A 57,671-nucleotide genomic window follows, 5' to 3' on the forward strand; every position below is an offset into this window, starting at 1 on the left:
ATTGCTATCATATCCATGATGTGCAAACTATGAGTAATCGAGAAACTAATAACTTTGATGGCATTACTATCGAAGAAGAAAATAACTTTCGCAAAGAAACAGCTCAAGAAAAACAACAACAATATCAACAATCTTACAATGATAGATATTATCGTTCACCACGTTCTAGTGGCATAAAAGTCCGTTATATTAATCTTGGGAGTAAATCCTCTTCTAGTTGGCTTACTAGAGGTTTAATCGCGATTGGCGGTATTGCAATAATAAGCTTTTTCTTCTTTGTTGCACTGCCTGTGCTTTTAACCCTACTTGGTGTCGGTGTTGTAGCTTGGCTAATCTTTCATTTCTTTAAACGTTAAAAAAAAACTCTTAACATAATCATCATGTTAAGAGTTTTTTTTATTAACTTTTCATCTCTAAATCATAATCCTTATCTAAGAAAATTCGCTTTCGTTCTTGATTATAATATGGATTTATAATACTTCGCGTTTCCTGAAATTCTGGCGTTTTTATCCCTGTAGTATCCAAAATGGTATGAATTAAATCATCTGTCATATATTTTTTATCTACAGAAGCTTTAATTTGTGCATCTACTATAGGGTATTTTTGTTTGAATTTCTCTGTAGTATAAATAATAAATGGTATTTCTAGCATAGATTTAGTAGGATTATCGTCACTATGACCACTGAAATTTTTCAAATCATAGACTTCCTCGCCATGGTCTGGCATATAGATGACTATAGCATCTTTATCTTTAAAAGCTTCCATAATCTGTGTCACAATTGTATCATCATATAAGATAGCATTATCATATTGTGCTCTTTTCGTTTTTGCTTCCTGCGTTTTTATTATGCCTTTTGTTTCATCTACATTAGCAAACTTAGCAAAATCAGGTGTATATCTATTTTCATATTCACCATGACAACCCATTAAATGCAATACATAAAAATTCTTCTCACTATCATTATTCATAGCTTCATATAATAAAGGCAATAATTCACCATCAGCACGATAAGATTTCTCATATGATTGCCTAATTCCTGTAAATTTCTTATAATCACAGCGATTAGCATAAGCCAGTGCTACATTTGCCCATTGACCTGAAGTTTCTTGATTAGAAAGCCAATACGTTTTATAACCTGCTTTTTTCATGATATCGAATAAATTATTACATTCATACCATTTATTCGTAGCTTCATAATTGTGAAAAGTAAATACTTCGCGAAGTGAACCAATAGTATACGCATGAGGACTGATTACATCTTTAAAGACATAGAGTTCATTATTTTTAGCCATCTTATCCATCTTTGGCGTGGTTTCTAATGGATAACCATATAAACTCATATGACCTCTTGATGTTGACTCGCCTAAAATAAATACAATATTTGGTATGTCTCTTCCTTTATCTACTATCTGTACATTATTTTGCATATTTGTATAAATTTCATGAAAGGCTATTGCATCTTCAACAGCTTGCTCTACAGGTGCCATAAGTCTTGTAAAAGTCAGACATTCTGTGAGATTTTTCCCAGGTATGATTACATAAAATAAACTATATAGACAAAAATAAGGTAAAAATAAAATAACTAATTTATTATTTAATTTTATTTTTTTACTTATACGATTTAACAAATAAATACCTAACACTAAAATAATTATAAAGATTAAATAACTCCAAGAAAAATACATAGTGATAAATTCTATCGTTTCGCGAAGATTTGTGCCAATAATTACACTTATTATCCCTGCTGTAGTAAAAGTATAATATTTACCAATTATAAATAATTCCATCAAAGATAAAATCATACTTATACTTAAAATAAAATATTTTAAGTATTTTTTTATTCTGCCATGTAAAAAATTTATAATTAATCCCATGAAAATAATCACGCTAAAAGGCTTAAATAAACCACCTATAGCATTTTCATACTGATTATATAAACAAAATAAATATAAATATGGCATAAAATTAAATATCATCATTAAACTAATAAAGAAAAATTCTTGCTCTATTACCTTAAATATTTTTTGCCAACATAAATTTATTGTTTTCGCAGGGTTTAAGATTATATTTTTAAAACCATCATATATTTTTTTCAAATTTAATTTAAATCTATCTATTAAAATCAATTACAACTTCCTCTTATAAAAATCAAAAAATCCTTAGTATACTGTTTTATTATACTAAGGATTTTAGATTTTACTATATATTTTTTTATTTTCTTTTAATTATTTATTATCTTTAAGAAAATCTGCCACTTTTTTCATTGCTACTTCTGCTGCTTCAATAGTTTTTACAATATCATCATCACTATGAGCTCCAGACATAAATAATGTTTCAAATTGAGATGGTGCAAGATATATGCCTTGTTCTAACATAGACATAAACCATACGCAAAAAGCTTCTTGATTAGAACTTTCAGATGTAGCATAGTCATATACATCATTTTCATTGAAAAATACACCAAACATAGAGCCTGCTTGATGAAGTTGTACTTTTACACCAGCATCTTTAGCTGCTTTAGCAAAACCTTGTAATAAATGTTTTGTTTTAATGGATAATTCACGTGTATAATCAGCTTTTCCCCATGCTGGATCAGCAGAAATTATATTAAGTGTAGCAATACCAGCAGTCATAGCAAGTGGGTTTCCACTCAATGTACCAGCTTGATAAACAGGTCCTTTTGGTGATACACAATCCATGATTTCACGTTTACCACCATAAGCTGCTACAGGAAGACCGCCACCTATAATTTTACCTAAGCAAGTCAAATCAGGTCTAATTCCATAAGCTGCTTGAGCACCATTTAAAGCTACTCTAAAACCACACATTACTTCATCAAAGATAAGTACAGTGCCATGTTTTTCAGTTTCTTTGCGAAGTGTGGATAAAAAGCCCTGTTTTGGAAGTACAAGACCCATATTACCTGCAACTGGTTCAACGATTACAGCTGCGATTTCATCGCCTTGTTCATTCATCAAATTAACGAAAGCATCTACATCATTATATGGTATTGTAATTGTATCTTTAGCTGTTCCTTTTGTTACCCCTGGGCTATCTGGCTGACCAAAAGTAGCTGCACCAGAACCAGCTTTTACAAGTAAACTATCAGCATGACCATGATAACAACCGATGAATTTTACAATTTTATCACGGCCAGTATAACCACGAGCTACGCGAAGTGCACTCATAGTTGCTTCTGTACCTGAATTAACCATGCGGATTTTTTCAATAGAAGGCATTAATTCTATTACTTTTTTGGCAAGTTGTGTTTCTAATAATGTAGGTGCACCATAACTTGTACCACGAGTCGTTGCTTCTTGAATTGCTTTGACTACATCTGGATGAGCATGTCCCACTATCATTGGGCCCCAAGAACCTACATAATCAATATATTCATTGCCATCAATATCATAAATTCTACTGCCACTAGCTTTAGCTATAAAAGGTGGATCACATTTTACTCTAGCAAAAGAACGTACAGGACTATTTACCCCACCAGGCATAACTTCTTTAGCCTGCGCAAAAGCTTGTGAAGATTTTTCTAAATTAAGCATATATTCATCTCCAATACTTATAAAAATTTCTTAAATATAAGCTATTACTAATCAATTATTATATCATAAAAGCTATAAACTCGCTTTATTTTATTATTTATGAAATATTTACTCAATATATATTTAGTCCATGACTTCATGTGCCGTCAAAAAAATCATGACTTCAGTATCACTTTTACTTTTTTGGATATGTTTAAATAAATTACCCAATATCGGAATATCACCTAAAAAAGGGACTTTACTTATCTGCTTAGCTTCATCACTGCCAATCAAACCACCGATTACCATCGTTTGACCATCTTTTAGGCGAACAATGGTATCTGCTGAACGCTTTTGAAAACGATATGCCTTCATATCTTCTACATACATTGGCGAACTTACCTCTGTATGTACTTTTACCGTGATTATGCCATCTTCATTTACTCTTGGCGTGCATTTTAAAATAATACCAGCTTCACGATATTTTATTGAAGTTGTAGTCGTTGAATTCGTTGTGGATACAGTAGGCACAGGGACTTCACTGCCTATATTAATCACAGCTTCTTTTCCCTGTATGGTAGTAATATTTGGACGAGCTAAAATATTAGCCTTACCATCACTTATTAAAGCATCAATCTTAGCGGCATAATAAAATTCATAAGGATAGCCATCTACACCTTTGCCAAAGCGAATTACCCCAGGAATATTTTCATCATCGTTCCATTTACGCGTTACTTCATCTACAGGTAAATAATCTGTTATTTCTTCTTTTGTACCATTTTCGTTTACTACCGTATGTTTTACTGTATCATAAGTTATTTCATGTTTAGGTGATTGAGGTAATTTTGACCATTCCCAACTTATGCCTAAGTTTTTGGCAGCATCTTTTTGAATAGCAGTTACCTTTGCCTCTAATGATACTTGTTTTGGCGGTTTATCTTGCTCTTTTAAATATTTTTTTATCTGTTCATATTGTTCTAAAGTTCCATAAAAACTTATTGTATTTTCGCTTTCATCAATCATTACCTTATTATTTATCGCTGTTTTTTTATCTTTATCATCTATTTTATCAGGCAAATTACCTGTTAACATCAGATTTATAGTTTGTGCTATTTTATCTAATTCTAAATAATTTATCTGCACTGTATATAAATTTATATCTTTATCTCCCTTGCTTATATAAATGACATTATCCTTTAATTGATATGTATAATTATTATTTTGAGCAATAATTTTTATCATATCCTGAGATTTTATGTCTTTTAATTTTACAGATACATTTCCTTGAACATCATCACTTATTACTATATTTAAATTATTTTCTGCTGCTATACTCGTAAGTAGATTTCTAATATCTACATCTACAGCTTCTAATTCATTAGCATTTGCTACCATAAAATTATTACATATAATTTCCAAAATCATCATCATTGATATTAAACATATTTTTATTAAATTCTTCATCATTAACTCCTAAGCTACATACTAAACTCTTTAGCTCTAAGTTAAAGGGCAATTTATATTTTTTCCTGTATTATCCTGCAAAATCAATTTATCTTTTTCAATAGCAATAATTTTTATATCATCAATTATATCTCCTTGATGTACTCTATATACCTTATCATTTATGCTAAATAATGCTACCATTTCATGATTAAAATTCAATATTGCTTTTAGTTTATATATTTTTTCGTTATTTTGAGTCGATATATCTCGCTTTATTTTTTCATTATTTAATTTATTTTCTGTTATTTTATCATTTCGATCATCACTAATATTCATAGTATTTTCAAATTGATTTTCTTTTGTATTCTCATCTACTTGAATTTCGTTACCGCTATTTTTCGCTACTAAATCATCAGCTTGTTCATGAGCAAAAGAAAAAGGATTTTTTATCACTGCTATATCTTTATCTGTTTCATAAATCATCTTATTATTTTCTTCTTTTACTGTATCTTTTAATACCATATTATCATTTGCTAAATTTTTACTAGTTGCTATCTGTGTTTCATTTTCACTAAAAAAGCAATAAACTCCAATCACCATTATTATCACTATAAATATCAATATCTGTTGCCATTTCTTTGGTAAATTATTAAACTTTGCCAATTTACTCTGTATAAATTCTTTATATTTTACCATAATAAACCTCTTCAAAAATGACAAAAAGAGGATACAAATGTATCCTCTTTCTAATATAAATTTATAAACTCAAAAATTATTTTTTAGCTTTTAATTCTTGAAGTTTAGGTCCCATTATACGTTTGTAAGCTTCTACGCCTGGTTGGTCAAATGCATCAACATTAGCAAATTCACCTTCATAAGCAATAGACATTGCAAGCATGTATAAGAGTTCACCTAAATGATAAGCATTCATTTCAGGTAAGCTAAATAATGCATTGAAACGTTTGTTAGAAGCAAGAGCATCAGCATTGGACTGACGAGCAACTTCTAAAGCGTCACCCATTGTTACGCCAGAGATATCAGCAAGTTTTTTAACTTCTGGGAATACGTTAGGAATTACTAAATCATTTTCCCATTTTTCTACGCGAATGAACTGAACAACTTTATCAAGCATACCTTCTTGATGTTGCTGAGTCTGAGAGTGCATATCACGTGTACCAAGAGCAACAACTGGAGTACGACCATAGCATACTTCATTGCCTTCTTTATCGAACTGTTTTCCTAAGGATTCAGCTAATAACTGAATGTACCACATAGATAAAGATTCAAAATAGTCACCATATGGCATCATAACTTCAATATGACGACCATATTTTTCAGAAGCGATATATTTTAAAGCAGCATTGAGCATTGCTGGGTTTTCCCAAACATTTTCAGATTTACAAGCTTCATCCATATCTCTTGCACCGCGTAAGAATTCATCAATATCAAAACCAATGCAAGCAGCTGTTGTAAGACCTACATCTGTAAATACAGTGAAACGTCCGCCAACTCCGTCTGGTACAGAGAATTGTGGCCAGTTATGGTCAATAGCCATCTGTTTTAATAATGTTGGTTTTTCAAGGTTAGGATCTGTTACTGCTACAATTTCTAATTCAATATCTGGATTTTTCTTTAATGCATCATAAACTACCATGAAGTTAGACATAGTATCAAGTGTTCCACCAGATTTAGAAATTACGATGAGCATTACTTTGTAATTGCGTTTATAATGAGATTTTGTAATTTCTGCACAATCTTCAAGATTAGTAATTAAATCTTTTGTACGACGTGGATCGATATTATTACCGCTGAAATAGAATTTAGGATATCCATTTCTTTCTTCAGTGGATTTGCTATTCCAGAATTCACCGCATTGAATATCGAATAATACTTTATTTCCGAGGTAAGAACCACCAATACCTAAAGAAACAACTGCATCTATACGATTTCTTACAGATTCACGTAAATCTTGAAGACGTTTCATAGATTCAGGAGAGTTTAAAGGCCCTTCTTGAATATATGGGCACTGGCTGAATAATACTTTTTCAGGTTCACCATCTTTAGATAAATGACCTTTAATTACACCAGTTTCACGCATTACATTCATTGCTTTATGAGCTTCTTTTAATTTTTCACCAAAAGCTTCAATATCAGCTTTAGTTACTTTACCTTCACCAAATAAATTATCATAGTCAAAAGTAAAGCCAGATTTTAATTTGATACTCATGTTTTTAATTCCCCCTTAACTAAAACATATAGCCTATCATAAAATAGAACTATTCAAAATATCAAACATATAATTGAATAGTCCTATTATATCATATTTAATTTTTATTGACGATTATTTATATAACTATAAATATGAAATATAGTTATATACTTATTAAGCACGAATAACCGCTAAAACTTCTGCTGTTTTTTCTTCAAGAAGTTTTTTATCGCCACGAGTTTCTACATTAAGACGAATAACTGGTTCTGTATTGGAAATACGAACATTAAATCTCCAATCTGGATAATTTACGCTGAAACCATCCATTTTGCAAACTTCACCAGTGGAACCGTATTTTGCTTCAATTGCAGCCATAACAGCTTTTGCATCTGCTACTTTGCTGTTGATTTCACCGCTAATTGGATAACGTTCCATGCGTTCTTTAAGCATTTCAGACATTTTACCTTCAGCCTGGCATAATAATTCAGCAACTAAAAGCCATGTAATCATACCGCTATCGCAGAAGGAGAAATCTTTGAAGTAGTTATGTGCAGACATTTCGCCACCATAAACAGCATCTTCTTTACGCATGCAATCTTTGATAAATGCATGACCGCTCTTACACATAACAGGTGTGCCGCCAGCTTCTTCAACAACTTCAATTGTATTCCAAGTAAGACGTGGATCATAGATGATTTTTGCACCAGGATTTTTCTTTAAGAAAGCTTTTGCTAAGAAGCCAACGATATAATAACCTTCAATCATATCGCCATTTTCATCAAAGATAAAGCAACGGTCGAAGTCACCATCAAAAGCAACACCGAGATCTGCTTTTTCTTCGCGAACAACTTTTGCAGTAGCTTCACGATTTTCCATTAATAATGGATTTGGTACACCGTTAGGGAAAGATCCATCTGGTGTATTATAAACTTTAACGAAATTGAATGGTAAGCGTTTTTCAAGTTCATCAATGATTGGGCCAGCTGCACCATTACCAGAGTTTACAACAATTTTCAATGGTTTTAAAGCACTCATATCTACATAAGTTAATAAATGATCGATATATTCTTTCATGATATCAACTTCGATAACTTTTGCAGGTACTTCAGCAGGTGTACCAAGTTCACCAGCCATAACTTTAGCTTCGATATCTTTAAGACCAGTATCACCGCTAATAGGACGAGCTTCTTTACGAACTAATTTTAAACCATTATATTCTTTTGGATTATGGCTAGCAGTAATCATGATACCGCCATCTAATCCAAGATGAGCTGTAGCAAAATAAATCATTTCAGTACCGCACTGACCGATGTCTACAACTTCACAACCCATTTCAGTAAGACCGAGTTCTAAAGCTTTCTGAATTTCTGGACCAGAAAGTCTGATGTCATGACCTACTGCAACTCTTTTAGCATTAAATAATGTTGGAAATACACGACCAATTCTATAAGCTAATTCTTCATTAACTTCTTCTGGGAATTTTCCACGAATATCATATGCTTTGAATGCTGATGATTTTAATTCCATATTTTTCACCTCAATAAATTTATAAATCTATAAATATAATATTATTATTTATCAAAATTGGCAATCTATTTTTATTTTCTTTTCAATTTATATAAATATAAGAAAACTTTTTTTATGCAAATTAAACTGATAATTTGTGCTCATAATACTTTTTCAACAAAGACTTTCTTGTAATATAAAAAGTTATCATAAGTGGCACACATGAACCAATCCATGCCATAGGATTTGCCCAACATGCACCGATATAACCAAATGCATCAACTAAAAATAGACCAGCCGCTGCTCTCATCACTAATTCCATGATACCTGCAAAAGTAGGAATAATGCTTTGTCCCAAACCTTGCAATGTATAACGATAAATAAATAATAAAGATAAAATTAAATAGCATGAACCATTTACAATCAAATAAATATGACCATATTCCACTACTTGTTCTTGTCCATCGCCCACAAATAATCTAATCAACATTGGACCTAAACAAATATTCATCATTCCTGCTAAAATACTAAATCCACCAGACATCAATATACATTTATTAACGCCAGTTTTTATCCTATCCATGCGACCAGCACCATAATTTTGAGCAGTATATGCTGCCATTGCCATGCCAAATGACATAAGAGGCATAACAGCTATCATATCTATCTTTTGAGCTGCTGCATACGCTGCTACAGCAACTTCACCTAAATTATTTAACGGAACTTGCAAGATAATAGCACCGATAGCAATGATTGAAGCTTGAAATCCCATAGGAAGTGCTACCTTTAAATGCTGTATAGCTATTTCTCTAGAAATCTTCAAATCTTTTAATTGAAAATGCAATAAAGGTATTTTTCTTTTAATATAATATACACAACAACTACCATTGATCAATTGGGCTAATACTGTGGCAAAACCCGCACCTTTAATACCCCACTCAAAAACACCAATAAAAACTATTTCTAAAATAATATTCAATACACAACCTAAAATTAAAAAATAAAGAGGCGTTTTACTATCTCCTAAAGCACGAATTAAATTAGAAGACATATTAAACATCATTGTAGCTACGATACCTAAAAAAATTACAGTTAAAAATGTGCATGCCATATCCAATACTTCTGGTGGTGTTTGTAAAAAAATAAGTGCAGGACGAACCATTATTACACCAAAAATAGTGACAATAATAGTTGTGATCACACTTAAAACCACACAAGCCGCTGCACTTTTTCTCATACCATCTTCATCTTTTGCTCCAAAACGCTGACCTGTGCAGATAGATAATCCTGCTGTAAATCCAATTACAAACCCAATCATAAAAAACATCAAACATCCGCTACATCCTACTGCTGCTAAAGCACTTACCCCTAACAAACGTCCAACAATTAAAGTATCACTTAATAAATATAATTGTTGAAATACATTACCTACAATTAATGGCAAAGTAAACATCAATATTAATTTTGCTGGACTACCTGTCGTTAAATCTTTTACCATAATATCACCGCCCTTATGTATCCCATTTTTGATAAATATACCAAAAATGGATTTTAACTGTCTATTATTCTATATACTTAGTTACAAATGTTCGTAAATTTTCTTGTAAATAAATTGCTGTAAACTCTAATGCCTGAGATGATGGTGCTAAGCGATTATAGTGAAAAACCTTTTCTTTATTCACCATATAATCACAAGGATATGGTATTACATCTACACCTAACTTGTTAAAATTAACTACAGCTCTATCCATATGAAAAGCTGATGTTACAAGTAAAGGCTGTTTGTACTTTCTTGATTTTAAAATATTAGTACTGTATTCCGCATTTTGCGTTGTATTTAAACTCCTATTTTCTAGTAAAATCATATCTTCAGATACACCGAGCTCTTTCAATATACGTCTGGCAATATCTGCTTCTCTACCACTATCTTCATAAATTTGTCCACCTGAAACAATAATTGGTATACCCAATTTTTTTTGTAAACGAACAGCGGTAAGTAAACGATTGGCTGGTATACTACATAAAGTCCCTGTTCCTGTGACATCTGGTGTATCACCTGTAGCTCCGCCTCCTAAAACGATGATTACATCCGCATTAGGCAAATGTTGAGGTGGATCATAAGCATCTTCTAATCTGCCAATTAACATACTAGCTATATACGAAGTTGATGATAAATAAAAAATAAATGTAACAAATGTAATAGCTATTGCTAGTCTTGTTTGTCTTCTTTTTTTACAACAATAAGCTAAAAATAAAAATAAAACAAAAAATATTCCTGGTGGCAATACCCAACTAGCACCAAATTTTAAAAACTCAATCATAAAATTCCTTTCTTTTCTAATAAATTGTCACAATTTTTTTTAATCTATGATAAAATACTATTAAATACTACTTAAATTTTGGAGGGTTTTACTATGATTTTCACAGAACATGAAATTGTCCGTAAAGAAAAAGCCAATGGCGGTAAAGGTCATATTATCATTGAACATTTACTCACAAAAAACGAATTGAAAGAACAATGCGGTATGTTCGCTCATGTTACTTTAGAACCAAATTGTTCTTTAGGCTATCATGAACATCATGGTAATGGCGAAGCCTATTATATCACTAAAGGCAATGGTCTTTACAGTGATAATGGAAATATTATTGAAGTAAAAGCTGGCGATGTTGTCTTCTGTCCAGATGGAGAAGGTCATGGTATTGAAAATAAATCTGCTACTGAAAATCTAGAATTTACAGCTCTTATCATCAATACAGCTAAATAAAAATATTGTAGCTACTAAATTAATTAATTTAGTAGCTACTTTTATTTTAACACAATATTTATTTTCGTACACCAATTTGATAATAATTTAAACCATTACTTTTTACGGTTTTTGCCTTATAAATATTTCGTCCATCAAAAACATCATTGCCTTTCATTCTTGAAGCAATTTCCATGAAATCTGGACTTTGGAATTCTTTCCATTCTGTAACAATTACTAAAGCATCAACGTCATTTAAAGCATCATATTTGTTATTTATATAATTCACATCTACATCTTTAAGATAGAAAGATTTTGCCATATTCATAGCTTGAGGATCATATGCTCTAATCGTAGCACCACGTTGTTTTAATTCTTTAATCAATGTAATTGATGGTGCTTCTCTCATATCGTCTGTACCTGGTTTAAAAGCTAATCCCCAAATTGCAATAGTCTTATCACTTAAATCTTCGCCTAAGATTTCTGTAACACTATGAACTAATACCATTTTTTGACGAGAATTTACACTTTCTACAGATGTTAATAATTCTGGTTCATAATTATGTTCTTTACTTGTTTTGATCAATGCTTTTACATCTTTAGGAAAACAACTTCCGCCATAACCACAACCAGGATTTAAAAAACTATAACCAATACGAGAATCACTTGCAATGCCACGTCTTACTTTATTAATATCAGCTCCTACGCGTTCACTGATATTAGCAATTTCATTAATAAATGAAATTTTAGTAGCAAGCATAGCATTTGCAGCGTATTTTGTAAGCTCTGCACTTTTTATGTCCATAGTCACAAAAAATTCACTTGAACGAATAAATGGTTCATATAATTCTTGCATAACTTCTATAGATTTTGCATTTTCAGAGCCGATAACCACTCTATCAGGATGCATAAAATCTTGACAAGCATTACCCTCTTTTAAAAATTCAGGATTAGATATGACATCAAATTTTAAATTACTGCCGCGTTTATCCAATTCTTCTTGAATTACAGCTTTTACTTTATCTCCAGTACCTACTGGCACAGTAGATTTATCCACTATATACATATCATGTACCATATATTGACCGATTTCGCGTGCTGCATTCATTACATATTGTAAATCTGCACTACCATCTTCACCCATAGGTGTACCTACTGCAATAAAACAAATATCACTATTTTTTAAAGCTTCTTTTATATCTGTCGTAAATTTTAAATTTCCTCTTTGTTGAGCTGATTTTACCATTTGCTCTAAACCCGGCTCATATATAGGAATTATTCCTTGTTTTAAATCTTCGATCTTTTCTGTTACTACATCAACGCAAGTGACATTATTTCCTGTGGCAGCAAAACAAGTTCCTGTAACTAATCCAACATAACCTGTTCCTATCATTGCAACTTTCATTATTATTTACACCTCTATATACAAAATCGCTCACAATTTTATTTATACTTAATATATTTTGCCTTATTTATCTCTAAATATCAAGAAATTATTTACAAACAACGAATTGTCATTTTATAATAATACAAATAATAATAAACAATATATATACTATAAAAATAAAGGATTGTGATTTCTTATGAAAAATTTTTCTTATAAAACTTCTGGTACTTGTTCTAAATTAATAAATTTTAGTCTTGATAATAATAATATCATTCATAACGTTGAATTCATCGGCGGTTGTAATGGTAATCTTCAAGGTATCAGCAGATTGATTGAAGGTCAAAAAGCTCAAGATGTCATCGAAAGATGTCAAGGCATTCATTGTGGTATGAGACCAACTTCTTGTCCAGACCAATTATCTAGAGCTTTAAATGAAGCTATACAAAAATAATAATCACAAATTAAAAGTTTAACAATAATAGGTGATAATTATGCTTTTTGATACTCATCTTCACACAAAATTTTCAGCTGACTCTAAAATGTCTATCGAAGATGCCATCTTAAGTGCTAAACAACAAAATATAGGCTTAGTACTCACAGAACATTTAGATTATGATTTTCCTGGTGATGATATCTATGAGTTTAACCCCCAACAATATTTTCAAGAATATTCTAGCTACCAATCAAAAACACTTTATTTAGGTGTAGAAGTTGGTATGCAAGAACATACTCTCATTCAAAGTAAAAAATTTGTCGAAAGTGCTCCTTTTGACCAAGTTATTTGCTCATTGCATTTATTAGAGGGTAAAGATTTATTTTATGAATCCTGTTATACTGAAGATAAGCATACTGTATATCTAAACTATTTAAACACAATGATAAAATTAATCAAACAACATGATTTCGCTAATATACTAGGCCATATTGATTATATTTGTCGTTATGCCCCATATGCAAAAAAAGATATTTGCTATGAAGAATTCCATGACACTATTGATACTCTTTGGCAGACAATCATTGACAAAGGTATTGTGCCTGAACTAAATACTAGACGTTTTGATAACTCTAATAATATATCTATTTTATTAAAATTATATGAACGCTATGCTATGCTTGGTGGTAAATATGTAAGTATAGGCTCTGATGCACATAAACCAGAAAATATAGGTTTTGCCTTTAAAGAAGCTTATACATTACTTGATAAATTAAATTTACAACCAGTATATTTTGTCAATCGTCAAATGCAGCTCAGTAAAATTTAAAATAAACATTAGAAAGAAGGGTTTGTATGTCCTTAAAAAAAGCTATTTCTACTGGATTATGTATTTCATTGCTATTTACTTCTGGAACACCTGTTTTGGCTGGTAGTTTAAATAGCACAAATACGGCTCAACCTCCATCTTACAATTATGGCGTTTTAGATTCGACTAACTTACAATCAAAATTACTTTTAGTTGAACAATCTGTATATGGACAAGAACAAACTGGTGCCCTATTAGATAGAATTAGTCGTTTAGAAACAGATTTTTATGGTAAAACTTCCAGTTCAAAAACAGCACTTAGTGACCGCATAAACACCTTATATTCCACTATGTTTGATAACAGTATTCGCCCTTCTGCTATCACTCAAATGAATGGTATTGAATGGTTCTTAAGTCGTCATGTTTCCATAAAATCTCTGACTGATAGAATAACTACATTAGAAACTCAAATTTACGGTAAACCTATAACTGGCACACTGCAAAAACGCATGAATGACTTGGCTATGCTTGCCTATGGCAATTCTGATACCAAAACTCCACTTGTTTCTACAACTATTCCAGTTGATACTCTGATAAAAATAAAACTAGTTACACCTCTTAATACAGAAACATCTAAAGTTGGCGATAAAGTAAAATTCCAAGCCGCTGAAGATGTTATTTATAATGGAAAATTAATTATTGCAGCAGGAGCTCCTGGTGAAGGTGTTGTTACCAAAGTAAAAAGTGCTAGAAACTTCGGTCGTAATGGCGAAATTGATGTAGATTTCCAACAAATTCAAGCTTTTGATGGAACTTATGTTCAAACTATTTTAGGTGATAAAGCAAAAAAAGAAATTGAAAATCTAGCTATGGCAGCAGGTGCAAGTATTGCAGGTATGGCACTTTTAGGACCTATCGGTATAGTTGGTGGTATTTTCGTAAACGGTAAAGATATTGATTTACCAGCTGGTACAGAATCTTATATTCAAACAAAAACAGCTACTAATATTTATGCTATTCAAACAAACTTAGCAGATAACTTTAAAGTAAATACACCACCAATAGATGAAGAAGATACTTCCACTAATACTACAGATGCTTCTGATAATACTTCTAGTACTTCTTCTAATATTACTGATACTACAGATAATACATCATCTACAACAAATACAGATTATAATATAAATACTACACCATCTAACAATGATATTTCTGCAGAAAATAATATTTACGATTATGAATATTAATTTATATTGAGACCAGATAATATCTGGTCTCTTTTCTTAGGAGGATTTTATTTTGGATGAAGCTCAACTTCGTTTTCTATTTGTATTTACAGATCTAATCGCACCCCTTGTCGCAGGTTATTTATGCTATCGCTATCAAGTAATCACACAAGATTTTTGTAATAAACTCATAAAAATCAATATTCGTTTAGTCGTCTCTATTTTATCTTTTTTAAGTTTTTGGACCTTAAAAATAAGCATGGATTTACTTTGGCTTCCAATATTTGGTTTTTTAGCTTGTATAGTTCCAGGTATAATTGCCAAATATACTTTTGCTTCTAGTTATAAAAACTTAAATGACCGTGGAGCTTATATGATGGCTTCCATGTTATCTAATATCGGCACTTTATCCGGGTTATGTGCTTTTATTGTCTATGGCATTCAAGGATTTGCTTATCTTCAAATCGTAGCAATGTTTCAAACTCTATTTACATTAAGTGTTTGCTTTCCTTTAGCTAATTATTATCATTCAAAAGCCAGCCGTAGACATCATCAAAAAAATCAAATCAATATACGCCAATTACTATTTAACCTTAATCAATTGCCAGTTTTAGCTATGATTATCGGTTTTTGTCTAGCTTTTAATAATATTCCTACTCCTCAAATTGGCTATGATATATTTAATTATCTAGTACATATTGGAGCTTGGGCAGGCTTATTTCCTGTCGGTTACATCACTAGATTTGATAAAGCTAAATATTTTCTCAAAAAGACTAGTGATATCATCATTGTAAAATTCATCGTACTTCCTTTGATGGCTTATTTTGTATTGATCTATCTCTTTAACGATCCTGTACTAATTGGAAGCATGATTATTGCTTTTTCTGCTCCTACAGCTATAAACGCTGTACTTGCTTGTAGCATCTATAAATTAAATGTAAATATTGCTATCTCTTCATTTTTATCTACAACAATTATATTTTTACTGATAATTTTTCCACTCTATTTCTTTGTAATCAAAGATTTAATAATTCCTTAAGCCAAAAAATCCATAAATAAGTAGTGAAATACTACTTATTTAAAATAATTTTAAGAAAATTTATTTTTGTCTTTACATGTACATTGTATACATGATACAATATGCATGTAAAGAAGATAATATTTCGCGGAGGCGATTAAAATGCGTATAGAACATGATTTTTTAGGTGAACTTGAAGTTCCTGATAATGCTTATTACGGTGTACAAAGTCTTAGAGGTTCTCATAATTTTAATATCACAGGTCAAAAATTAGATCCAGATTTCATCATTGCTTTAGCTATAGTAAAAAAAGCTGCTGCTATGGCAAATTTAAAAACAGCTCGTCTTGATAATAAAATTGCCAATGCCCTGATAAAAGCTGCTGATGAAATCATCGCGGGTAAATTACATGACAATTTCATTGTTGATCCTATCCAAGGTGGAGCAGGCACTTCTATCAATATGAATATGAATGAAGTACTTTGCAATCGAGCTTTAGAGATTATTGGTGAAAAAAAAGGACGCTATGATATTATTTCTCCAAATAATCACGCTAATATGGCTCAATCTACAAATGATGCTTTTCCTACAGCTATAAAATTATGTATCATTTTAAAATCACGTAAATTAAAAATTGCTCTAAAACGTTTATCTTGGGAATTAGAAAAAAAAGCTCATGAATTTAAAAATATACTCAAAATGGGCAGAACTCATCTTCAAGATGCTGTTCCTATCACTTTAGGTCAAGAAATGTCTGCTTATGCTTCTGGTGTAAATCGTGGTTTAAATCGCATTGAACATGCCTTAATTAATTTACACTATATCAATATGGGTGGAACTGCTATCGGCACAGGATTAAATGCCGAACCAGATTATATTCCAGAAGTAGCTAAAATTCTATCTGAATTAACAGAAGAAGATTTTCATGTCGCTAAAAATTTAATTGATGCTACTAATAATACCGATGGCTTTGCTGATATCTCTTCTGCCTTAAAAAATACTGCTCTTATGCTCATAAAAATGGCTAATGATTTCCGTCTAATGGCTTCTGGCCCTCGTTGCGGTTTAAATGAATTAAAATTGCCAGCTCGTCAGCCTGGTTCTTCCATTATGCCTGGTAAAGTAAATCCAGTTATCGCTGAAGTTTTAAATCAAACTTGCTACCAAATTATCGGTAATGACACTACAATCAGCCTTGCTGTAGAAAATGGTCAATTTGAATTAAATGTCATGGAACCAGTAATAGCTTTTAATATATTTAATTCTATAAAATATATGACCAATGCAGTAAATACCTTTGTTGATAATCTTTTAATAGATTTACAAGCAAATGAAAAACAATGCTCTACTTGGCTCAATCATAGTGTTGGTACTATCACTGCACTACTTCCTCATATTGGCTATGAAAATGCTTCTATGATCGCTAAAGAAGCTTATCAAACTAATAAACCTGTACGTGAAATCATCTTAAGTAAAAATCTATTAACTGAAGAAGAACTCGATATTATTTTATCACCAAGTGAAATGACACATCCTGGTATTGCTGGTGATAAATTATTAAAAGATACTCTCAAAAAAAGAGCTTAAAACAAAACCCCTAGCAATAAATAATTGCTAGGGGTTTTATTTCATTTTTTATTTAATTCATCCATTAATGCTGGCAATTCTTTTATATCATTGATTATATAAGCTGGATTTTCCACTTTGCCAAAACCATAATTTGCAAAAATCATCGGAATACCTGCTATCTCGCAAGCTTCAAAATCTCCTTGTGTATCGCCTACATAAATAGCTTCATCTATATTGTTATTTTTCATCAATAATTTAATAGTTTCACCCTTATGAAGACCTGTATCACCATAACATAAATGGTCTTTTACTTTATCTGTCATATTGGCATATCTTAAAGTCGTTTCAATATAACCAACTTGACAATTACTTACTATATACAAATTATAATTTTCTGCCAATTTATTCAATGTATCAATTACACCATCATAAAAAGTTCCTGATTTTTTTTCTAAATAAGCATCTTCATAATCATAACAAGCTTTACATACTTCTGCACGTTTTTCATCATCTAAATCAGGTAATATAATTCGACCAATTTCGTCCATTGTTTTACCAAATAATTTTTTTAATTTATCGCCATCTAGATTTGCTTTAACTCCTGTTTTTTCTAATATAGCTTCATTCCAACTTTCAGCTACAACATCAGTAGAATCCCACAATGTACCATCAATATCAAAAATAATATTCTTCATAAAAATCTCCTTATTATAAAATTACTTATTTCCATTTTAAGAAAAATCTTAAAATTAATCAACAACAATTTAATCAAAAGAAAAAGATTTTTTTTTCATCTTTACACTAAAAATTTATTCATAATCATCCTCAAATCAATAAATATAAAAAGTATCTTCTATCATTATTTTAGCAATGAAAATATTAATTATTTACAACTATACAATCATAAATTAAATTTTATAAAAATTAATATTGACAAAAAAAGATTTTATGTTTATAGTATTAGACATAGATAAATGCAATGAACAGGAAAAGTATATTTGCGAAGTTTTCAGAGAGTTATGGTTTGGTGCGACATAATAATGAAGCAAATAGAAATACACCTGTGAGCTACTGGCTGAACATTTATTTAGTAGGCTTAGTCGGAATGCCACCGTTATCATAGGCTAGGGTATGTTAGTACCTGAATAAAGTGGCTTGCTATTAGCAAGAAGGGTGGTACCACGGGTTAATTACAGCTCGTCCCTATTTAGGGGCGAGCTTTTTTGTATTTATTTTTAAACAAAAATATATTTAAGTTATTTAAAATTTAGGAGGAATACATATTATGATTATCGTTATGAAACCAGAAGCTACAAATGCTGAATTAGAAGCTGTAAAAAATAAAATTACTGACGCAGGCTTAGACTTTCATCTCTCTCAAGGTTCTTCTCGCACTATCGTCGGTGTTATCGGTGATAAGAAAAAAATTGCTACATTGCAGATGAATAGTTTTGGCGGTGTAGAAAAAACTGTTTCCATCACTGAAAAATATAAATTAGTCAGTCGTGATTTCAAAAAAGAAGATAGCATTATCGATGTAAATGGTGCTAAAATTGGTGGTAGTCATCTCGCTATCATGTCTGGCCCTTGTGCTGTTGAAAGCAAAGAACAATTACTTGAAGCTGCTAAAGCTGTAAAAGCTTGCGGTGCACAATTCTTACGCGGTGGTGCTTTTAAACCTCGTACTTCTCCATATGATTTCCAAGGATTAGCTGAAGAAGGTTTAAAAATGCTTCGTGAAGTAGCTGATGAAGTAGGTCTCAACGTTGTAACTGAAATCGTAAATATCAACGATTTAGATATGATTTGCAAATACGCTGATATGCTCCAAATCGGTGCCCGCAATATGCAAAACTTCCAATTATTAAAAGAAGTAGGTCATACAAATAAACCTGTACTTTTAAAACGCGGTCTCAGTGCTACAATCAGTGAATGGTTAAATGCTGCTGAATACATCGCTAGTGGTGGCAATTACAATATCGTACTTTGCGAACGTGGCATCAGAACATATGAAACATTCACTCGCAATACTTTAGATTTAAGTGCTGTAGCTGCTGTTAAAGAATTATCTCACTTGCCTATCATCGTAGACCCAAGTCATGGTACTGGTCGTTGGCAAATGGTTCGCCCTATGGCTCGTGCTGCTATCGCTGCTGGTGCTGATGGCTTAATGATTGAAGTACATCCACATCCTGAAGTAGCTCTAAGCGATGGCGACCAATCACTTAAACCAGATAATTTTGCAGTTGTTATGCAGGAAGTTCGTCAGATTGCACAAATGATGGGGAAAACATTATGAATACAGAAAAAACACCAAAATTACATTTAGCCATTTTAGGTGTAGGTCTTATCGGTGGTGCTTTCGGTATGGCACTAAAAGATAAATTACAAGATGATATCTTCATCACTGGTAATACTCGCACTGAAAAATCTTTACATGAAGCAAAAGCTTTAAAGGCAATTGATGAAGGTTTTTTAGACCCAATAGAATGTGTACAAGGTGCTGATATTATTTACCTCAGCACTCCTGTATTACAAATTGTGCCTTTAGTAAAAAAAATATTACCACATTTAAAACCAGGTGCAATTTTAACAGATGCAGGCAGTACAAAATCCTTCATTGCCAAACAAATCATGGATTTACTTCCTGAAAATATCTATTATGTAGCTGGTCATCCTATGACAGGACGTGAAAAAAGCGGTGTAACAGCTGCTCATAAAGATTTATTTAATAATAAATGTTATGTAATCGTCAAAGATACAGGTGCTCCAGCCAAAATAGTTGAAAAAATCGTCAATCTAATAAAATTAACTAATGCTAATATTACAACTCTCACTTTAGAAGAACATGACAGATGTGCTTCTATCATCAGTCATATTCCTCATATTACAGCAGCTGCACTAGTTAATCTTTTAGATAAAAACCCTAACGATTTAGAATCTTGCATCACTCTTGCTGGTGGTGGATTTAAAGATACTACGCGCATTGCTTCCTCTAATGCTGATATGTGGGCAGATATATGTATCTCTAACAGTGAGCCTATTATCGAGCACCTCTCTCAGCTTCAAGCTATCTTAAGTGGAGTAATAACTTCCATTGCTAAAAAAGACCGCCAAGCCATTCATGATTATTTTGTTGAATCAAAAACAAGACGCGATATGATACTAGAAGAAACAAAGGACAAATATGATTTAATTTAGGTGAAAAATGCAACACAAAGCTTATAGTTTTCTAATTATCGCTTGTCTTCTATGGGGATTTCAACCTGTTACTATAAAAATAGTAACGCAAGAAATGAATATCTTAACGATAATTCCTCTTAGATTTCTTATTGTCAGTATAATTTTATTCATTATCATGAAAATAACAAATGAAAAAAATTTTTTACCACCAAAAAAATGTCTATTAACTTTATGTTTAATGGGCTTTTTTGGTATTACAGTAAGTAATGGTATTCAATTCACAGGACTACAATATTCCTCTGTTGGTAATATGACATTAATCAGTACTACAGCTCCTGTTATCACTGTTATTTTAGCTAGAATTTTTCTTAAAGAACATTTAAATTCAATTCAAGTAACAGGTATAATTATTTCTTTCTTAGGTACATTATATTTATTAAGTGGAGGAAATATCACTACTTTTACCCAAATGAATTTTAATAAAGGAGATATTTATTTCTTCATCGGTGAAGTAGCTTGGGTCATTTATATTTTACTCAGCATTCCTATACTCAAAAAAATATCAGTCTTATCCGCTACTGCCTGGTCTGGATTATTTGGTTCTATCTTAACAGCAATATTTGCCCATTATAGTGTAGGCTTACAAATAGTTCCGCTATCTCCTATCGCTCTTTATTCATTCTTATTTATTATTTTAGGTGGCGGTATAACTGCTATGATTTGTTGGAATTTAGGCACTAAAAAAGTAGGAGCTAGTAATTCTGCTATATTTTTGAATTTATTACCTGTAGTAGGTATTATTTCTGCATATTTTACCTTAAATGAGCCGATTACTCTGCAAAAAATTTTAAGTGGTATCTTTATTATTTTAGGCGTATATATAACGACCCATAGCCACAAATTTATCAAGAAATCTAACTAAAAGAAAAAGACGATATCAAGATGATTTTATTCATCAAGACATCGCCTTTTTTATTTATCTAATTTAATTAAATACCTTTAAATTCAAAGGAAAAGTGTTTATCTTCGTTTTTAGTAATATATTCATCAAGAGTTGGTGCACCCCAAGAATCATCACCGCCAACACCGTACATACCAGCAGAAGCTCTGAGAACTGTATGATGTGGTCTAGCTAAATCATAATGATGTCTAGCATTTTCAATTTCATGTGGATTGTATGGAAGAGCAGAAGCTTCAAATGGAGTTGCAGAAGAAATTCTAACACCTCTACCGCGTCTATCTGTTACTTCAAACCAACGAACATCACAATGATTTCCACATTCTTGTGGTACTAAATATGGCTGAATTTCATCTTGTGTTGTAGTAGTGAAGATACCTAATTTTCCACCTTGTTTACGGTCAATATAATTATCACATGGACCTAAACCATAATATTTGATCTGGTCATAATCTACAGGAATTGTAAAGAGCATACCAAAATCAGGAATAGCAGGAAGTCCTTCTACTTTTTTGTAATCCATATCAACTTTAACTACGCCATCACCTGTAACAGTATAAGTTACTACTACATGAGCTACTGGTCTTGTTGCAAGTTCATAAGTGTATTTTACAGTTGCAGATTCAGTACCATTTTCAGATACTTGCATATCTACGCATTTAGTGTACATGCTTGCTAATTTCCACTGAGCTGTATCAAATGGCATACCGCAACCATTATCATTGTCGATAGGTGCTCTCCAGAAATTCATTTTAGGGAATTCTTCAATGAGTTCTACGCCATTATATTTATAAGAAGTAAGCATTTTTCTATCAGCAGAGAACATAACGCTGAAGCCTTCGCCTTTTACGCCAATATTGAAATCGGATTTAACGACTTTAATTGGAGCTACTGCTTTTTTATCTGCTTTGCCTTCTTTTGTGAATACATATTGACCGAAAGCTACTTCATGGCCACAATTTGCCCAAATAGTTGCTTGTTTCAATACTAAAGAAGCTGTAACTACATATTCACCTGCGCCAAATGTAGGTAATGTATAAGCCACTTCACCTGTTTGACCTGCATTGATATCAGCAGTTAATTTTTTCTGCCAAACATTTTTACCATCTTTAGCTAAGGAAATGATTAAGTCATAATCACTTGTATTTGTAAATAAAGATTTATTGATGATTTTTACACCAGTTTCACTTGGAATAAGTGTGAAGTTTTGATAATTGAATTTAACTTCTTGTAATTTAGAAGTTGGTGCATGATCTGCAAATACGATACCATTACCAGAGAAGTTATAATCGCATGGTCTATCGCCAAAATCGCCACCATAATTCATTACATCATTGCCATATAAATCTCTAGTCCAGATAGCTTGGTCTGCAAAGTCCCAAATAAATCCGCCTTGATATAATGGTTCTTCATCAGTTAAATCAGTGTATTTATGCATACCACCATTACTGTTACCCATGGAATGAGTATATTCACAGCAAATAAATGGTTTTTCTCTATATTTAGATAAAAATTCTTTTATCTGTGTTACTTTTGTATACATCTGGCTTTCCATGTCGCTTGTACCATCATAACGACGTTCATCAGGCATAGCCAATACCATTTTTCCACTTGCTTCATTAACACGGTCCCAGCAAATGCTTTCATAATGAACTAAGCGAGATGGGTCAGCTTTACGGAAGTATTCAGACATATCATAGATATTTTTACCACCATAAGATTCATTACCACAAGACCAAATAATGATACTAGCATGGTTTTTATCGCGTTCAAGCATGGATTTTGCTCTATCCAATACAGCTTCATGCCAATGTGGATGATCATTTGGTACAGTATTTTTATCACAGCGTACACTTCCGCGAATTTGCCAAGAACCATGTGTTTCCATATTTGTTTCATCAATTACATAGAAACCATAGATATCGCAAAGTTCATATAATTTGCTGTTATTTGGATAGTGAGATGTTCTGATAGCATTGATATTATTTAATTTCATAATATCTAAATCGTGAGCGATTTTGCTTTCAGGAATAGCACGACCATAGTAACAATCGAATTCATGGCGGTTAACACCTTTGAATACAATGCGTTTACCATTGATTTTCATGATATTGCCGTCCATTTTAAATTCTCTAAAACCAATGTTTTGTGGAATGATTTCCACTACATTATCATTTTCATCTTTTACAGTGAAAGTAGCTTTATAAAGATTTGGATATTCAGCACTCCAAAGTTTTACATTTTTAACGTCTGCTGTAAATACGCTTGTAGCACCTGTAATTTCTTGAACTGTATCAATTATTACATTTTCTTCATCATCTACTAATTTAACTGCTAATTTTTTAGCACATTTATTATTCCATTTGAAATCAATAGATAATTTACCATCTTTATAATCATTGCAAGGAGTTGCATGAATGAATAAGTCATCAACGTGAACTTGTGGTTTTGTATAAAGATATACATCGCGATAAATACCGCTAAAACGCCAGAAATCCTGGTCTTCAATCCAGCTAGCAGAGCTAAAACGATAAACTTGTACTGCTAATTTATTTTCACCTTCAACGAGATAAGGTGTTAAATCAAATTCTGATGGTGTACAGCTATCTTCGCTATAACCTACAAATTTACCATTAAGCCATAAAGCCATAGCATTATCTACACCTTGGAAAGATACAAAAACTTCCTTCCAGCCTTGTGGTACTGTAAAATATTTTACATAAGATGCTACAGGGTTATTTTCTGTTGGAATTTCGCCTTCGTTTAATTCTTCATGACCGTCCCAAGGATAAGCTACATTTGTATATTGAGGTTTGCCGTAACCTTCCATTTGAATATGTGCTGGAACACGAATTGTATCCCAAATTTTGCAGTTATAATCTGCTTTTTCAAAACCTTCAATACGAGATGCTAAATTTTTTGCATAAGAGAAATACCATAATCCATTTAAAGATTGACGCATGGACATTTCTTCATTGAGCATTTCTTCTTCATTAGCATAATAATGATGGTCGCTATGTGCAGGTAGACGATTATCTGCAAAATATGTTGAGTCTGCCAATTTGCTTATATCAAAAATCTTTTCTTCCATAAATAAATAACACCTCATTTTTATTTTCGAAAAATATTTTTATCGTAAACGTTTACATTGAAATTTAAACTAAAAATAATTAAATTATCAAAAAATTTTTTCTTATTATATATTTAATTATATACTAATATTATCAAAAAAAATATAAGATGTTGAACTATAAATTATAAGATTTAGAAACAAAAAAAGGAGAAGTTATCTAACTTCTCCAAAAATAATTTTATTAGGATTTTATTTTTGAACATAAAATTCTATATCATCTATAGAACCCCATGTGTCAGGTCTACCATTTAAAATGAAGCCAATTTCTACTTCACCATTTTTAACCTCAATATTTTTAATTGAAGTCTGATGCCATCTATTCCAGCCATCATCTTTAATATCAGTAGTCATTTCTACACCATTTTGTTTTACAAATAATTGATATTTGGAAGCTAAACCATTTCCTTGTGTCCAACAAGATAAAGTATATTTTCCATCAGAAAGACCTTTTAATTTTTGTTTAATAATCACATTAAATGGTTTATTATTCCAATAGTGCATAGCACATTTATCACGTACATCTCCTTGATTCCAAGCTAAATTTATTGCTGAACTATCACCTACAATATCCCAGCCATTTAATGTTTCATTTTCAAAATTACCATTTAAGACTAAATTCATTTTATTTTTTACTTCAATATTAGCTATAGCCTTTTGTGCTAATCCTTCCACAGTTCCTGATATCGTATAATTACCAGGTTTTGCAAAAATTGGTTTGGCAACATCCCATTTAACAGACATATTTTTTACTGCATCATTAGAATAAACTACACCTACTGTCTGTGGTAAATCTACATTACTATATAAACTAACATCTTTTACATCAACTGTATTTATCGCTGTAACTTGTGGCTCTATATACTGATTATTTGGGTCTGATACTAAGTTAAATGTATCCATAGATTCAAGTGCATTTCCCTTTGTATCAAATAATGTTAAATTATCCCAACCATTACCACCACCATTAGACTTCCAACCTACTTTTTCATTGATAACCCAATCTGGAGCCCAATAAAATATCCCCAACCCACGATTATCATTTACACTAGCAACAGTTGCCATAACGTCACGCAATCCTGTTGCTTGTCCTTGCACTGTAGCTTTATAACCACCGACTTTTTCTTCATTTGTTCCAAAATTATTTTTCTCAAAATCGGCATCTTCTAAAGTATAACCAAAAGCAGTTTCTACAGCTATTACATCTTTATTATATTTGGCACTAACATCATTCATTGTATTTTTTAAATCGTCCATTGTACCATGCCAAAATGGATAAAATGACATACCAATTATATCAAAGTCATTCACTTTATTTTTTACAATTAAATTATCAAAAAAAGTATGATATAAATTTACATCTACACCAGCTAAATGTATCATTGTCTTAACTTTATTATCTTTATCATTATCATGTACAGCTTGTAAACCTGCATTTAATAATTTTGCTAAAAATTTATATCCATTAGGATTATCCTCTGTAAGTTGTGCTTCTGGCCATAACATCCCATTATTTAGCTCATTGCCCACTTGTACCATATCTGGTGTTACACCTTGAGCATTAAAATCTTGCATTACTTTAGCAGTATAAGCATAAACATCATCTACTAATTTATCACCACTATCATTTTTCCAAGCATCCGGTTTTTTCTGTTGACCTGGGTCCACCCAAAAATCACTGTAATGAAAATCTACAAGAACTTTCATACCTAAAGCTTTAGCTCGTTTTGCCATTTCAATAGCCTTAGCTTCATCTGTATTACCACCGCCGACACCTTCTGGTCCTACGACATATGGATTATTCCAAATACGAACACGAATCCAATTTATACCATGATTTTTTAAAATAGTGAGTCCATCTTGTTCTATGCCATTATCATAAAATTTAGTACCATTTCGTTCTAATTCTGGCATAATAGAAACATCCGCACCCTTGATAAAATCCGTAGATAAATTTTCTATAGGATTTACTTGTACTGCTGCTAGTGCTGTAAACGGTAAGGAACAAGAAATCATTGTAGCTGTTATTGCTGACAAAATTACTTTTTTTAATTTATTATTTTTCATAAACTACACACCTTTTATTAGAAACTATAATTAAGTGCTAAATTATACATATCATAATAATCAGAGAACCCTGAGTAATTACTATCATATGGACGCAATTTATACCAATTAAATTCCAAATTAGTATTATCCGCAAGCATATAACTAATACCTAATCCATAACCTTTTTCACCATTACCACCAAGACCATCACCACCTGGAGTGTTTAAAATATGTGCCCAACCAGTAGAATCTACACTATAATTTCCTAAACTCATATAATCAGCATAAACTTTCCAAGTATCTTTGGTATCCCATTTCAAATTACCATAAGTAAGTCTAGTCCACCAACCATTTTTTTGTGCTCCATCTGGAAGACCTGATGCTCTATTAGTTACAGCTTCTGCTGTTAAATTCCATTTATCACTGAGTTGTGTATTGATACCATAAGCAATTTGCTCTAACATATATGGATTTTCACTTGATTCAATCCAATTCCATTGATTTTTATGATTATTCCACAATGTATTTTCATTGCTATTTGTTTTTAAATAACCTAAAGTAAATTTAGTATTATCATCTACTCCAATCTGTGCATTAGCAATAAAAGCATTCATAGAATAATCTTTCCAATTTTCCGCAGTTAAATTTCCCCATCCTGCAGAAATAAGCGAATTATTTCCCAAATCTTGAGTTACCATAATACCATCAACTGGATTATCCCACCAAATAAGACCTTGCCCAATATTTAAATTCTGACGACCTAAGGTTACAGATGTATCCATCTGTTTCCAAGTCAATGCTAATAAATCTAAATTTGCACTACCATGTGCTCCACTATCACCATTATTAGTATATCCATTATCATCATTAGTCGTATTTTCTAATTTTACTCTACCTAAAACAGATAAATTCTCATCTGGTTCTGCATAAAAACCTAAACGTAAACGTTCTTGAATACGATTACTTCTTTTATCTTTTCTATCTTTATCAGCTACATTAGCTGTATAACCCTTTGGAGTATCCGCTTTATAATTTGTTTGATAACGAATACGTGCATCACCAAACCACTTAATTTTTCCATTGTCGAAGAAATTATTTGTAGCTTGTGGCTCTTCTTTTACTGGCGCTGGTTCTGCTGGCATTACCATCATAATCTTTAATTCATTACTATACTCTTGTTGTAATTTATTGAGTATTACTTTATCTTCTGCTGTTGCTCTATTTTCATTTGCCATTGCTCTAGCTACAAATTGTGCTAAATCATAACGAGCCACCACTTTTTTATCATGAAAATCTGTCAAATTATAACCATCTACTAAACCTGTTTCTACTAAATGTTCCACTGCTGTATATGCCCAATAATCTTTAGGTACTGTAGCAAAAGGGTTTTCACTAGCAAAAGCTGTAGAATTAATCATTGTTCCAGCTATAGCTAATGAACATAATAATTTTTTATTTAATATATAACTCATAAGTTAAAACCTCTCTAAACCAAATATATTCTTATGCTCAAAGTTATAAAATAAATTCATAAATAGCTTCTATGCTAATTTTATCTATCGATACAATTTCATTACTAGTTTCTTCACTACGAGCAGCCATTGGTGAATCACTTTTTATTATTTGATTTTCTTTTAATGGAGAAATACTAATATAAATATCGCCATTTGGAATTTTTCTATAGATATTATCCAAACCAATTTCCCAACTTGCACCATTATTAAAATTATCTGCTACTAATTCATTATTTACAAAAGCATATCCAATATCACCTTGATAATCTATTTTTAAAATAGCCTCTTTTAGATCTCGCATATTTGTATAATCTATATGCAATAAAACCTTACCTTTGCCAATTTTTTCTGTAGTAAATGGTATAGATTTAGCTGATTTAGTAAATTTATATGTTTTTAATAAATCAGTTTCATCTATTTTACAAATATTTCTCATTAAATCGTCTGTTAATCCATCAATAGTTTGTATAATAATAGCATTTGTATTTGCTTCTACACGAATATTATCATTATCTACAAGAATTGGATTTTCAGATAAAAGTACCTTAGTATCTCCTGCTACTTCAAATTTCCAGAAATTTAAACTTTGATAATTAGTTAAAGTATATATATTAATTATCTTACCAGATACTGTAGTAATTACTAATTTAGATAAATCTGTACTAATCGGTTCAATAAATAATTTATTATTTTCTTTAATAATTGTTCCTTGAGAAATTTCTATGTTGCTGATACTATCATTAACAAAACAATATTCTGGTTTCATACCCTGTGGCATAAAGAAGAAATAATTTTCTACATCATCTTTAGCAAATTTTGTAATTAATTGTGTAGTAGCATATTTTAAAGTCAATCCTGCTAAAGTCAAATTAAATGGCAATATACAACTTTCTTCTGAAGCTAAACTCAGATTATTCTTTTCTGGAATAGTTAATGTTTCATCAGATAAAGATAAAGTTAAATTAAAATCATTTTTATCTGGAGAAACTAAATGATCTTGATAGTTATTAATGAATATAAAGCCTTTATTTTTATCTATACGTACGGCATAACGTAACTGTTCCACATCAGTAGGTAAAATGTCTTCTGCCCCTTCTGGTAAAATAGTCTGAGTAGGACAAAATTCCTTTTGAAAACTATTAAAGAAATAGTGCAATCTCTTTAGTCTAGCATAAGATTCACGAACTTGACCAAATTCTCCAATTGCAGCTTGATAATCATAAGAAATTTTTGGGGTAGCATTTTCATTTAAGTATGGTATTTTTAATCCCAAAGGATTAGATCCGCCATGAAATACGTAATAACCAACGAAGTTACAACCCCCTGCAACTTTTATATTAGCCATAGCTTCTACACTATGATATGGTAATTGAAAACGATATTTATAAAATACAGTCATCCCTCCACCCATTTCACAGCAAGCAAAAGGCACTGTAGTCGGATCATAAGTCGGTTCAAAATTATAAGTAGGCCTACGATAATTACGATAAATAAATTCTGGAGTTACTGGATGTTCTTTTATACTTTCATCGTAAAAAATCCATGGCCAAAAAGCATAACCACCCCACAATGGAAGTACAGTATCTGGTGATGCTTGTGCTCCACCCCAACCAGTTCCTGTATAAATAGGTGCTATCATTCCTGCTTCAATAGCAAATTCTTTTAAAATTTCTATATGATGATGATGTTCTTCTACACTTGTATCATAGCTACCATTATTAATCCATTCATTACTAGTACCTGTAGTCATCTCCCAAGGTGCACCAGCATGACAATATTCATTATCCAACTGAACACCAATAATAGGACCACCATCTTTATAAAATAATCCACGTACTTGATTGCCAATTTCTTGATAATATCTTTTTACATAAAATAAATATCTTTCATCATTAGAACGCACATTACAAGGCTCACCATATAACCAATCTGGAAGTCCTCCATTTCTAGCCTCACCATGTACAAATGGACCTATACGCAAAATAACTTCTACTTGATGTTTTTTACAAAGTTCTACAAAGTAACGAATATTAAATGAGCCATCCCATCTAAATTGTCCTTTTATTTCTTCATGATGATTCCAAATGATATAAGTAGGAATAATATTTATCCCTGCCATTTTCATTTTAATTATTTCATCTTCCCATTTATGAAAATTATATCTACTATAGTGAAACTCACCACAAATACCAAAAAATGGTTTTTCATCTTTCATCATATAATGATTAGTAAAACTAATATGTTCTCCATTAGGATTAACACCTTGTAAATGCTCCAAAGTTGGATAAATACTATTTAACTCTTTTTTTAAATTAATCTGATAATTTTTCAAAATAAAACCTCTTTCAATTTCACTATTTATCTATTTTTTATTTCGCTGTTCTTGCATTTTTTCTTCTGCAAGAATTATTTCTTTATAATCAATAACACGCTTATTATCACTAATTAATAATTTTTGTGAAATTAACGTACAAATTCCTGCTACAATACCAATATACAAATATGATTGTGAAAACCCTATACTTTCATACATACTGCCAAAAAATGGAGAAAATATACTTGCACAAATAGAACTTGTACATAAACAACCAAGATAAATAGAAGCTGATAATCTTAAATCAAAATTTTTAGAAATATATTTAAATTGTCCAACTAAAAATAATGGTTTTTCAAACGAATGAATACATTTTACTGCCGCAATCCAAAGTGGACCCCATTCCAAAGAAGATCCTATTATACGTATAGACATAATAGTACCTGCAAGAATTAATGTTCTTTTTGCTCCTAATTTATTAGCTATTACAGGTGTTACGAATAAGAAAATAGCTTCAAAAAAAGTCTGAATTGCTCCTAAATCTCCAAACCAACGATTTCCCTCAGCTTGTGATTCAAATTGTGATACAAAATATACTCCAAACTGTTGATCATATACATCATATACACAACCAACACCTATCATAAAAAATAATAAAAATAAAAAGTCTTTATTTTGTAATAAATGTTTAATATCCTTTAGTGAAACAGAATTTGCTTTTTTCATTTCTACATCAGATATTTCTACTTTAGCCATTGATAAACAAATAATTGCAATTAAGGCAGCTAAAGATGCTGATACAAATGCTAAATTAGGATTAATGTTCATAGCAATGCCAGTTGTATATGTAGCCGCTGCCCATCCAAAAGATCCCCACATTCTAGCACGGCCATATTCAAAACCATATTTAATAGAAACTTTATTTATATATGAATCAATAACACCATATCCTGCATTAAAAATAAAACCTAGATAAATACCTCCTAAAATAGCACCTAAATAAAAATTAGAAACAAGTAATGGTCCATAAATATAAATAAAAAATGGTCCAATTAATAATAAAATTATCAAAATAGTAAATAACAATGTTTTTTTCAATCCAATTTTATCAGAAATAAATCCTAAAACTGGTTGCATACATAATGCTGCTAGAGCATTAGCTGAATATAATAATCCTGTCTTAGTTGCTCCTATACCTAAATGCTGACCAAGCCAAATAGCAAAAAATGACATAGCTGCTGACCATGCAAATAAATGTAAAAAGCTAACTGCACTTAAAGCAAAATAATTTCTATTTTTTATACTAATTTGCATTTTAATCCCCCTAATTGATAAAATAATCCAATTAAACGATTTTTCTAAAAACTATTAATAAACTATCAATATTTATTCCAATGATTAATGATAATTTAACATTGCCACGCGACAAAAATAATTATATTATGAATAGACAGAAAAATGTGTAACATGTTAAACTAAATAATATAATATTTTGAAACAAGGTGATTTTATGCCTATAAAAATTCGTAAAACATTACTTCATGAGCCAATTACATTTGATACAATTGGCAATCATTGGGATCAAGTACCAATCTATCGACCAAATGGTTATCCATTATACCATTATCTCCAAACAGAAAAAGGTGTTGGTAAAATAGAAATTCAAGGTAAATCGTATTTATTAAATGAAAATGAAGGTATTTTAATTGCTCCATTTATACCTCATTCCTATGCTAAAAAAACAGATGAATGGTTTACCATGTTTATTACCTTTACAGGAACTATGGAAAGTAGTCTTTCTCAAGCATTAGGTAATAAACAAATCATTTTTATTCCTAAAGAACAAGGTATTATTATTGCAAAAGAATTATTTGATATGATATCTCAATATGAGAATCCTTCTACTGATGCAAAATATTTTTCTTTAGCTAGTTATCATCTATTAATGAATTTTATAGATAATTCAGCTTTTAATTTATTGAATGAACCTTTATATCAAAAATATGTATTACCGGTAATTAAAGAAATCGAAACTTCCTATGCTAGTGAAATCACAGTGCAAAAATTAAGCCAACAAGTATATGTCACACCGCAATATTTATCGCGTTTATTCTCTAAATTTTTAGGTTGCTCTGTCTATAAATATCTGACAAATTATCGCATCAATAAAGCAAAAGAATTATTACTAACTCATCAACGCATGGAAATTCAACAGATTTCTCAATTAGTAGGATTTTTAGATACCAGCCATTTTATTGCTATGTTTAAAAAATTTACAGGAATAACTCCACTTGATTTTCGCAAACTCAATTAAAAAAGCTAAGATTAATGGTTTTATCATCATTAATCTTAGCTTTTATTTTTATTATTTACCAGTATCTGCCATGCGTTTTGCTAAACGTTTTTTATCAGAATATCTTCTAAATGTAACCCAAAGTGGACTGGCAATGAATATAGATGTATATGCACCGCAGAAGAAACCGATTAATAACGCAAACGCAAAATCTTTCGTCGTATCTCCACCAAAGAAATATAAAGCAAATGTAGTGAATAATACTGTAGATACAGTATAAATTGAACGAGTCATCGTCTGATAAATACTTGTATTTACAAGTTCTACAATATCGCCATTTTTTCTAAAGTGCAATTTTAGATTTTCACGAATACGGTCAAAAATAACAATTGTATCATTTATAGAATAACCAATAATTGTAAGCAATGCCGCTACAAATGAAGAGTCAATTTGACGCTGAGTAAGAGCAAATGCACCCAGTACGATAATTACATTATGTGCTAAGCCCAATACTGCTGAAATACCAAATTTAAATTCAAAACGATAAGATACATAGGCAATGATCAATAACCATGAAATAATTGTAGCATATATTGCATTCATGATAAGCTCAGTACCCATAGTAGCACCGACTTTTTCTTCACGAAGCACTTGATATGTTCCCAATTTATCTGTCAATGCTGCCATTACTTCTTTACGTTCTTGTTCTTCTAAATCTACAGTTCTTATCATTACATTTTCAGATTCTGTAGCTGAACTAGATTCACCTGAAAGCTGTATTGTACTATTGCTTAAATTATATTCATTTAAAACATCACGCACATCATTTATATTTACAGCTTTTTCAAAGCGTAAATCTATAATAGTACCACCTGTAAAATCAATTCCCATATTAAAGCCACGAGTTACCATGAAAAACAGGCTGGCAATAATCAATACTGAAGATATCGCATACCATATCTTACGTCTACCAATAATATCAAATCTAGCCATTATTTCATGTCACCGTCCTTTGCTTTATGACTTAAAGATACACCATAAATACGTGGATCAGTGAATAATTTTGCTGCAATTAAGTGCTTGAGCATGAACTGTGTCAAGGTAATAGCTGTAAACATACTGATGACAACACCAAGACCTAAAGTAATAGCAAAACCACGAATTGGCCCTGTACCAAAGAAGAATAATACAACTGCTGCAATAATTGTAGTCAAATTCGAGTCAAATATTGTTGTGAATGCACGTTTAAAACCAGAATCCATAGCCATACGAAGCGTTTTTCCTGCTCGTACTTCTTCTTTAAAATGTTCAAAGATAAGTACATTGGCATCGACTGCCATACCTATGGACAAGATGATACCCGCGACACCTGGAAGTGTGAGCGTAGCATCTAATAATTTAAGTACAAATAACAAAATTACTACATAAGCCATTAAGCTTAAGTTGGCAATTAAACCAGAAACGCGATAGAAAAGTAACATAAATACGAAGATAGCACCTACACCAACTGTGAAGGCAAATACACTTTTATCTTTACTATCTTGACCAAGTGTTGGCCCAACTGTACGAGTTTCTATAATATCTACTTTTACAGGAAGTGCACCAGAACGTAAAAGCACTGCTAAATTATGTGCTTCTTCAAGATTTCTAGAACCTGTGATTACCGCTTTACCACCAGTAATTGGTTCATTAACGCGAGGTGCTGTTAAAACCTCACCATCAAGTAAAATAGCAATTGTTCTGCCTACATTTGCAGAAGTCAATTCTGCAAATTTTTGAGCACCTTCATCAGTGAATTCAATAGCTACTTCATTTTGATTATTTTGTGTAGTTTGTTCTCTAGCATCTTTTAAATCTGTACCACTTAAAACAGTATTGCCTTCTTCATCTTTGAATTCAAGCATAGCTGTTTTACCAAGCACGGCAATAGCTTTATCTGGATCTTTAACACCAGGAAGCTCGATGATAATACGGCGTTCGCCTTCACGCTGAATGATTGGTTCTGTCAAACCAAGTTCATTTACACGTTTTTCCATGATTTTTACTACACGGTTCATAGCATCATCATTAACTTGTGCTTGCTCTGTATCTACACCTTCTAAAACGACATGTGTACCACCTTGAAGGTCTAAACCTTGTCTTATTGAGCTAGCTAATGGTGCTATAAATGCAGCAAAAACACCAACGATAACGATAATTACCGCTAATAATTTCAATAAAGGATTTTGTTTCAAAATTTCTTCCCCCAATATCCTTATGATTACCTGTATTTTATAATATTATTTTCTGTCAAAATCATATCCACTTTGACATCATAATCGTCTTTGATCACTTCATCGACCAATTGACAATCATAGATTGCTGCTATTTTTTTAGCCTTAATAGCCTGAACTAAATATCTATCATAATAGCCACCGCCCATACCGAGTCGATAACCTTTTTTATCTAGTCCTACAGCAGGCACTAAAATAAAATCTATATCTTGTGGTTTTACAATATTTAGATTTTCTTTACTAACTGTTAAAATACCATACTCGCCTCTAATCAATTCATCTAAAGAATTAATTAAAGTCGCTTGCATAATCTTCATATTTTTATCAGTAATATAAGGCAGGCAAATATGTTTGCCTGCCTTAAGAGCATTTGTTATTAATTCTTTTGTCTGAAATTCATCAGGCATAGAAGCATACATAAAACATATATCAGCATTTTTATATTCAGCAAGTTCCACAATTTTTTGCGTTATTTGCTTTGAATATTCTCTTTTTTGCTCTAATGTTAAAGCTCTTCTTTTGTGTAAAAGCTCTTTGCGTTGAACTTTTTTCTTATTTGCTAGCTGGGTTAGCATCTGTTTTTTCCTGAGTTAAATCTCTAGCTACAGCAGCACTGCTGATTTTAATTTCTACATTATCAGCAATTCTAATTCTAATGAAATCAGATTTTTCTAAATCAATATAAGTAATTTCCCCATGGATACCACCTATAGTTAAAATGCGATGTCCTACTTTTAAATTATCCATCATTGTATTACGTTTTTTCTGTTGTTTTTTCTGTGGACGATAAAGTAAGAAATAGAAAATTATTACCATTAATACTATTGGCCCATAAGAATAAAGACTTGCCATCATTGAATCACTCATAAAAAAATTCTCCTCATCATAAAAAATTATATTAACTTATTTTATATTAGCTATAGTATAGCATAATACCTTTATTTATTTACAAATATTCCTCAAAATTTACACAGATTTTGCATTAAATGAGAAATTAGCTGTAAATTTACGATAAAATTCTGGGAATCTATCTTCCATAATAGATTGACGCATTTGTTTCATGAAATCAATCAAGAAATGTAAATTGTGAATAGTCAACAAACGTAAACCAAAAATTTCATTTACGCGAACTAAATGACGAATATATGCTCTAGAATAATTTCTGCAAGTATAACAATTGCAATGTTCATCAATTGGGTGGAAATCATGCTCATACTGTGCATTTTTTATAACTAATCGACCATTCCATGTCATAGCTGTTCCATTTCTAGCTACACGAGTAGGATATACACAGTCAAACATATCTATACCACGCATTACACCTTCAACTAAACAATCTGGTGTACCTACACCCATTAAATAACGTGCTTTATTTTGTGGTAAATGTTCTAAAGTGATATCAAGCATTTCATACATCATTTCTTTTGGTTCACCAACACTTAGACCGCCAACAGCATATCCAGGGAAATCCATATCCACTAAGCGATTGGCACATTCGATACGTAAATCTTTATACATACCACCTTGTACAATACCGAATAAACCTTGATTTGGATTTGTCATCGTATCTTTACAACGCTGTGCCCAACGAAGCGTAAGCTCCATGGACTCACGAGTATATTTAAAATCTGCAGGATATGGCACACATTCATCAAATGCCATGATTATATCTGCACCTAAATCCATCTGAGATTGTGTAGCGATTTCTGGAGATAAGAATTTTTTAGAACCATCAATATGAGAACGGAATGTTACACCTTCTTCAGATATCTTGCGTAAATCACCTAAGCTAAATACCTGAAATCCGCCACTATCTGTCAAAATAGCTCTATCCCAATTCATAAATTTATGCAAACCGCCTGCTTCTTTCACAAGCTTAGAGCCAGGACGCAAAAATAAATGATAGTTATTACTTAAAATAATTCCTGCACCCATTTCTTTTAATTCTTCAGGGGATAAAGTCTTAACACTAGCCTGAGTTCCTACAGGCATGAAAATAGGTGTATCAAAACTACCATGTGGTGTATGAATACGACCTGCACGTGCACCAGTATGTGGGCACTGTTTTATGAGTTCATAAGTAATTGCCGGTTTCATTAGTCCTCCAAGATAAATATATTTATTCATTTTTCTTTTAAATGAAAGAAAAATAAACCAAAAAGAAAATTTTCCTAAAAATAACTATTTTATTCTATAAACATAGCATCGCCAAAACTAAAGAAACGGTATTTTTCTTTTACCGCTTCTTCATAGGCGGAAAGTACATATTCTCTGCCAGCAAAAGCACTGATTAACATGATTAAAGTTGATTTTGGCAAATGGAAATTAGTGACAATCGCATCTACAATTTTAAATTTATAGCCAGGATAAATGAAAATGCCTGTTTCTTCTGCAATTGGAGAGATAGAGCCATCTTCTTTAGCAGCTGATTCCAAAGTACGAATAGATGTCGTACCTACAGCAATTACTCTACCGCCATTAGCTTTAGTCTGATTGATGATATCTGCTGCTTCTTTTTCAATATGATAAAATTCTTTATGCATTACATGATCTTCTATATTATCTACATTTACAGGGCGGAAAGTACCAAGACCTACATGAAGTGTTACAAAAGCTAAATTTACGCCCATTTCTTTTATTTCGGCTAATAGTTCCTTGGTAAAATGAAGACCTGCTGTCGGTGCCGCTGCTGAGCCTTCTTCTCGTGCATATACTGTCTGATAGCGATTTTTATCTGCTAATTTTTCATGAATATATGGAGGAAGTGGTGTTTCACCCAACCTATCCAAGATTTCTTCAAAGATACCATCAAATTTGAATTCTACAATACGACCGCCAAAATCTGTATGACCTACAACTTCACAGGCAAGTTCATCGCTAAATTCGATAATATTACCCAATTGAGCTTTTTTACCTGGTTTTACCAATACTTCCCATTGATTAGTATTAGCCAAACGCTTTAATAAAAATACTTCTACTTTACCGCCAGTTTTAGCTCTATGACCGATAAGACGAGCAGGCATTACTTTTGTATCATTAAATACTAAAGTATCACCTTTGCGTAAATACTGTTTAATATCATAAAAATGTTTATGCTCTATAGTTTTTTCTTTGCGATTTAACACCATCAAACGTGAATGATCACGCTGAGCACATGGTGTCTGTGCTATTAATTCTTCAGGTAGATTATAGTCAAAATCATTTAATAGCATTAAATATTATCTCCTTTTATCTTAGTTTTATTTATACATATCTTTTATATTTACATCACTATAATAATGATATAAAATCTGTTGATAATTTTTTCCCTTATCAGCTAATGATTTGGCTCCCCATTGAGACATACCCAGACGATGACCAAAACCACTGCCTTTAAAAATCAATTTTTTATCATCTTTATCGATTTTTAAAATATCGTTTTTAGCTTTTTTACTATCTTCTAATTCTATAGTAAAATTACTGCTTTTTAAATTTAATAAACTGCGAAGTTGCGTTTTTGTCAATTCTACAGATTTTTTATTACTACCAATAAATTTTATAACTTGTGGTTTACTTGCTTTAGCTGGATCTTTTTTTAGCCCACTAAAATCAATTTCTTTAACTGTGCCAATGTCACTATAAGAATTCTTTATAGACCTGCTCAAACTTTCATTTGTCACAGATACTGTCCAATTTTGATATGGCGATTGTTCATCTTTATCATCAACTGCTCTCAAGTAAGGCACATTGACATTCCATACATTGATACTATCATCTGTTTTACCACCAGATGCCGCATGAAATACTGAACAAATAGGCTGATGTAAATAAATTATTACTTTACCTTTTGTTTCATTTATAGCTTTATTTGTAGCTGATGTTTCTGAGTCTATGCCACCATAAACTTGACAATCTGTAGTTGCACAGACATCGAAACCTTCTTTAGTATGTTTTCGATCAAGTTTATCATATAAAGCAAAAGTTCTAGCAGCTACAGCTTGAGCCTTTAATGCCTCAATATTCCAACTAGCAGGCATTTCCTCTGGCACTACACCATATAAATATTCATCAATCAATAGACGATTTATCACTGTAAGCCCTGCTTTATGCGGTTGAATAATCAAATTTCCTCTATACCGCTTGCCATTGACAATCACAGGATCATTGTTTTTTACGGCTACAATTAAAGTTGTCGTTTCCTTACCTTTTTTATTGACATAAACAGTTCTATCTTTTTGACGAATATTTACTTCATTCATCTTTTTAAATTTATAATTTACTTTATTGTCGACATCTTTGACCACAAAATCATCATTTGCTGTGATTACAACTTCTTGTACTCCCTGTAATAATCCTACTCTTACATATGGAGCTGATGATTGTGCTGATACTACTTGTATATTACTTACAAATGCACAACAGCATAATAGACAAATAAGATATAGATATTTTTTCATATTCAATATCCTCTTTTATTTTTTATTCTACTTTGACTTGATTTAGATTTTATCGGCTTTTTCTTTTCAGCATATTTAAACTGACAATAAATAAAGAAAATCACTGCTAAAATAAATGCAATCAAACTAGTAGTTTGTGCTGAAGTAAAATTCAAAAATACAGGAGTAGCATAATCTCCACGCAAAAATTCCAAACCAAAACGAGCCAAGCTATATAACATTATATATAATGAAAATGCTTGACCTTTAGCATGTGGAAAAGCTCTAAAAATCAACAATAGAGCAAAAATAACAAAATCGATTTGACCTTCCCATATTTCTGCTGGCCATAGAGGCTGAGCTCCATACGTATGAAAAGCAAGTGTAGTTTCAGGATAAATAATACCAAAATTGCCACCAGTTGGTGCACCAAAAGCATCGCCATTTAATAAATTGGCACAACGACCAATAGCTTGTCCCAAAATAATCGCTGGAGCTACAATATCAGCTAAAGCCAAGATATCAATTTTATGATATTTAGCGTATATAATACCTGCACCAACACCAAAGACAATGCCACCTTGAATAGCCATACCGCCTTGCCATACATAAAAAATTTCATTTAAATGATGACCATAATATGCCCAATCAAAGAAAAATACATCCCATAATCTAGCACCGACTACACCTGCGATACCACTATAGATACCGATATCTACAATATGATTGTGCCATCTTCCATCTTGTTTGGCTAAAAAATAAGCCACACCAGTTGCTAAAATAATACTTAAAGATAAAATCAGACCATATGCTCTTATCGGAAAATCACCAATAAAAAATAAATATTGATGCATAATCTCACCTCAATATCATTTATTTTATCTTGGCTAAATCTGTTATCCACATGATTTCAGCATCTTCACCATCTTCATAATAACCACGACGACGGCCTACAGATTTAAAACCTAATGATTCATATAAATGTAAGGCCCTAGCATTACTTGGTCTCACCTCTAAAGTCATTGATGTAGCTTCATGTTCTAAAGAAATTTTTATAATTTCTTTCATCATAAGTCTACCAATACCTTTATCTTGATATTCTGGTAATACAGCTACATTCGTGATTTGAGCTTCCCCAAATAAAATCCATACCCCTACATAGCCAATGACTTTTTCTCCATCTAAAGCCAATAAATAATAAGCTTTATCATTAGAAGCTTCTTGCCAAAAAGATTGCCTTGACCACGGCATATCAAAACAAGCTTTTTCTACTATTTCTACATCACTTGCATCTTCTGGAGTCATTTTTCGAAAATTGATTTGCATACTTTCACCTTATAAATCTGTCAATTTTTCGCCATGGCGTTTTTCCCATAAAACCTCTGCTTCTGAACGACGAATATATACAGGTTCTAAATCCATGATATTATCATAATCTTCATTTTCAAATCTAGTTTTTGCCGCCATAGCCACATTACTTGCTCTAGGCATACAAAGATGAGGTAATCCCAAAGAAACATTTTCATATTGAGCAATTATATCTGCTTTCTTCTGAGCGATATCTCCCACAAATACTACTGGTTTTTCCAAAGTAGAACAATATTTTACCACTTCTTCAAAATCCATCACACAAGTTTGTTTTTTCTCATCAAAGCCCTTGCCATTCCACTCATACAAAGCAAAATAAGCATTGCTCTTTTGTGCATCTAATACACTTGCTACATATACACCTGGCACTGGATAATGATAAGCCATAGCCTCTAATGATGATACAGCCACTACAGGAATAGATAAAGCATAAGATAACATTTTAGCTGTAGCAAGGCCTATGCGTAGCCCTGTAAAAGAGCCTGGTCCTATACTTATAGCTACACCTGTTAAATCAGATTTATCCATATGAGCTATTTTTAACACATCTTGTACATGACCTAATAAAACTTCTGATTGTGGTAATTTTAATTGCATGATAATCTCTGCAACTAATTTATCTTTTTGCACAATAGCAGCACCTGAAACTATTGTTGAAGTATCAATCGCTAATATTGCCACAGTGCTTCAACTCCTCATAAATATTTTTATATTTCTTACCTTCAAGATTAATTGTAATTATACGCTTTTGGTCACTATCGCCACGCTCGATTTTTAAATGCAAATAATCTTCAGGCATATAGGCAAAAAATCTATCTGGCCACTCAATCAAAACTACTTCATCTTCAACATCAGTATATTCGTAAAAACCGATTTCCTCTAAATCCTCTGGTTGCTCTAAACGATATAAATCAAAATGATATACACGCTTTTTGCCTTCATATACATTCATTAAATTAAAAGTAGGACTTGTAACCATTTCTTTTACTTTCAATGCCTTGCATAAACTTTGTGTAAATAAAGTTTTACCTGCACCTAAATCACCTTCAAGACAAATTATCAAATTATCTTGAATTAAATTTGCTATCTTTTCACCTAAAAGACTTGTTTGTTCAGGTGAATTTGTAGTTATCGTAAACATATTTCACCTCAAAAATCTATTTTCATTTTAATAATATTATCTAAAATCATCAACTATACAGACACTAGCACCTGTTTTTCTTGCAGCTGTTAATCCCACTTCAGAGTCTTCAAATATAATTGTATTTTCTGGTTTAACTTTAAAATATTCCATTGCCTTGAAAAATCCCTCTGGATCAGGTTTACCATTTGTTACATCATCAAGTGTGAAAATAGCTTCAAATAAATCCATTCTATTAAAATAACGCAAAATATCTTTTGAATTACTAGAACCACTAGTCACAACAGCCGTATGATATTCTGTTCTCATCGCTTTTATGACATTGAATAAGTGTATATTTTCTGTAGCATATTTTAGATTTTCTTTATAATATAATTTTTTGGCATCATGAATTTCTTCAAAACGATTTTCTGGCACTCCCATTATCGGCAAAAATCCACGATAACTAGGGCCCCAACAATCTTTAACATATTTATCATAATCAAAATTCACAGGCAATCCCGCTTTTTCAATAGCTTCACGATATGCCATATAATTCACCCTGCGAGTATCAAACAAAGTGCCATCTAAATCGCAAATAATTAATTTATTTTTTTCCATCAAAAATCCCCTTAGGTTAATTAAAATTCATAATTATTTTTTACAATATCTATGTTATTCTATCACATCTAGAGATACTTGTCTTTTATATCTATGGTTTTTCTTCTAAACTAATTTAATTTTACAAATTTCTTCCATTAATAAATAAAGCTACTTTTGATAAAAAAATAAAATCAAAAGTAGCTTTATTATCACTATTTATTTATATTAGTCAATTAATTTATTTGCTCTTAATACAGTTTTTATACTTTCTGCACTAAATTGAAGAGCTTTTAATTCATCTTCTGGTAAATCTATCGCTAAACGTTTTTCTACACCATTAGCACCAATGATACTTGGTAAGCTGAGTGCTACATCTGTTAAGCCATATTCACCTTCAAGTGGTGTAGAAACTGGTGTTACACAACGTTCATTAAACATAATTGCACGAGCTAATCTGCAAGCTCCCATTGCTATACCTGTATTTGTCCAACCTTTAGATAATAATACATCATATGCTGTATTTACTACTTCTTGAGCGATAGCTTTTTTATCAAATTCGCATTCATGATCATAATATTTATCTAAATCAGCTAAACGTACACCACCAATACTGATTGTAGACCATGCAGGAAAAGCAGAATTACCATGTTCACCGAGCATAAAGCCCTGTACATCTTTGGCATCAACATTATAATGATTTGCTATAATGCGTTTTAAACGAAGTGTTTCTAATGTTGTTCCTGTGCCAAATAATTTTCCTTTTTCATAACCGAATTTAGTAGCTGCTAAATATGTAGTTACATCAAGTGGATTAGTAATCATGATAAAAGGTGTATTCTTTGTATATTTTGTAACTTCTGTCATGATTTCGCCAATTACTTTTACATTTCTTTCGGCAAGTATTAATCTGTCCAATTTTTCCCCAGGTAAGATACTAGGGCCACCAGAACAAATTATAATATCAGCGTCTTTACACTGACTAAAATCTCCTGAATAAACTTTCATACCTGGTACATATGTACAAGGTGTTGCATGAGTTGCATCTAAAGCTTCACCATGAGCTACCTTTTCATTGATATCAATACATACAATTTCTGAAGCTAAATTCATTGCCATAGCTTGAGCTAATACAGCTGAACCTACATGGCCAAGACCAATAATTGCTAATTTACTCATTTTCATTCCAATTACCCCCATATCACAAAACCATTAATCACATTTTATTAAATAAATGGTTCGATTTTTTATAATATAGCAAATAACTGTCATTGTCAACATGTAAACCAATATATCATTTTTTATCTTCAAAAATCTTAGCCATCATCTTTTTTACAATTTTTACACTTTCATCGAATTTTTCCGTATCACTATCTGATAAATCCGTTGTATTCTTCATAAAAATAAGTCTTTGAGATTTTTGATGTTCTTTTAAAAAATTTCTGCCTTTCTCACTCAAAGAAATCTGACTATATCTTCTATCCTTACTCAAACAACTCTTCTTTATAAATTCCTTTTTCACTAATTTATCAATAATAGGACTCATTTGTTGTTTTGATATAGATAAATGCTTAGCAAGCTCGGTCACTGTAGCAAAAGTATTTTCTTTTTCAAATAAATAATACATAACTGCAAAATGATTAAGTGGTAATGGTAAGGCTGCTGTTCGCCATAATTTATGATTATAAGTCATCATTATCTCAAATAAATCAAAATAAATATCTGATATTTTTCTGCTATTATTTTCCAAAAAAGTACCTCCTTTTATTAAAATTTTACCAATAACAAGTTTGATTTCTTCAAAGATTAAAACAAGATTAAAAACAGTCTTCAACATCGCAAAAATCTTGACTTTTCAATAGATATACTATACTATAGAACACGATAATAGTAAATACTTGTGTACTATCAGCTATTTATAAAAAATTTTGAAAAAGCTGATTTAAAAGCTGTGCTTTTGCACAGCTTTTGGAATTTATCAAAGGAGGTTTTTATATTTTGGCCACACAACTAAAGAAAAAACCTGTCATAGCGATTGTAGCCATTATAGTGATAGCCCTTATTGGATATCTTGTATATTCTAGACTAACAGCTACACCACAAGGCAACAAAATGATGGCAGGTGGTCCTGCAAATGTAAAAGCAATGCAGGTAATCAAACGTGATACACCACTTAATTATGAATACGCTGGTAATATCAAAGGAACCGATGAAGTAAAAATCACTTCTCGCGTCTCTGGTACTGTTGTTGAAAAATATATTACAGGCGGAGAATTCGTACAAGCAGGTCAACCACTTTACAAAATTGATAGCCGTCAATATGAAAGTGCTCTGCTTTCAGCTCAAGCTACATTAGCTCAATCTCAAGCTAATTATCAAAATGCTTTAGCTACATTACAAAATGCTCAAGTAGATAATAACCGTTATCAAACATTATTATCTCAAAATGCAATTTCTGACCAACAAGCTGCTACTCAACAATCTCAAGTAGAAGCTTTAACAGCCTCTTTACAAGCTCAACAAGCAATCATTGATTCCAATGCTGCTCTTGTAAAAAAAGCTCAAGAAGATTTAGATGATACTGTAGTTTATGCCCCAACTTCCGGTAAACTCGATATCAATGATATTGATGTAGGTGCTTATTCTACTGCTGGTAGTACAGTTCTTGTAACTATGGGTTCTGTAGATCAGGTATATGCTCAATTTAATGTAAGTGAAAACGAATACTTAAACCTTGCATCATTCTTTAATAATGATACTAATAACGTAACTATCACTTTAAGTGATGGCACAGAATATCCTATTTCAGGTCATCTTGTACAAGTAGACCGTTCTTTAACTACAAATACTGGTACACTTGCAATTAATGCTTTATTTGATAATCCAGATGGACTTTTACTTCCTGGTATGTTTGCTCGTGTAAAAATTTCTGGACAAATAATTCCAAATGCTACTTTAATACCACAACGTGCAGTACAACAAATTCTTGAAAAAACATTCGTAACTGTTGTTGGTCCTGATAATAAATCTGTAAGCAAAGCTGTTACTTTGGGTGAAAAAGTTGGCAGTTATTGGATTGTTAAAGATGGTTTAGACGCTAACGACGTTGTTGTTGTTGAAGGTCTTACTAAATTACAAGAAGGCGTTCCTCTTAACGTCACTATGGTAACTCCTGAAGAATTAGGTTTATCTTTTTAATCAGGGGGTGCGATAATTGTCAAGATTCTTTATAAATCGTCCGATATTTGCTATTGTTATTTCAATCATTATCGTAATTTTAGGTACAATATCTGCCTTTAACTTAGCAGTAGATAAATATCCTCAGATTTCTCCACCTACAGTTACTGTAAGTACTACTTATACTGGTGCCAACTCTGATACCGTAAATGAAACTATTGCTCAGGTAATTGAACAACAAGTAAACGGTGTTGAAGGCATGGACTATATGAGTTCTACATCATCAAATGATGGTAGATATAGTTTACAAGTAGTATTTAAATTAGGTACAGATGGTGATATGGACTCAGTAAAAGTACAAAATAACGCTTCTACTGCTGAACCAAGCTTACCTAGTGACGTTCAAAGTTATGGTCTTACTACTCGTAAAGCTTCTAGTGACATGGCTATGGTACTTACCATAACATCTCCTAATGGTACTTACGATAGTGTATTTTTGAAAAACTATGCTGATATTTATCTTGTAGATAAAATCAAACGTGTTCCTGGTGTTGGTGACTTAAACGTATTTGGTGCCGATTATGCAATGCGTCTTTGGATTAATCCAGATAAATTAGCTGAACTCGGTCTTACAGTTGCTGATGTAATCAACGCTGTAAAAGAACAAAACGTTCAAGCTCCTGCTGGTACAATCGGTCAAATGCCTGCACCAAAAGACCAAGAATTCCAATATACGGGTAAAGTTCAAGGTCGTTTAGTAACACCTGAAGAATTCGGAAATATTATCATTCGTTCTGATAATAATAGCGGTTCTTTCATTCGTGTAAAAGATGTTGCTAAAGTAGAAACTGGTGCTCGTACAAATAATATTTCATCTAAACATAATAATAAAAACTCTGTAGGTTTTGGTGTTCAGCTTACAAGTGATGCCAATGCCATGAGCACAGTAAGCCAAGTAAAAGAAATTCTCGAAGAAGCTAAAGCTGATTTTCCTCCAGACATGGAATATGAAACAGTTGTAGATAATACAACATATATTAGCGAATCCATCATCGAAGTTGTTAAAACATTCGTTGAAGCTTTAGTACTCGTTATGCTCATTGTTTATATCTTCTTACAGAGCTGGCGAGCAACTCTTATTCCAATGCTTGCTGTTCCGGTATCTTTAATTGGTACATTTGCAGCATTCATCGTTTTAGACTTCACTATTAATACATTAACTTTATTTGGTATGGTTCTTGCCATCGGTCTTGTTGTCGATGATGCTATCGTTGTTATCGAAAACGTTGAACGTCATATGGCTGAAGATGGCCTTGATCCAAAAGAAGCAACTGGTCGTGCAATGGATGAAGTACAAGGTCCAGTTGTTGCTATCGCCTTCACTCTTGCTTCTGTATTTATACCAGTAGCTGGTTTAGGCGGTATGACTGGTGTTTTATATCGTCAATTTGCTTTGACTATTGCTATATCCATGGCATTATCTGCCTTTGTAGCCTTAACACTTACACCTGCACTTTGTGCAACATTATTAAAACCTCATACAGCTACAGAAAATCAATCTAGCTTATTAGGTTCATTCTTTATCAGATTTAATCAATTTATGAATTGGTTAACTAGAGGATATGTAAAACGTATTGCATTCCTCATTGGCAAAGCAAAATATTGTGTAGCATTTTTGATAATCATCACTGCTCTAATGGGTGCTTTATTTAAGATTTTGCCAACTACATTTATTCCAGCCGAAGACCAAGGTTTCTATCTTTGTTCTGTAACTTTGCCTGATGGTACTTCTTTAAATCATACTGAAGAAGTCATGGAAAAATTATCTGCAGCACTTCAAGATAATCCTGGTGTTTCTGAAGTTATGGGGATTTCTGGTTATGATATCTTATCTGGTGGTGCCAAATCCAACGCAGCTACATTCTTCGTTGGCTTAAAACCATGGAGTGAAAGAACTACACCTGAAACAAGTATTGATACTGAAGTAGGCATGGCTATAAAAGAAGGGCTAAATTATCCAGAAGCTTCCATTATTGCTATGAATCCACCTTCTCTTCCAGGTCTTGGTATGGTCAGTGGTTTTAATCTTCAATTGCAAGATATGAGTGGTCATACTAATGAAGAATTAGATACTATCACTAAAAAAATAGTTGCTGCTGCTAACCAACGTCCAGAACTTCAAGGGGTTTACACTACTTACAGTGTAAATTCTCCAACTTATGAATTTGAAATTGACCGCGAAAAAGTTAAAAATTTAGGTTTAAATATCTCTGATGTATTCACTGCTCTCCAAGTAAACTTTGGTGGTACTGAAATCAACGATTTCAACCAGTTTGGTCGTACTTATAAAGTAGTAATGCAAGCAGAAGGTAATTATCGTAACGAAGCAGATAGAACTCGTTTTATCTTCATTCGTGGTTCCAATAATCAAATGGTTCCTTTAAATACTATAATTAAACCAAAATTAAACTCTGGTCCTGCGATTATTTCTCGCTTCAATGCTAGTAGAAGTGTCACTATCCAGGGTAGTCCAAAATCTGGTTATAGTTCTGGTCAAGCTATGGCTGCTATTGAAGAAGTTGTTAAAGAAGTCGCTCCTACTGGATTTAATATTGACTGGTCTGGTCAGAGCCGTGAAGAACGTGCTGCAACAAGTTCTACATCTCAAGTAATGGTTCTCTCCTTAGTCTTCGTATTCTTATGCCTTGCTGCTCTCTACGAAAGCTGGAGCGTACCATATGCTGTATTATTAACTGTTCCGACTGGTATCTTTGGTGCTTTATTATCTGCATTTGTATTAAATTTACAGATAAGTATTTATATGCAAATAGGTATCATCGTTATCATTGGTTTAGCAGCTAAGAATGCCATTCTTATCGTAGAATTTGCCAAAGCTCGTGTAGATACAGGTATGCCTCTTCTCAAAGCAACTTTAGAAGCAGCTAAACTTCGTCTTCGTCCTATCATTATGACATCCCTTGCATTCATCATCGGTTGTTTACCACTTGCTGTAGCAACAGGTGCCGGTGCTGCTGCTCGTAATAATATGGGTGTTGCCGTTGTTGGTGGTATGATATTTGCTACTGCTTTAGGTGTATTCTTAATTCCTGTTATGTATCTTGTTGTTATGAAAATTACTTCTTGGCTCACTGGTGGTAATAAACCTAAACCACAATCCAAAGTCGATAAATATATGTAATTTTTACAACCAATATTATCTCTTAATATAAAATAAAAATCGCTTTTTATATTTATCTATGATATAATTGGCTAAATAAATACTATGAATAAGATGCTATAAATTTATAGCATCTTATTCTATAAATTTAAGGAGATACGCTTATGATTTTAAAAAGAATGTTTCTGACTTTTATGAGTATTTTTGTACTAATAGCTATAACAGCTATGCCAAGTACAAGTTTTGCAGCTGATGGATATTTATATACTAGTGAACGCTTTGGTTACAGTATTAAATGCCCAGAAAAACCTCTTGCTGTAATCAATTTAAGTATTCTCTCTCCTCAAGAACAAGGTGATGTTTTAATATTTGAAACAGATGGTCATAACCCTACAAAATATTGGGTTGTTTCCCCAAATGCTTTCAGCAATGACACATTCCCTGATCTTGATAATTTAAGTGAAGAAGCTAAACAAAATTTATTCACACAACTAGCTGTTGAACGTGGATATGAAGCGATTTCTCTTGTTCCTATTCAAGGACATAATGCCATTTATGCTGTTACAGCAAAAACTATCCAGATTGATACAAATAAAGATGGTCAAGTTGATGAAACCATTAAACAAGATGGACAAAATATCGAAACTTACCTCAAAGGTGTAAAATCCAATTACTGCATTGTTTTATCTTCCAAATCTGAATTAACTAAAGACGATATCAACGCTTATCAATATGGATTATTATCTTTCAATGATAAATAACATTTTAATATCTAAACATGTATGAAAAGCCAGTCTATCTGGCTTTTTCCTTTATTGTCTATTGACATTTTGACTTATAATTATATAATAATAATTGACGGTTAGCACTCTAAGATAAAGAGTGCTAATAACTTATCTTAATCTAAACTTAGGAGTGACAAATCTTGGCTAAAGAAACACATCAATTTCAAGCTGAAACTAAAAAATTACTCGATTTAATGATACATTCGATTTATACAAATCGTGAAATATTCCTTCGTGAATTAATCTCTAATGCTTCTGATGCAATTGATAAATTACATTTTGAATCACTCACAAATCCTGATTTACTTGAAGGAAATAATGATTATGAAATCTTCTTAATTCCTGATGAAGCTAGTCATACATTGACTATTTCCGATAATGGTCTTGGTATGAGCAAAGACGAATTAATTGAAAACCTCGGTACTATCGCAAAATCCGGTACAAAAGCATTCTTGGAAAAACTTCAACAAGCTAAAGAAGGCGACAATGACACTCAAAAAGATTTAATCGGTCAATTTGGTGTAGGTTTTTACTCTGCTTTCATGGTAGCTGAAAAAATCACTGTAGTTTCCAGAAAAGCTGGTCAGACACAAGCTTATAAATGGGAATCTACAGCTGACGGTTCCTACACTATCGAAGAATGCACTAAAGATAGCCGTGGTACTAATATCACTATCACACTTTTACCTGAATTCTATGGTGATAAAGCTGAAGAAAACTTCACTGACACATATAAATTACAATCTCTTGTAAAAAAATATTCCGATTATGTTCGTTATCCTATTAAAATGAACTTTGTCGTTGAAGAACAGCCAAAAGATGCTGATGGTAAACCAATCGAAGGTGCTGGCACTATCAAGAAAAATGAAGTTCGCATCTTAAACTCCATGCAACCACTTTGGGCTAAAAATAAATCTGAAATCAAAGAAGAAGAATACACTGAATTCTATCAAAATCTTTTCCATGACTGGGAAAAACCAATGGAAGTAATGCACAATAAAATCGAAGGTAATATCGAATATACTTCCCTTTTATTCTTCCCTGCACATGCTCCTTACAATCTTTATCATAGCGATTATGAACCAGGCTTACAGCTTTATTCTCGCCATGTATTCATCATGGATAAATGCAAAGACCTCTTACCTGAATATCTCCGCTTCGTTAAAGGTTTAGTCGACTCTCCTGATTTCTCCTTAAATATCTCTCGTGAACTTTTACAACAGAGCCGTGAATTAAAATTAATCGGTAAAAACTTAGAAAAAACTATCTTAAAACAATTAGCAAATACACTCAAAAAAGACCGCAGTAAATATGAACAATTCTGGAAAGAATACGGTAAATCCTTAAAAATCGGTATCTATGGCAGTGTATACAATGGTGGCAGTGATGTAGTAAATAAATTAAAAGATTTACTCTTATTCACAACTTCCAAAGAAGATAAACTCATCACTTTAAAAGAATATGTGGAAAATATGCCTGAAAGCCAGAAAAAAATCTACTATGCTACAGGTAAAGACCGTGCAAGCATCGATAGCTTACCACAGATGGAAATCTTACGCGATAAAGGCATTGATGTATTATACTTCCTTGATAACGTTGACGAATTCGCTATTGAAGTTATGCGTGAATATGAAGGTAAACCATTCCACTCCATCAGCCGTGGCGATTTAGACCTTGATGATGTTGAATCTCAAGAAGTGAAAAAAGAAACTGAAACAATTGCAAAATCCAATGAAGATTTAATCAAAGATATCAAAGAAACTCTCGGCGATAAAGTCGCTGAAGTAAAAATCAGTAGCCGTTTAAAATCTTCTGCTGTTTGCTTAGTAGCAGACGAACAAGGCCCAAGCTTCGCTATGGAACAAGCTTTTGCTAATGCAAATAATCCAATGTTCAAAGCTAGACGTATCTTAGAAATCAATCCAAAACATGACTTATTTGCTCGTTTACAAAAAGTACATGAACAAGGCAAAGAAAGTGATGCATTTAAAGATTATTGCTCACTTTTATATGCTCAGGCACTTCTCATCGAAGGTATGATGCCAGAAGATCCAGCTACAATCGCTAATAAAATAGCTGAATTAATGGCAAGATAAAAAATTAAGCCAGCAGATTAGTCTGCTGGCTTTTTCTATAAACATAACTAAACTATTTTTACACCGATGTTACAAAATAACCGATTTTTATAAAATGAGTTATGATGATATTACAAAATAGCCGATTTTTGTAAAATGAATTATAATGATATTATAAAATAACCAATTTTTATAATATGTATTGAGGTGTTGTCTATGAAATACATAAGTCTAAAAAAAATCTATTATACAGATGCTAATAACTATAATATAGAATATAACAAAAGATTTGAAGCTGTAACAACAAAACATCTTCCTATAGAAATAAAACAATATAATAGAGAAAATGCTTATCCTGCTTTTTTATGCTATACAGAAGAAATTACATTATTAATAGAACGTTTCTATAAAAATTATTTTAATTTATTCAAGATGAAGCAACAAGCTCCACCTATTTTATTAAGACAATTTGTTTTATCTTCGTTAATTGATGAAATAAAATCTACAAATGATATTGAAGGTGTACATAGTACAAAAAAACAAATAAAAGATATTTTAGAAAGCCAGCCTATATCAAAAGATTTTTTACACTTAAAAAGTGTTGTTGATAAATACAATAAAATTATTAACAATGAAGATATTTGTTTTAAATCATGTCAAGATATACGTAAATTTTACGATACATTTGCTCTTGATGAAGTCTTAACAGAACATTCTGATTGGAAACCAGATGGAAAAATATTTAGAAAAGATCCTGTAGAAATAACATCTGCTACAGATAAAATATTACACCAAGGAGTATATCCAGAAGAAAAATTAATAGATAATATGTCTATTGCTTTAAATATATTAAACGATAAAGAAATACCATTTTTAATTAGAGTAATTATTTTTCACTATTTTTTTGGATATCTTCATCCTTTTTATGATGGAAATGGTAGAACAGCAAGGTTTATATTTTCATATTATTTAGCAAAAGAATTTGACGAAATAATCGCACTAAGATTATCCGTTATCATAAAAAGATACAAAAAAAAATACTATGAAATCTTTCAAGATACTGATAATGCATATAACAGAGGCGATTTAACTATATTTGTACAAACCTTCTTAGAAATGTTAAATAAAGCCATAAAAGAAGCTATTGATATCTTGCAGAAAAAATTATCTCAATTAAAAACTTATTCAGACAAACTAGATAAAATTATTATAAGTGATGATATTACCAAAAATATTTATTTTATATTATTACAAGCTTCTCTTTTTTTTGGAGAAGGTGCAACTATCTCAGAAATCATGAAAACAACTAAAAAATCTAGAGGTACCATACAAAATCGACTAGATAATATTCCTAAAACACACTTAATTATTAATAATAAAATTAAACCTTATAGATATAAATTAAATATGATGTTATTTAGAGAAAAATAATAAAAGATAGGTAAAACCTATCTTTTATTATTTTTTGACAAAATGTCTATTATTTCATTACTTTTTCGTCTACAATATTATAAATAGTGTATTTAACAGGTTTTAAAATTCGGCAAGCTTCACCATCAACTAATTTATATTGAATTTCACAAATGCCACCAGTCGGATTAGCATTTGTATCATCTTCTAAATAAAGTGGAAATGTTCTTGTAAATACATTGCCTTTTACCTGCATATAATCATGACCACGATAATATTTTGCTAAAGCTTTCATATCTTCAATAGGTGATAATGCTATCTGGCTCATGGATTTACCATTATTAGAAGAATAACCTATTAAATTGCCATAACTCCCACTACCATCATTTGTTAAATAAACTAAAACTTCGGGATAACCATCATCATTTAAATCAGCTATCTGTACATCATTTACAGTATATCCTACGATATCATGAACTTCCTTGCGATTTACAATAGCTAAATTTTTAGGTTTTATTATGAGTTTATCTCCATCTTCTTTGATACTAAAACTATAATTGTCCCAATATAAAACTTGATTGAAATTAGGATTTTGAGCAAAAGATACAGCTAAATTTAACCCACTAATCGCTACAAAACAACATACTATCACTAAGAATTTCACCAATTTAAACATATTATCCCTCTTTTCTAAAAAAATTTATTAATAAAATATATACTCTCTATCTTATTCTAGTTAAATAAAAAAATTCCTATTTATCTAAAATATAGTTTTCAATACCATAGGCTACACCATCTTCAAAAACTGATGGCACTACTATTTTAGCACTATTTCTCGCTTTTACACTACCATTAGCCATTGCCATTCCCGTTCCCACTGTAGATAAAATCTCTACATCATTATCTCCATCACCAAAAGCATAGCTATCTTTTATATCTATATTCAACAATTCTAATACCTTTAAAGCACCTGTAGCTTTAGAATTTACTTTTGCATAAACTTCTAAATGACAATAATTGTGATTCATATCCTCAACATAAGTTATATCTTTAGGCAAATTCTCTATGATATATTTTCTATCTTCATGTCTAGGTGAATCTATTTCTAATTTATAAACATTTATAGCGTTTTTATCATAATCGAAGGTCAATTGATCGGCAAAAATTCCATATTGCCCTAAACGATGTATTAAATAAGCAAAATTTTTATCTACATAAGTATGCATATCACCTTGAAGACTATATTGCATATCATGTTCATCACAAATAGTTGTGAGCTTTTCTACAAAAGATTTTTCAAGTGCTGATTTATAAATAATTTTATCATGAAAAAATATAACGGCACCATTGAGCAATACATAACCATCGAAACCAAAATTTCTTATCTTTTCATCAAGAAAGGCAAGTGAACGACCACTAGCAATAAATACATAATGACCTTGCTCTTGTAATTTACGAATTGCTTTTTGTACATTTTCACGCATATAACGATAATCTGGATGTGTACCTTCAATCAAAGTTCCATCAACATCAAAAAATACGGCTTTCATAACATACCTCATTACTAAAAAATCTCATTACTAAAAAATTCTGCCTTTATTTTAATAATTTCTTTCAATCAATTCTATTTCTTTCTCTGTAGGATATATTCCATCTTCATAAAGTTTTTCATAAATTCTTGGAATTTTTTTCAATCTATTATTCATATCTTCTATATCAAAGGATACTAAATCTATATCATCATCCAATAACCATTCACAATAATTTTCATATTCTTCACCACTTTTTTCACTATAGGCTTCAGCAATGCTTTTTAATCCATCGACACCACCACAATCTTCAATAATACCATATCCTTTACCTTTTAACACACGTGGTAAACCCTTTTTCGATAATACTTCATCTATGATAATTTTTTCTAATTTTACATTTATTTCCCAATTATCACCAAAATCATATCTAAATTTAATTTTAGGCATATCTGGTGTAATAAGTTGTTTCATCTTCACTTCAAAAATATTAAAGTCATAAATGCTTTCATCTAATTCATTAGTTTGACTATCAGGTAATCCTATCTTTATTATCTTTAATAAAGATTTTCTTGATATCTCTATATTTTTTCTTCCTAATTCTTTTATTAATTTAGATTTATTCAAATTAATCCTAATTTCAAAATCAAACAAATGATTAGCTCTCATTTCAAAAAGAGTCATAATAATATATGCTAACCTTGCTAAAGTAATATCTTCTGAAACTTGAAAACGACGCCACATTCTTGGTTTATAACCTTTCACTTCCGCGTTAAGTTGATAAATTGAACAACTTGCCATAATATATCACCATCTTTTAATTATTAATACTTTAAGTTCTTCTTATAATCTATATTTTTACAAAACATTCATCTCATTTCTTATAAAAATATTTATATTATCTATAGGAATATAAACCAAAATTTCTTATCTTTTCATCAAGAAAAGCAAGTAAGCGACCACTAGCAATAAATACATAATGACCTTGCTCTTGAAGTTTGCGGATAGCTTCAGAAACTTTTGGTCTTATATAACGATAATCAGGATGTGTGCCTTCAATTAATGTACCATCTACATCAAAAAAAACAGCTTTCATTATTTTGTGTACCTCTTTCTATTTATGATAATAATATAAAATTTCTTGTATAATTGATTATATTATTATATCATATCGTTATGAGAAATATTGTAGTTTTATATGTAATATCTACGTAAAATGAATTATAAAAAACATAAAGAAATAATGAATATAGATTGTTGATAATAAAAGGGAGAAATATTATGGAAAAAATAAGTGTTATTGTACCAATATATAATGTAGAGAAATATTTGAAACAATGTTTAGACAGTATAATAAATCAAACGTATAAAAATTTAGAAATCATATTGGTAAATGATGGTTCTACAGATAAATCAGGAAGTATTTGTGAACAGTATAAATGCATGGATAATCGTATTAAATTGATAAATAAAAATAATGGAGGATTAAGTGATGCAAGGAATATAGGGTTATTAAATGCGACAGGAGAATATATATCATTTATTGATTCAGACGATTTTATAAGTTTAAATATGTACGAGGTTTTGTATAATAATATTATAAAATCAAAATCAGATATTGTTTGGTGTGATTATAATATATATATTACAAATCAAATGATACAAAAACATAATTTATTTCCAGAACAAAAGGAATATGTGATAAATCATTTATTTGCTAAAGATTTATTTAATTTATATCATTTAGAAGCTTTTGTTTGGAATAGATTGTATAAAAGAGAAATATTTAAAAATGTAAGATTTCCTGTTGGAAGAAGATGTGAAGATGGATATATAGTAATAGCAATATTATCTAAGGCAAGAAAAATTACAGTTATACCAGAAGCATTATATTTTTATAGAAAAAGAGAAGATAGTTTATCTTCAAAAAGACAAAAAAATATTCAATTTAAAAGAGATTTTGTGGAGTCTCGCGTAATTAGAGCGATACAATATGAATGTTTATTGCCTAATAGTATTGAAGCTAATATTCTATTATATAGAGCATATAAAAGTGCTTTGAGATATATAGATATAGTTTCAAATAATAATAAAGAAATAAAAAAGGATATATATACGCAAGTAATATATCCGAAAATAAAAGTATTATTAAAAAGCAACTTATCATTGAAAAGAAAAATATCGTTAATATTATGCTTAATAAAATATAATATTATAGATTAATTAAAAATTTCATCAGTTTTTTTAGGAAAAGATATATCTGCTTGTTGCATAATTTCTTTATATGTTGGATAAATTGGTGTTTTAAAAATATCAGATAAACTAATAGCTTTAATTTTATTATTAGAAAATTTATTTACATTCATTAAAGCTGATGACTGGTAGCTTATTACTGCTTTTAAATGAGGATTATCTACAAA

51 protein-coding genes and 1 other annotated feature (1 of these 52 running past the window's edge) are annotated in these 57,671 nt (G+C 31.3%); of the genes, 17 read left to right on the forward strand and 34 right to left on the reverse strand.

Translation table 11 applies throughout. From position 1 onward, the window contains the following. Positions 1 to 356 (forward strand): hypothetical protein (locus tag Q5I67_RS08085; RefSeq protein ID WP_302486983.1); only part of this gene is annotated, 356 nt, incomplete at its 5' end. A 43-nt stretch (positions 357 to 399) separates the two neighbouring features. Here the strand turns inward: Q5I67_RS08085 and Q5I67_RS08090 are convergent. The 8 genes from Q5I67_RS08090 to Q5I67_RS08125 all read right to left on the reverse strand — a co-directional run bounded on the left by Q5I67_RS08090 (position 400) and on the right by Q5I67_RS08125 (position 11,016). After that, complete coding sequence (locus Q5I67_RS08090; RefSeq protein WP_302486984.1) at positions 400 to 2,127, reverse strand: phosphoethanolamine transferase; 1,728 nt, start codon at positions 2,125 to 2,127, stop codon at positions 400 to 402. Positions 2,128 to 2,226: 99 nt separating this feature from the next. Continuing rightward, positions 2,227 to 3,555 (reverse strand): glutamate-1-semialdehyde 2,1-aminomutase, encoded by a 1,329-nt coding sequence (hemL, locus tag Q5I67_RS08095; RefSeq protein WP_302486985.1) that lies wholly within the window; start codon positions 3,553 to 3,555, stop codon positions 2,227 to 2,229. Positions 3,556 to 3,678: 123 nt separating this feature from the next. Beyond that, positions 3,679 to 4,998: a type II secretion system protein GspD gene (locus Q5I67_RS08100; RefSeq protein WP_302486986.1), complete on the reverse strand. Its 1,320-nt coding sequence runs from the start codon at positions 4,996 to 4,998 to the stop codon at positions 3,679 to 3,681. A 36-nt stretch (positions 4,999 to 5,034) separates the two neighbouring features. Continuing rightward, entirely contained in the window at positions 5,035 to 5,676 is a 642-nt protein-coding gene (locus tag Q5I67_RS08105; protein WP_302486987.1) for a hypothetical protein, read from the reverse strand. 76 nt (positions 5,677 to 5,752) lie between these two features. Then, on the reverse strand, positions 5,753 to 7,207 hold the full coding sequence (locus Q5I67_RS08110; protein ID WP_302486988.1) for a glucose-6-phosphate isomerase: 1,455 nt from the start codon (positions 7,205 to 7,207) through the stop codon (positions 5,753 to 5,755). Positions 7,208 to 7,363: 156 nt separating this feature from the next. Beyond that, positions 7,364 to 8,716, reverse strand: coding sequence for a phosphomannomutase (locus Q5I67_RS08115; RefSeq protein ID WP_302486989.1), 1,353 nt, complete (start codon positions 8,714 to 8,716; stop codon positions 7,364 to 7,366). Positions 8,717 to 8,837: 121 nt separating this feature from the next. Then, complete coding sequence (locus Q5I67_RS08120; protein WP_302486990.1) at positions 8,838 to 10,193, reverse strand: MATE family efflux transporter; 1,356 nt, start codon at positions 10,191 to 10,193, stop codon at positions 8,838 to 8,840. A gap of 64 nt (positions 10,194 to 10,257) precedes the next feature. Then, complete coding sequence (locus Q5I67_RS08125) at positions 10,258 to 11,016, reverse strand: YdcF family protein (protein WP_296897412.1); 759 nt, start codon at positions 11,014 to 11,016, stop codon at positions 10,258 to 10,260. A 93-nt stretch (positions 11,017 to 11,109) separates the two neighbouring features. Between Q5I67_RS08125 and Q5I67_RS08130 the strand changes: the two genes are divergently transcribed. Further along, the gene (locus Q5I67_RS08130) at positions 11,110 to 11,460 is read left to right on the forward strand and encodes a cupin domain-containing protein (protein ID WP_302486991.1); all 351 of its coding nucleotides are present in this window, start codon (positions 11,110 to 11,112) and stop codon (positions 11,458 to 11,460) included. Positions 11,461 to 11,518: 58 nt separating this feature from the next. Here Q5I67_RS08130 and Q5I67_RS08135 read toward each other — a convergent pair whose 3' ends face one another. Further along, positions 11,519 to 12,844, reverse strand: coding sequence for a UDP-glucose/GDP-mannose dehydrogenase family protein (locus Q5I67_RS08135; protein ID WP_302486992.1), 1,326 nt, complete (start codon positions 12,842 to 12,844; stop codon positions 11,519 to 11,521). A 178-nt stretch (positions 12,845 to 13,022) separates the two neighbouring features. On the opposite strand from Q5I67_RS08135, the gene Q5I67_RS08140 reads away from it, so the two are divergent. The 5 genes from Q5I67_RS08140 (at position 13,023) to Q5I67_RS08160 (ending at position 17,898) form a co-directional block, all read left to right on the forward strand. Then, positions 13,023 to 13,277 carry a TIGR03905 family TSCPD domain-containing protein gene (locus Q5I67_RS08140; RefSeq protein WP_302486993.1) on the forward strand — a complete coding sequence of 85 codons (255 nt, stop codon included), beginning with the start codon at positions 13,023 to 13,025 and terminating at the stop codon, positions 13,275 to 13,277. 40 nt (positions 13,278 to 13,317) lie between these two features. Beyond that, the gene (locus Q5I67_RS08145; protein WP_302486994.1) at positions 13,318 to 14,088 is read left to right on the forward strand and encodes a histidinol-phosphatase HisJ family protein; all 771 of its coding nucleotides are present in this window, start codon (positions 13,318 to 13,320) and stop codon (positions 14,086 to 14,088) included. 26 nt (positions 14,089 to 14,114) lie between these two features. Beyond that, on the forward strand, positions 14,115 to 15,314 hold the full coding sequence (locus Q5I67_RS08150; RefSeq protein ID WP_296899313.1) for a hypothetical protein: 1,200 nt from the start codon (positions 14,115 to 14,117) through the stop codon (positions 15,312 to 15,314). Between the two features lie 52 nt (positions 15,315 to 15,366). Further along, entirely contained in the window at positions 15,367 to 16,332 is a 966-nt protein-coding gene (locus tag Q5I67_RS08155) for an AEC family transporter (RefSeq protein ID WP_296899311.1), read from the forward strand. A 141-nt stretch (positions 16,333 to 16,473) separates the two neighbouring features. After that, positions 16,474 to 17,898, forward strand: coding sequence for an aspartate ammonia-lyase (locus Q5I67_RS08160; protein WP_302486995.1), 1,425 nt, complete (start codon positions 16,474 to 16,476; stop codon positions 17,896 to 17,898). Positions 17,899 to 17,939: 41 nt separating this feature from the next. Here the strand turns inward: Q5I67_RS08160 and Q5I67_RS08165 are convergent, their stop codons facing one another. Next, a complete protein-coding gene (locus Q5I67_RS08165; RefSeq protein WP_302486996.1) occupies positions 17,940 to 18,575 on the reverse strand; it encodes an HAD family hydrolase in 636 nt (211 codons plus the stop codon). Positions 18,576 to 18,850: 275 nt separating this feature from the next. Then, positions 18,851 to 19,088 (forward strand) — a binding site (T-box leader). Positions 19,089 to 19,165: 77 nt separating this feature from the next. Here Q5I67_RS08165 and aroF point away from each other — a divergent pair. Genes aroF through Q5I67_RS08180 form a run of 3 tightly spaced genes read left to right on the forward strand, consistent with a single transcriptional unit; the run spans position 19,166 to position 21,985 of the window. After that, entirely contained in the window at positions 19,166 to 20,179 is a 1,014-nt protein-coding gene (gene aroF / locus Q5I67_RS08170) for a 3-deoxy-7-phosphoheptulonate synthase (protein WP_302486997.1), read from the forward strand. Next, on the forward strand, positions 20,176 to 21,081 hold the full coding sequence (locus Q5I67_RS08175) for a prephenate dehydrogenase/arogenate dehydrogenase family protein (RefSeq protein WP_302486998.1): 906 nt from the start codon (positions 20,176 to 20,178) through the stop codon (positions 21,079 to 21,081). The genes aroF and Q5I67_RS08175 overlap by 4 nt, the downstream gene beginning before the upstream one ends. Positions 21,082 to 21,088: 7 nt before the next feature. Then, positions 21,089 to 21,985 (forward strand): DMT family transporter, encoded by an 897-nt coding sequence (locus Q5I67_RS08180; RefSeq protein WP_270517503.1) that lies wholly within the window; start codon positions 21,089 to 21,091, stop codon positions 21,983 to 21,985. Between the two features lie 67 nt (positions 21,986 to 22,052). On the opposite strand, the gene Q5I67_RS08185 is transcribed toward Q5I67_RS08180, so the two are convergent. The 5 genes from Q5I67_RS08185 to Q5I67_RS08205 form a co-directional block, all read right to left on the reverse strand. Then, positions 22,053 to 25,112 (reverse strand): glycoside hydrolase family 2 TIM barrel-domain containing protein, encoded by a 3,060-nt coding sequence (locus Q5I67_RS08185; RefSeq protein ID WP_302486999.1) that lies wholly within the window; start codon positions 25,110 to 25,112, stop codon positions 22,053 to 22,055. A gap of 231 nt (positions 25,113 to 25,343) precedes the next feature. Continuing rightward, the gene (locus Q5I67_RS08190; RefSeq protein ID WP_302487000.1) at positions 25,344 to 27,218 is read right to left on the reverse strand and encodes a glycosyl hydrolase 53 family protein; all 1,875 of its coding nucleotides are present in this window, start codon (positions 27,216 to 27,218) and stop codon (positions 25,344 to 25,346) included. 17 nt (positions 27,219 to 27,235) lie between these two features. Further along, positions 27,236 to 28,672: a putative porin gene (locus Q5I67_RS08195; RefSeq protein ID WP_091693120.1), complete on the reverse strand. Its 1,437-nt coding sequence runs from the start codon at positions 28,670 to 28,672 to the stop codon at positions 27,236 to 27,238. Positions 28,673 to 28,715: 43 nt separating this feature from the next. Beyond that, positions 28,716 to 31,046 carry a beta-galactosidase gene (locus Q5I67_RS08200; protein ID WP_302487001.1) on the reverse strand — a complete coding sequence of 777 codons (2,331 nt, stop codon included), beginning with the start codon at positions 31,044 to 31,046 and terminating at the stop codon, positions 28,716 to 28,718. Between the two features lie 30 nt (positions 31,047 to 31,076). Continuing rightward, positions 31,077 to 32,342, reverse strand: coding sequence for an oligosaccharide MFS transporter (locus tag Q5I67_RS08205; RefSeq protein ID WP_008539668.1), 1,266 nt, complete (start codon positions 32,340 to 32,342; stop codon positions 31,077 to 31,079). Between the two features lie 196 nt (positions 32,343 to 32,538). Between Q5I67_RS08205 and Q5I67_RS08210 the strand changes: the two genes are divergently transcribed. After that, positions 32,539 to 33,342, forward strand: coding sequence for an AraC family transcriptional regulator (locus tag Q5I67_RS08210; RefSeq protein ID WP_117464234.1), 804 nt, complete (start codon positions 32,539 to 32,541; stop codon positions 33,340 to 33,342). Between the two features lie 51 nt (positions 33,343 to 33,393). On the opposite strand, the gene secF is transcribed toward Q5I67_RS08210, so the two are convergent. The 14 genes from secF to Q5I67_RS08280 all read right to left on the reverse strand — a co-directional run bounded on the left by secF (position 33,394) and on the right by Q5I67_RS08280 (position 44,934). After that, positions 33,394 to 34,314, reverse strand: a complete 921-nt coding sequence (gene secF, locus Q5I67_RS08215; protein ID WP_302487002.1) for a protein translocase subunit SecF — start codon at positions 34,312 to 34,314, stop codon at positions 33,394 to 33,396. Next, positions 34,314 to 35,555: a protein translocase subunit SecD gene (secD, locus tag Q5I67_RS08220; protein WP_302487003.1), complete on the reverse strand. Its 1,242-nt coding sequence runs from the start codon at positions 35,553 to 35,555 to the stop codon at positions 34,314 to 34,316. The genes secF and secD overlap by 1 nt, the downstream gene beginning before the upstream one ends. A 26-nt stretch (positions 35,556 to 35,581) precedes the next feature. After that, complete coding sequence (locus tag Q5I67_RS08225) at positions 35,582 to 36,169, reverse strand: 5-formyltetrahydrofolate cyclo-ligase (RefSeq protein WP_296895888.1); 588 nt, start codon at positions 36,167 to 36,169, stop codon at positions 35,582 to 35,584. Further along, positions 36,147 to 36,461 (reverse strand): preprotein translocase subunit YajC, encoded by a 315-nt coding sequence (gene yajC / locus Q5I67_RS08230; RefSeq protein ID WP_296895886.1) that lies wholly within the window; start codon positions 36,459 to 36,461, stop codon positions 36,147 to 36,149. The genes Q5I67_RS08225 and yajC overlap by 23 nt, the downstream gene beginning before the upstream one ends. Positions 36,462 to 36,560: 99 nt before the next feature. Continuing rightward, positions 36,561 to 37,691, reverse strand: a complete 1,131-nt coding sequence (tgt, locus tag Q5I67_RS08235; protein WP_296922817.1) for a tRNA guanosine(34) transglycosylase Tgt — start codon at positions 37,689 to 37,691, stop codon at positions 36,561 to 36,563. Positions 37,692 to 37,780: 89 nt separating this feature from the next. Then, on the reverse strand, positions 37,781 to 38,806 hold the full coding sequence (queA, locus tag Q5I67_RS08240) for a tRNA preQ1(34) S-adenosylmethionine ribosyltransferase-isomerase QueA (RefSeq protein WP_296897451.1): 1,026 nt from the start codon (positions 38,804 to 38,806) through the stop codon (positions 37,781 to 37,783). Between the two features lie 27 nt (positions 38,807 to 38,833). Continuing rightward, on the reverse strand, positions 38,834 to 40,030 hold the full coding sequence (locus Q5I67_RS08245; protein ID WP_302487004.1) for a SpoIID/LytB domain-containing protein: 1,197 nt from the start codon (positions 40,028 to 40,030) through the stop codon (positions 38,834 to 38,836). A gap of 2 nt (positions 40,031 to 40,032) precedes the next feature. Beyond that, positions 40,033 to 40,863, reverse strand: a complete 831-nt coding sequence (lgt, locus tag Q5I67_RS08250) for a prolipoprotein diacylglyceryl transferase (protein WP_296897455.1) — start codon at positions 40,861 to 40,863, stop codon at positions 40,033 to 40,035. 19 nt (positions 40,864 to 40,882) lie between these two features. Beyond that, positions 40,883 to 41,335 (reverse strand): ribosomal protein S18-alanine N-acetyltransferase, encoded by a 453-nt coding sequence (rimI, locus tag Q5I67_RS08255; protein WP_296897457.1) that lies wholly within the window; start codon positions 41,333 to 41,335, stop codon positions 40,883 to 40,885. Between the two features lie 9 nt (positions 41,336 to 41,344). After that, on the reverse strand, positions 41,345 to 42,058 hold the full coding sequence (gene tsaB / locus Q5I67_RS08260; protein WP_302487006.1) for a tRNA (adenosine(37)-N6)-threonylcarbamoyltransferase complex dimerization subunit type 1 TsaB: 714 nt from the start codon (positions 42,056 to 42,058) through the stop codon (positions 41,345 to 41,347). Further along, positions 42,039 to 42,518: a tRNA (adenosine(37)-N6)-threonylcarbamoyltransferase complex ATPase subunit type 1 TsaE gene (tsaE, locus tag Q5I67_RS08265; protein WP_296898487.1), complete on the reverse strand. Its 480-nt coding sequence runs from the start codon at positions 42,516 to 42,518 to the stop codon at positions 42,039 to 42,041. Before tsaE ends, tsaB begins: the two co-directional genes overlap by 20 nt. 36 nt (positions 42,519 to 42,554) lie before the next feature. Next, positions 42,555 to 43,118 carry an HAD family phosphatase gene (locus Q5I67_RS08270; protein WP_302487007.1) on the reverse strand — a complete coding sequence of 188 codons (564 nt, stop codon included), beginning with the start codon at positions 43,116 to 43,118 and terminating at the stop codon, positions 42,555 to 42,557. A gap of 207 nt (positions 43,119 to 43,325) precedes the next feature. Continuing rightward, complete coding sequence (locus tag Q5I67_RS08275; protein ID WP_302487008.1) at positions 43,326 to 44,282, reverse strand: L-lactate dehydrogenase; 957 nt, start codon at positions 44,280 to 44,282, stop codon at positions 43,326 to 43,328. Between the two features lie 109 nt (positions 44,283 to 44,391). Then, positions 44,392 to 44,934 carry a MarR family winged helix-turn-helix transcriptional regulator gene (locus tag Q5I67_RS08280; protein ID WP_302487009.1) on the reverse strand — a complete coding sequence of 181 codons (543 nt, stop codon included), beginning with the start codon at positions 44,932 to 44,934 and terminating at the stop codon, positions 44,392 to 44,394. A 161-nt stretch (positions 44,935 to 45,095) separates the two neighbouring features. Between Q5I67_RS08280 and Q5I67_RS08285 the strand changes: the two genes are divergently transcribed. From Q5I67_RS08285 to Q5I67_RS08305, 5 genes are all read left to right on the forward strand, one after another. Beyond that, complete coding sequence (locus Q5I67_RS08285) at positions 45,096 to 46,295, forward strand: efflux RND transporter periplasmic adaptor subunit (protein ID WP_302487010.1); 1,200 nt, start codon at positions 45,096 to 45,098, stop codon at positions 46,293 to 46,295. A 16-nt stretch (positions 46,296 to 46,311) separates the two neighbouring features. After that, entirely contained in the window at positions 46,312 to 49,473 is a 3,162-nt protein-coding gene (locus Q5I67_RS08290; protein WP_302487011.1) for an efflux RND transporter permease subunit, read from the forward strand. Positions 49,474 to 49,616: 143 nt separating this feature from the next. Beyond that, positions 49,617 to 50,213 carry a hypothetical protein gene (locus Q5I67_RS08295; RefSeq protein WP_302487012.1) on the forward strand — a complete coding sequence of 199 codons (597 nt, stop codon included), beginning with the start codon at positions 49,617 to 49,619 and terminating at the stop codon, positions 50,211 to 50,213. Between the two features lie 164 nt (positions 50,214 to 50,377). Continuing rightward, the gene (gene htpG / locus Q5I67_RS08300; protein WP_302487013.1) at positions 50,378 to 52,333 is read left to right on the forward strand and encodes a molecular chaperone HtpG; all 1,956 of its coding nucleotides are present in this window, start codon (positions 50,378 to 50,380) and stop codon (positions 52,331 to 52,333) included. Between the two features lie 195 nt (positions 52,334 to 52,528). Continuing rightward, a complete protein-coding gene (locus Q5I67_RS08305; protein WP_302487014.1) occupies positions 52,529 to 53,743 on the forward strand; it encodes a Fic family protein in 1,215 nt (404 codons plus the stop codon). Positions 53,744 to 53,792: 49 nt separating this feature from the next. Here the strand turns inward: Q5I67_RS08305 and Q5I67_RS08310 are convergent, their stop codons facing one another. From Q5I67_RS08310 to Q5I67_RS08325, 4 genes are all read right to left on the reverse strand, one after another. After that, positions 53,793 to 54,398 (reverse strand): hypothetical protein, encoded by a 606-nt coding sequence (locus Q5I67_RS08310; RefSeq protein WP_296897984.1) that lies wholly within the window; start codon positions 54,396 to 54,398, stop codon positions 53,793 to 53,795. Between the two features lie 76 nt (positions 54,399 to 54,474). Then, complete coding sequence (locus tag Q5I67_RS08315) at positions 54,475 to 55,272, reverse strand: Cof-type HAD-IIB family hydrolase (RefSeq protein ID WP_302487015.1); 798 nt, start codon at positions 55,270 to 55,272, stop codon at positions 54,475 to 54,477. Between the two features lie 51 nt (positions 55,273 to 55,323). Then, positions 55,324 to 56,052, reverse strand: a complete 729-nt coding sequence (locus Q5I67_RS08320; RefSeq protein WP_115152139.1) for a plasmid pRiA4b ORF-3 family protein — start codon at positions 56,050 to 56,052, stop codon at positions 55,324 to 55,326. 97 nt (positions 56,053 to 56,149) lie between these two features. Then, complete coding sequence (locus tag Q5I67_RS08325; RefSeq protein WP_302487016.1) at positions 56,150 to 56,347, reverse strand: HAD hydrolase family protein; 198 nt, start codon at positions 56,345 to 56,347, stop codon at positions 56,150 to 56,152. 185 nt (positions 56,348 to 56,532) lie between these two features. Here Q5I67_RS08325 and Q5I67_RS08330 point away from each other — a divergent pair, with 185 nt between their 5' ends. Next, positions 56,533 to 57,474: a glycosyltransferase family 2 protein gene (locus tag Q5I67_RS08330; RefSeq protein WP_204935259.1), complete on the forward strand. Its 942-nt coding sequence runs from the start codon at positions 56,533 to 56,535 to the stop codon at positions 57,472 to 57,474. On the opposite strand, the gene Q5I67_RS08335 is transcribed toward Q5I67_RS08330, so the two are convergent. Further along, positions 57,471 to 57,671 carry the end of a glycosyltransferase family 52 gene (locus tag Q5I67_RS08335; RefSeq protein WP_302487017.1) on the reverse strand. The gene runs 873 nt beyond the window's last position, so only the last 201 of its 1,074 coding nucleotides appear in the window; its start codon lies off the right edge, out of view; its stop codon occupies positions 57,471 to 57,473. The genes Q5I67_RS08330 and Q5I67_RS08335 overlap by 4 nt on opposite strands.

Source organism: uncultured Megamonas sp., from assembly GCF_958438645.1.
In the GTDB taxonomy this organism is placed as follows: Bacteria; Bacillota; Negativicutes; order Selenomonadales; family Selenomonadaceae; genus Megamonas.

What these genes read in the sequence shown, in the direction of transcription:
- Q5I67_RS08150 (WP_296899313.1), top strand. Translation starts at nt 14,115, where the DNA reads ATGTCCTTAAAAAAAGCTATTTCTACTGGATTATGTATTTCATTGCTA.
- Q5I67_RS08140 (WP_302486993.1), top strand. Translation starts at nt 13,023, where the DNA reads ATGAAAAATTTTTCTTATAAAACTTCTGGTACTTGTTCTAAATTAATA.
- Q5I67_RS08165 (WP_302486996.1), bottom strand. Translation starts at nt 18,575, where the DNA reads ATGAAGAATATTATTTTTGATATTGATGGTACATTGTGGGATTCTACT.
- queA (WP_296897451.1), bottom strand. Translation starts at nt 38,806, where the DNA reads ATGCTATTAAATGATTTTGACTATAATCTACCTGAAGAATTAATAGCA.
- tgt (WP_296922817.1), bottom strand. Translation starts at nt 37,691, where the DNA reads ATGAAACCGGCAATTACTTATGAACTCATAAAACAGTGCCCACATACT.
- Q5I67_RS08115 (WP_302486989.1), bottom strand. Translation starts at nt 8,716, where the DNA reads ATGGAATTAAAATCATCAGCATTCAAAGCATATGATATTCGTGGAAAA.
- Q5I67_RS08160 (WP_302486995.1), top strand. Translation starts at nt 16,474, where the DNA reads ATGCGTATAGAACATGATTTTTTAGGTGAACTTGAAGTTCCTGATAAT.
- Q5I67_RS08225 (WP_296895888.1), bottom strand. Translation starts at nt 36,169, where the DNA reads ATGCTAACCCAGCTAGCAAATAAGAAAAAAGTTCAACGCAAAGAGCTT.
- Q5I67_RS08210 (WP_117464234.1), top strand. Translation starts at nt 32,539, where the DNA reads ATGCCTATAAAAATTCGTAAAACATTACTTCATGAGCCAATTACATTT.
- Q5I67_RS08295 (WP_302487012.1), top strand. Translation starts at nt 49,617, where the DNA reads ATGATTTTAAAAAGAATGTTTCTGACTTTTATGAGTATTTTTGTACTA.
- Q5I67_RS08305 (WP_302487014.1), top strand. Translation starts at nt 52,529, where the DNA reads ATGAAATACATAAGTCTAAAAAAAATCTATTATACAGATGCTAATAAC.
- Q5I67_RS08195 (WP_091693120.1), bottom strand. Translation starts at nt 28,672, where the DNA reads ATGAGTTATATATTAAATAAAAAATTATTATGTTCATTAGCTATAGCT.
- Q5I67_RS08130 (WP_302486991.1), top strand. Translation starts at nt 11,110, where the DNA reads ATGATTTTCACAGAACATGAAATTGTCCGTAAAGAAAAAGCCAATGGC.
- Q5I67_RS08310 (WP_296897984.1), bottom strand. Translation starts at nt 54,398, where the DNA reads ATGTTTAAATTGGTGAAATTCTTAGTGATAGTATGTTGTTTTGTAGCG.
- Q5I67_RS08185 (WP_302486999.1), bottom strand. Translation starts at nt 25,112, where the DNA reads ATGGAAGAAAAGATTTTTGATATAAGCAAATTGGCAGACTCAACATAT.
- Q5I67_RS08145 (WP_302486994.1), top strand. Translation starts at nt 13,318, where the DNA reads ATGCTTTTTGATACTCATCTTCACACAAAATTTTCAGCTGACTCTAAA.
- Q5I67_RS08190 (WP_302487000.1), bottom strand. Translation starts at nt 27,218, where the DNA reads ATGAAAAATAATAAATTAAAAAAAGTAATTTTGTCAGCAATAACAGCT.
- Q5I67_RS08270 (WP_302487007.1), bottom strand. Translation starts at nt 43,118, where the DNA reads ATGGAAAAAAATAAATTAATTATTTGCGATTTAGATGGCACTTTGTTT.
- Q5I67_RS08120 (WP_302486990.1), bottom strand. Translation starts at nt 10,193, where the DNA reads ATGGTAAAAGATTTAACGACAGGTAGTCCAGCAAAATTAATATTGATG.
- Q5I67_RS08180 (WP_270517503.1), top strand. Translation starts at nt 21,089, where the DNA reads ATGCAACACAAAGCTTATAGTTTTCTAATTATCGCTTGTCTTCTATGG.
- aroF (WP_302486997.1), top strand. Translation starts at nt 19,166, where the DNA reads ATGATTATCGTTATGAAACCAGAAGCTACAAATGCTGAATTAGAAGCT.
- Q5I67_RS08315 (WP_302487015.1), bottom strand. Translation starts at nt 55,272, where the DNA reads ATGAAAGCCGTATTTTTTGATGTTGATGGAACTTTGATTGAAGGTACA.
- Q5I67_RS08125 (WP_296897412.1), bottom strand. Translation starts at nt 11,016, where the DNA reads ATGATTGAGTTTTTAAAATTTGGTGCTAGTTGGGTATTGCCACCAGGA.
- Q5I67_RS08110 (WP_302486988.1), bottom strand. Translation starts at nt 7,207, where the DNA reads ATGAGTATCAAATTAAAATCTGGCTTTACTTTTGACTATGATAATTTA.
- secF (WP_302487002.1), bottom strand. Translation starts at nt 34,314, where the DNA reads ATGGCTAGATTTGATATTATTGGTAGACGTAAGATATGGTATGCGATA.
- Q5I67_RS08245 (WP_302487004.1), bottom strand. Translation starts at nt 40,030, where the DNA reads ATGAAAAAATATCTATATCTTATTTGTCTATTATGCTGTTGTGCATTT.
- lgt (WP_296897455.1), bottom strand. Translation starts at nt 40,863, where the DNA reads ATGCATCAATATTTATTTTTTATTGGTGATTTTCCGATAAGAGCATAT.
- Q5I67_RS08135 (WP_302486992.1), bottom strand. Translation starts at nt 12,844, where the DNA reads ATGAAAGTTGCAATGATAGGAACAGGTTATGTTGGATTAGTTACAGGA.
- tsaE (WP_296898487.1), bottom strand. Translation starts at nt 42,518, where the DNA reads ATGTTTACGATAACTACAAATTCACCTGAACAAACAAGTCTTTTAGGT.
- hemL (WP_302486985.1), bottom strand. Translation starts at nt 3,555, where the DNA reads ATGCTTAATTTAGAAAAATCTTCACAAGCTTTTGCGCAGGCTAAAGAA.
- Q5I67_RS08205 (WP_008539668.1), bottom strand. Translation starts at nt 32,342, where the DNA reads ATGCAAATTAGTATAAAAAATAGAAATTATTTTGCTTTAAGTGCAGTT.
- Q5I67_RS08175 (WP_302486998.1), top strand. Translation starts at nt 20,176, where the DNA reads ATGAATACAGAAAAAACACCAAAATTACATTTAGCCATTTTAGGTGTA.
- Q5I67_RS08325 (WP_302487016.1), bottom strand. Translation starts at nt 56,347, where the DNA reads ATGAAAGCTGTTTTTTTTGATGTAGATGGTACATTAATTGAAGGCACA.
- Q5I67_RS08100 (WP_302486986.1), bottom strand. Translation starts at nt 4,998, where the DNA reads ATGAAGAATTTAATAAAAATATGTTTAATATCAATGATGATGATTTTG.
- Q5I67_RS08280 (WP_302487009.1), bottom strand. Translation starts at nt 44,934, where the DNA reads ATGTTGAAGACTGTTTTTAATCTTGTTTTAATCTTTGAAGAAATCAAA.
- Q5I67_RS08330 (WP_204935259.1), top strand. Translation starts at nt 56,533, where the DNA reads ATGGAAAAAATAAGTGTTATTGTACCAATATATAATGTAGAGAAATAT.
- Q5I67_RS08275 (WP_302487008.1), bottom strand. Translation starts at nt 44,282, where the DNA reads ATGAAAATGAGTAAATTAGCAATTATTGGTCTTGGCCATGTAGGTTCA.
- yajC (WP_296895886.1), bottom strand. Translation starts at nt 36,461, where the DNA reads ATGAGTGATTCAATGATGGCAAGTCTTTATTCTTATGGGCCAATAGTA.
- Q5I67_RS08105 (WP_302486987.1), bottom strand. Translation starts at nt 5,676, where the DNA reads ATGGTAAAATATAAAGAATTTATACAGAGTAAATTGGCAAAGTTTAAT.
- Q5I67_RS08320 (WP_115152139.1), bottom strand. Translation starts at nt 56,052, where the DNA reads ATGGCAAGTTGTTCAATTTATCAACTTAACGCGGAAGTGAAAGGTTAT.
- rimI (WP_296897457.1), bottom strand. Translation starts at nt 41,335, where the DNA reads ATGCAAATCAATTTTCGAAAAATGACTCCAGAAGATGCAAGTGATGTA.